This window comes from Roseivivax halotolerans (genome assembly GCF_900115815.1).
GTDB classification, from domain to species: domain Bacteria; phylum Pseudomonadota; class Alphaproteobacteria; order Rhodobacterales; family Rhodobacteraceae; genus Roseivivax; species Roseivivax halotolerans.
This window is the reverse complement of the sequence record NZ_FOXV01000011.1, coordinates 1-56,615: the sequence shown is the minus strand read 5'-3', so window position 1 is coordinate 56,615 and position 56,615 is coordinate 1. Positions and strand designations below refer to the sequence as shown.

54 protein-coding genes and 1 riboswitch (1 of these 55 running past the window's edge) are annotated in these 56,615 nt (G+C 64.8%); of the genes, 42 read left to right on the top strand and 12 right to left on the bottom strand.

What is annotated here, in order from left to right; genetic code table 11:
* Positions 1 to 731 carry the 3' portion of a hypothetical protein gene (locus BM171_RS14425; protein ID WP_093013857.1) on the top strand. 715 nt of this gene lie to the left of the window's left edge, so 731 of the gene's 1,446 nt are visible here — the last part of the coding sequence; its start codon lies off the left edge, out of view; it ends in the stop codon at positions 729 to 731.
* Here the strand turns inward: BM171_RS14425 and BM171_RS14420 are convergent.
* Together BM171_RS14420 and BM171_RS14415 are read right to left on the bottom strand one after the other, a co-directional pair.
* Positions 709 to 1,869: a CaiB/BaiF CoA transferase family protein gene (locus BM171_RS14420; RefSeq protein ID WP_093013854.1), complete on the bottom strand. Its 1,161-nt coding sequence runs from the start codon at positions 1,867 to 1,869 to the stop codon at positions 709 to 711. The two genes, BM171_RS14425 and BM171_RS14420, sit on opposite strands and share 23 nt — an antisense overlap.
* A gap of 107 nt (positions 1,870 to 1,976) precedes the next feature.
* Complete coding sequence (locus tag BM171_RS14415; RefSeq protein ID WP_093013852.1) at positions 1,977 to 2,903, bottom strand: LysR family transcriptional regulator; 927 nt, start codon at positions 2,901 to 2,903, stop codon at positions 1,977 to 1,979.
* A gap of 176 nt (positions 2,904 to 3,079) precedes the next feature.
* On the opposite strand from BM171_RS14415, the gene BM171_RS14410 reads away from it, so the two are divergent.
* From BM171_RS14410 to BM171_RS14355, 12 genes are all read left to right on the top strand, one after another.
* On the top strand, positions 3,080 to 4,204 hold the full coding sequence (locus BM171_RS14410; protein ID WP_093013849.1) for a TAXI family TRAP transporter solute-binding subunit: 1,125 nt from the start codon (positions 3,080 to 3,082) through the stop codon (positions 4,202 to 4,204).
* 72 nt (positions 4,205 to 4,276) lie between these two features.
* Entirely contained in the window at positions 4,277 to 6,253 is a 1,977-nt protein-coding gene (locus tag BM171_RS14405; RefSeq protein WP_217646719.1) for a TRAP transporter permease, read from the top strand.
* A gap of 7 nt (positions 6,254 to 6,260) precedes the next feature.
* Positions 6,261 to 6,926 (top strand): 3-oxoacid CoA-transferase subunit A, encoded by a 666-nt coding sequence (locus tag BM171_RS14400; protein ID WP_093013846.1) that lies wholly within the window; start codon positions 6,261 to 6,263, stop codon positions 6,924 to 6,926.
* Positions 6,923 to 7,579, top strand: coding sequence for a 3-oxoacid CoA-transferase subunit B (locus tag BM171_RS14395; RefSeq protein WP_217646717.1), 657 nt, complete (start codon positions 6,923 to 6,925; stop codon positions 7,577 to 7,579). Before BM171_RS14400 ends, BM171_RS14395 begins: the two co-directional genes overlap by 4 nt.
* Positions 7,580 to 7,599: 20 nt before the next feature.
* Complete coding sequence (locus BM171_RS14390) at positions 7,600 to 8,397, top strand: citryl-CoA lyase (RefSeq protein ID WP_093013843.1); 798 nt, start codon at positions 7,600 to 7,602, stop codon at positions 8,395 to 8,397.
* Positions 8,398 to 8,400: 3 nt separating this feature from the next.
* A complete protein-coding gene (locus BM171_RS14385) occupies positions 8,401 to 9,564 on the top strand; it encodes an acyl-CoA dehydrogenase family protein (RefSeq protein WP_093013840.1) in 1,164 nt (387 codons plus the stop codon).
* 6 nt (positions 9,565 to 9,570) lie between these two features.
* On the top strand, positions 9,571 to 10,395 hold the full coding sequence (locus BM171_RS14380; protein WP_093013837.1) for an HpcH/HpaI aldolase/citrate lyase family protein: 825 nt from the start codon (positions 9,571 to 9,573) through the stop codon (positions 10,393 to 10,395).
* The gene (locus BM171_RS14375; RefSeq protein ID WP_093013834.1) at positions 10,392 to 11,225 is read left to right on the top strand and encodes an HTD2 family dehydratase; all 834 of its coding nucleotides are present in this window, start codon (positions 10,392 to 10,394) and stop codon (positions 11,223 to 11,225) included. The genes BM171_RS14380 and BM171_RS14375 overlap by 4 nt, the downstream gene beginning before the upstream one ends.
* A gap of 12 nt (positions 11,226 to 11,237) precedes the next feature.
* Complete coding sequence (locus BM171_RS14370; protein WP_245760278.1) at positions 11,238 to 12,212, top strand: NAD(P)H-dependent flavin oxidoreductase; 975 nt, start codon at positions 11,238 to 11,240, stop codon at positions 12,210 to 12,212.
* A 14-nt stretch (positions 12,213 to 12,226) separates the two neighbouring features.
* Positions 12,227 to 13,945: an acyl-CoA dehydrogenase family protein gene (locus BM171_RS14365; RefSeq protein ID WP_093013831.1), complete on the top strand. Its 1,719-nt coding sequence runs from the start codon at positions 12,227 to 12,229 to the stop codon at positions 13,943 to 13,945.
* Complete coding sequence (locus BM171_RS14360; RefSeq protein WP_093013828.1) at positions 13,942 to 15,258, top strand: MmgE/PrpD family protein; 1,317 nt, start codon at positions 13,942 to 13,944, stop codon at positions 15,256 to 15,258. The genes BM171_RS14365 and BM171_RS14360 overlap by 4 nt, the downstream gene beginning before the upstream one ends.
* Positions 15,255 to 16,262, top strand: a complete 1,008-nt coding sequence (locus BM171_RS14355; protein ID WP_093013825.1) for an aldo/keto reductase — start codon at positions 15,255 to 15,257, stop codon at positions 16,260 to 16,262. Before BM171_RS14360 ends, BM171_RS14355 begins: the two co-directional genes overlap by 4 nt.
* Positions 16,263 to 16,283: 21 nt before the next feature.
* On the opposite strand, the gene BM171_RS14350 is transcribed toward BM171_RS14355, so the two are convergent.
* The gene (locus tag BM171_RS14350) at positions 16,284 to 17,210 is read right to left on the bottom strand and encodes an isoaspartyl peptidase/L-asparaginase family protein (RefSeq protein ID WP_093013822.1); all 927 of its coding nucleotides are present in this window, start codon (positions 17,208 to 17,210) and stop codon (positions 16,284 to 16,286) included.
* Positions 17,211 to 17,388: 178 nt separating this feature from the next.
* Between BM171_RS14350 and BM171_RS14345 the strand changes: the two genes are divergently transcribed.
* The 7 genes from BM171_RS14345 (at position 17,389) to BM171_RS14315 (ending at position 27,011) form a co-directional block, all read left to right on the top strand.
* On the top strand, positions 17,389 to 18,273 hold the full coding sequence (locus BM171_RS14345; RefSeq protein WP_245760277.1) for a cyanophycinase: 885 nt from the start codon (positions 17,389 to 17,391) through the stop codon (positions 18,271 to 18,273).
* The gene (cphA, locus tag BM171_RS14340) at positions 18,260 to 20,914 is read left to right on the top strand and encodes a cyanophycin synthetase (RefSeq protein ID WP_093013819.1); all 2,655 of its coding nucleotides are present in this window, start codon (positions 18,260 to 18,262) and stop codon (positions 20,912 to 20,914) included. Before BM171_RS14345 ends, cphA begins: the two co-directional genes overlap by 14 nt.
* Positions 20,915 to 20,987: 73 nt before the next feature.
* On the top strand, positions 20,988 to 22,289 hold the full coding sequence (locus BM171_RS14335; protein WP_093013816.1) for an ATP-grasp domain-containing protein: 1,302 nt from the start codon (positions 20,988 to 20,990) through the stop codon (positions 22,287 to 22,289).
* A 70-nt stretch (positions 22,290 to 22,359) separates the two neighbouring features.
* Entirely contained in the window at positions 22,360 to 24,375 is a 2,016-nt protein-coding gene (locus BM171_RS14330) for a CocE/NonD family hydrolase (RefSeq protein ID WP_093013813.1), read from the top strand.
* A gap of 139 nt (positions 24,376 to 24,514) precedes the next feature.
* A complete protein-coding gene (locus tag BM171_RS14325) occupies positions 24,515 to 25,012 on the top strand; it encodes a peptidase associated/transthyretin-like domain-containing protein (protein WP_093013810.1) in 498 nt (165 codons plus the stop codon).
* A gap of 2 nt (positions 25,013 to 25,014) precedes the next feature.
* Entirely contained in the window at positions 25,015 to 25,629 is a 615-nt protein-coding gene (locus BM171_RS14320) for a ferric reductase-like transmembrane domain-containing protein (protein ID WP_093013807.1), read from the top strand.
* A gap of 179 nt (positions 25,630 to 25,808) precedes the next feature.
* On the top strand, positions 25,809 to 27,011 hold the full coding sequence (locus BM171_RS14315) for an aminopeptidase P family protein (protein ID WP_093013804.1): 1,203 nt from the start codon (positions 25,809 to 25,811) through the stop codon (positions 27,009 to 27,011).
* Between the two features lie 10 nt (positions 27,012 to 27,021).
* Here BM171_RS14315 and BM171_RS14310 read toward each other — a convergent pair whose 3' ends face one another.
* Complete coding sequence (locus BM171_RS14310) at positions 27,022 to 28,254, bottom strand: urate hydroxylase PuuD (RefSeq protein ID WP_093013801.1); 1,233 nt, start codon at positions 28,252 to 28,254, stop codon at positions 27,022 to 27,024.
* Between the two features lie 150 nt (positions 28,255 to 28,404).
* A complete protein-coding gene (gene uraH, locus BM171_RS14305; RefSeq protein WP_093013798.1) occupies positions 28,405 to 28,761 on the bottom strand; it encodes a hydroxyisourate hydrolase in 357 nt (118 codons plus the stop codon).
* Positions 28,762 to 28,881: 120 nt separating this feature from the next.
* Here uraH and puuE point away from each other — a divergent pair, with 120 nt between their 5' ends.
* Together puuE and BM171_RS14295 are read left to right on the top strand one after the other, a co-directional pair.
* The gene (gene puuE, locus BM171_RS14300; protein WP_245760276.1) at positions 28,882 to 30,294 is read left to right on the top strand and encodes an allantoinase PuuE; all 1,413 of its coding nucleotides are present in this window, start codon (positions 28,882 to 28,884) and stop codon (positions 30,292 to 30,294) included.
* The gene (locus tag BM171_RS14295; RefSeq protein ID WP_093013792.1) at positions 30,291 to 30,776 is read left to right on the top strand and encodes an ureidoglycolate lyase; all 486 of its coding nucleotides are present in this window, start codon (positions 30,291 to 30,293) and stop codon (positions 30,774 to 30,776) included. Before puuE ends, BM171_RS14295 begins: the two co-directional genes overlap by 4 nt.
* Here the strand turns inward: BM171_RS14295 and BM171_RS14290 are convergent.
* Positions 30,773 to 31,594: a bifunctional allantoicase/(S)-ureidoglycine aminohydrolase gene (locus BM171_RS14290; RefSeq protein WP_093013789.1), complete on the bottom strand. Its 822-nt coding sequence runs from the start codon at positions 31,592 to 31,594 to the stop codon at positions 30,773 to 30,775. The genes BM171_RS14295 and BM171_RS14290 overlap by 4 nt on opposite strands.
* Positions 31,595 to 31,785: 191 nt before the next feature.
* Between BM171_RS14290 and BM171_RS14285 the strand changes: the two genes are divergently transcribed.
* From BM171_RS14285 to BM171_RS14270, 4 genes are all read left to right on the top strand, one after another.
* Positions 31,786 to 33,054, top strand: a complete 1,269-nt coding sequence (locus BM171_RS14285) for an imelysin family protein (RefSeq protein ID WP_093013786.1) — start codon at positions 31,786 to 31,788, stop codon at positions 33,052 to 33,054.
* 73 nt (positions 33,055 to 33,127) lie between these two features.
* A complete protein-coding gene (locus tag BM171_RS14280) occupies positions 33,128 to 34,540 on the top strand; it encodes a di-heme oxidoreductase family protein (protein WP_093013783.1) in 1,413 nt (470 codons plus the stop codon).
* The gene (locus BM171_RS14275; protein WP_093013780.1) at positions 34,540 to 35,610 is read left to right on the top strand and encodes an imelysin family protein; all 1,071 of its coding nucleotides are present in this window, start codon (positions 34,540 to 34,542) and stop codon (positions 35,608 to 35,610) included. The genes BM171_RS14280 and BM171_RS14275 overlap by 1 nt, the downstream gene beginning before the upstream one ends.
* A complete protein-coding gene (locus BM171_RS14270) occupies positions 35,600 to 36,658 on the top strand; it encodes a DUF1513 domain-containing protein (RefSeq protein WP_093013777.1) in 1,059 nt (352 codons plus the stop codon). Before BM171_RS14275 ends, BM171_RS14270 begins: the two co-directional genes overlap by 11 nt.
* 47 nt (positions 36,659 to 36,705) lie before the next feature.
* On the opposite strand, the gene BM171_RS14265 is transcribed toward BM171_RS14270, so the two are convergent.
* From BM171_RS14265 to BM171_RS14255, 3 genes are read right to left on the bottom strand one after another with little or no spacing between them, the layout of a single operon-like run.
* Complete coding sequence (locus BM171_RS14265; RefSeq protein ID WP_093014005.1) at positions 36,706 to 37,716, bottom strand: cytochrome d ubiquinol oxidase subunit II; 1,011 nt, start codon at positions 37,714 to 37,716, stop codon at positions 36,706 to 36,708.
* A 14-nt stretch (positions 37,717 to 37,730) separates the two neighbouring features.
* Positions 37,731 to 39,164, bottom strand: a complete 1,434-nt coding sequence (locus tag BM171_RS14260) for a cytochrome ubiquinol oxidase subunit I (protein WP_245760275.1) — start codon at positions 39,162 to 39,164, stop codon at positions 37,731 to 37,733.
* Position 39,165: 1 nt separating this feature from the next.
* Positions 39,166 to 39,723, bottom strand: a complete 558-nt coding sequence (locus BM171_RS14255; RefSeq protein ID WP_093013774.1) for a GbsR/MarR family transcriptional regulator — start codon at positions 39,721 to 39,723, stop codon at positions 39,166 to 39,168.
* 162 nt (positions 39,724 to 39,885) lie between these two features.
* Between BM171_RS14255 and BM171_RS19000 the strand changes: the two genes are divergently transcribed.
* The 3 genes from BM171_RS19000 (at position 39,886) to BM171_RS18995 (ending at position 41,231) form a co-directional block, all read left to right on the top strand.
* A complete protein-coding gene (locus BM171_RS19000) occupies positions 39,886 to 40,050 on the top strand; it encodes a hypothetical protein (RefSeq protein ID WP_175497566.1) in 165 nt (54 codons plus the stop codon).
* Positions 40,051 to 40,473: 423 nt separating this feature from the next.
* The gene (locus tag BM171_RS14250) at positions 40,474 to 40,899 is read left to right on the top strand and encodes a hypothetical protein (RefSeq protein ID WP_175497565.1); all 426 of its coding nucleotides are present in this window, start codon (positions 40,474 to 40,476) and stop codon (positions 40,897 to 40,899) included.
* 161 nt (positions 40,900 to 41,060) lie between these two features.
* Positions 41,061 to 41,231, top strand: coding sequence for a hypothetical protein (locus BM171_RS18995; protein ID WP_175497564.1), 171 nt, complete (start codon positions 41,061 to 41,063; stop codon positions 41,229 to 41,231).
* Between the two features lie 36 nt (positions 41,232 to 41,267).
* Here BM171_RS18995 and BM171_RS14240 read toward each other — a convergent pair whose 3' ends face one another.
* On the bottom strand, positions 41,268 to 41,753 hold the full coding sequence (locus BM171_RS14240) for a flavodoxin family protein (RefSeq protein WP_093013765.1): 486 nt from the start codon (positions 41,751 to 41,753) through the stop codon (positions 41,268 to 41,270).
* A gap of 251 nt (positions 41,754 to 42,004) precedes the next feature.
* Between BM171_RS14240 and BM171_RS14235 the strand changes: the two genes are divergently transcribed.
* Both BM171_RS14235 and BM171_RS14230 read left to right on the top strand, forming a co-directional pair.
* Positions 42,005 to 43,165 carry an efflux RND transporter periplasmic adaptor subunit gene (locus tag BM171_RS14235; protein WP_093013762.1) on the top strand — a complete coding sequence of 387 codons (1,161 nt, stop codon included), beginning with the start codon at positions 42,005 to 42,007 and terminating at the stop codon, positions 43,163 to 43,165.
* A gap of 6 nt (positions 43,166 to 43,171) precedes the next feature.
* Complete coding sequence (locus tag BM171_RS14230) at positions 43,172 to 46,279, top strand: efflux RND transporter permease subunit (RefSeq protein WP_093013759.1); 3,108 nt, start codon at positions 43,172 to 43,174, stop codon at positions 46,277 to 46,279.
* 15 nt (positions 46,280 to 46,294) lie between these two features.
* Here the strand turns inward: BM171_RS14230 and BM171_RS14225 are convergent, their stop codons facing one another.
* Positions 46,295 to 47,491: an ROK family transcriptional regulator gene (locus BM171_RS14225; protein WP_093013756.1), complete on the bottom strand. Its 1,197-nt coding sequence runs from the start codon at positions 47,489 to 47,491 to the stop codon at positions 46,295 to 46,297.
* Positions 47,492 to 47,631: 140 nt separating this feature from the next.
* Between BM171_RS14225 and BM171_RS14220 the strand changes: the two genes are divergently transcribed.
* The 8 genes from BM171_RS14220 to BM171_RS14185 all read left to right on the top strand — a co-directional run bounded on the left by BM171_RS14220 (position 47,632) and on the right by BM171_RS14185 (position 54,663).
* Positions 47,632 to 48,648 (top strand): sugar ABC transporter substrate-binding protein, encoded by a 1,017-nt coding sequence (locus BM171_RS14220; RefSeq protein ID WP_093013753.1) that lies wholly within the window; start codon positions 47,632 to 47,634, stop codon positions 48,646 to 48,648.
* Between the two features lie 153 nt (positions 48,649 to 48,801).
* Complete coding sequence (locus tag BM171_RS14215) at positions 48,802 to 49,866, top strand: ABC transporter permease (protein WP_093013750.1); 1,065 nt, start codon at positions 48,802 to 48,804, stop codon at positions 49,864 to 49,866.
* A 61-nt stretch (positions 49,867 to 49,927) separates the two neighbouring features.
* Positions 49,928 to 50,701 carry an ATP-binding cassette domain-containing protein gene (locus BM171_RS14210; RefSeq protein WP_093013747.1) on the top strand — a complete coding sequence of 258 codons (774 nt, stop codon included), beginning with the start codon at positions 49,928 to 49,930 and terminating at the stop codon, positions 50,699 to 50,701.
* Between the two features lie 97 nt (positions 50,702 to 50,798).
* A riboswitch (cobalamin riboswitch) is annotated at positions 50,799 to 51,010 on the top strand.
* Positions 51,011 to 51,133: 123 nt separating this feature from the next.
* Complete coding sequence (locus BM171_RS14205) at positions 51,134 to 51,436, top strand: hypothetical protein (protein ID WP_093013744.1); 303 nt, start codon at positions 51,134 to 51,136, stop codon at positions 51,434 to 51,436.
* Positions 51,433 to 52,230, top strand: a complete 798-nt coding sequence (locus BM171_RS14200; protein ID WP_425438949.1) for an ABC transporter ATP-binding protein — start codon at positions 51,433 to 51,435, stop codon at positions 52,228 to 52,230. Before BM171_RS14205 ends, BM171_RS14200 begins: the two co-directional genes overlap by 4 nt.
* Positions 52,231 to 52,238: 8 nt before the next feature.
* A complete protein-coding gene (locus BM171_RS14195) occupies positions 52,239 to 53,174 on the top strand; it encodes an ABC transporter substrate-binding protein (RefSeq protein ID WP_245760274.1) in 936 nt (311 codons plus the stop codon).
* 52 nt (positions 53,175 to 53,226) lie between these two features.
* Positions 53,227 to 54,228: a FecCD family ABC transporter permease gene (locus tag BM171_RS14190; RefSeq protein ID WP_245760280.1), complete on the top strand. Its 1,002-nt coding sequence runs from the start codon at positions 53,227 to 53,229 to the stop codon at positions 54,226 to 54,228.
* 87 nt (positions 54,229 to 54,315) lie between these two features.
* Positions 54,316 to 54,663 carry a hypothetical protein gene (locus tag BM171_RS14185; protein WP_093013738.1) on the top strand — a complete coding sequence of 116 codons (348 nt, stop codon included), beginning with the start codon at positions 54,316 to 54,318 and terminating at the stop codon, positions 54,661 to 54,663.
* A 41-nt stretch (positions 54,664 to 54,704) separates the two neighbouring features.
* Here BM171_RS14185 and BM171_RS14180 read toward each other — a convergent pair whose 3' ends face one another.
* Positions 54,705 to 55,637, bottom strand: coding sequence for a hydrogen peroxide-inducible genes activator (locus BM171_RS14180; RefSeq protein WP_093013993.1), 933 nt, complete (start codon positions 55,635 to 55,637; stop codon positions 54,705 to 54,707).
* A 222-nt stretch (positions 55,638 to 55,859) separates the two neighbouring features.
* Here BM171_RS14180 and BM171_RS14175 point away from each other — a divergent pair, with 222 nt between their 5' ends.
* The 3 genes from BM171_RS14175 to BM171_RS19360 all read left to right on the top strand — a co-directional run.
* Positions 55,860 to 56,096 (top strand): YdcH family protein, encoded by a 237-nt coding sequence (locus tag BM171_RS14175; RefSeq protein ID WP_093013735.1) that lies wholly within the window; start codon positions 55,860 to 55,862, stop codon positions 56,094 to 56,096.
* Positions 56,097 to 56,105: 9 nt separating this feature from the next.
* A complete protein-coding gene (locus tag BM171_RS14170) occupies positions 56,106 to 56,306 on the top strand; it encodes a hypothetical protein (RefSeq protein WP_093013732.1) in 201 nt (66 codons plus the stop codon).
* A 190-nt stretch (positions 56,307 to 56,496) separates the two neighbouring features.
* Positions 56,497 to 56,615, top strand: a 119-nt coding sequence (locus BM171_RS19360; protein ID WP_139218711.1) for a GTP-binding protein, incomplete at its 3' end; no start/stop codon positions are given.

Genomic DNA, 56,615 nt, shown 5'->3' with positions numbered 1-56,615 from the left:
TCGACCGGGTCGAGGGGCGCCGCTACCGCGCGATGGCGCTGCCGCGACCCGCACCGCCGCAAGGCGCGTGGCTCGGCGCGGCGACGCTCGTTCTGCACGTTCTCATCGTCGGAGGATCGGTGTTTCTGGTGCACGGGCTGACGCGCCTGACCTTCCAGGAAGCGCTGATCCTCGTCGTGCCAAGCTACGCGGTTCTCTGGTCCGCCGTCTCGGGCTTTCGGCGCGGGGCGGGTGCGGCCGGCGGCGTGCGCGAGGCGTTTGCGGATTATCGCGCGCGCCTGCCCTGGATGGGCGCGGAGGTCGGCGTCTTCGCCTCGGCAGGCTTCTTGCCGGTGACGCTTTTGGCGCTGGTGCCGGTGGAGGCGGTTCAGGGACATGTGGCCGCGCTCGGTCTCGGCGCGGTGCCGCTTGCGGTGGGGATCGCGATCGGCATCCTGGCGTTCGCCATGCTCGGGATCAATCCGATCGTGTCTACTTCCGTGCTGGGCTCGGTGGCGTTCCAGCTTGAGGTGCCGGGACTCACCCCGCAGGTCATCGCGCTGGCGGCGATGGGCGGATGGACCTCTGTGATCGGCCTCTCGCCCTTCATCACGACGATCATTCTAGCATCATCGATCCTGAAACGGTCGGTCTGGCGCGTCGGGCCGGGCTGGAACGGGCCCTATTGCCTGTCCGTTCTTGCGATCTGGCTGACCTTTCTCGTCATGCTCATGTGGACCGGGCGCGTCTGAGCGGCGCGGCTGCGCCAAACTCCGCGCGGATCGCTTCGCCATGCTCGTCGAGTTTCGGTACCGCTCCGCGCTCGAACCGGCGGCCTCCGTCGACAAGCGCGGGCGGCGCGGGAAAGGCGACGGCCGCGCCGTCCGGCGTGACGACCTCGGAGGTGCTGGTATGCGGGTGCGCGATGAGACCGTCCAGATCGTTGACGCTGGCAAACGCCGTATCCGAGGCGAGCAGCCGTTCGGTCATCTCCGCCTCGCTACGCGTTGCGATCATATCGGCGATCACGGCGTCGACCTCGGCCCTATTCGCAACGCGTGCATTGTTGGTCTCGAACCCCGGTGCATCGACAAGATCGGGCCGCTGCATGACGTCGCGGGCGAAGATCGCCCATTCGCGGTCGTTCTGGATCGAAATGAGGAGAGGGCGCGCATCGCGCGTGGAGAAGACGCCGTAGGGCGAGATGGAGGGATGTGCGAGACCTATCCGTTGCGGCGGCTTGCCCGCCGCGGCATGCAGGTAGGGCACCGCCAGCCAATCGGCTATGACGTCGAACATCGACAGGCGGATATCGCTGCCGCGCCCGGTCACACCGCGCTGGATCAGGCTTTCGAGGATCGCCGATTGCGCGGCGGCCCCGGTCGCGATGTCCACGATAGAGATTCCGACGCGGGCCGGCTCGGACGGGCCGCCGGTGACGCTGGCAAGTCCCGATTCCGCCTGGATCAGCAGATCGTAAGCTTTTCGCTGGGCGTAGGGGCCGGTCTCGCCATAGCCGCTGATGGAGCAGGTGACGAGACGCGGGTTCCGATCGCGCAGCACATCCGTACCGAGCCCCTTGCGAGCCAATGCGCCGGGCTTGAGGTTCTGAACGAAGACATCCGCGCGGTCCGTCATCGACAGAAGCACATCGCGATCCGCGTCCTCGCGCAGGTCGAGCGCGACCGATTGCTTGCCGCGGTTCAGCCAGACGAAGTAGCTGCTCTCGCCGCCTGCTGCGCTGTCATAGCCCCGCGCGAAATCGCCTTCCGGCCGTTCGACCTTGATGACGCGCGCACCTGCATCTGCGAGGCGGGATGTGCAATATGGTGCTGCGACGGCCTGTTCGATCGACACGACCGTCAGCCCGTCAAGCGGTGCGCGGGCCATCCTGTCTCCTCCCTCGGATCACGACATGGTTCCAGAGTAGGAGGACCCAACCCATGCCGCAACGACGCATCGAGCATTTCAGACATGCCCTTGAGGCATGAGATGCTTTACAACGTCGTGCCGGGCCACGCGCCCGATGCGGAGAGGCGGTGCACCTCCTCGATCAGGAAGTCCGAGAACCCCGCGCTCAGCCGCGAGGCGGGCCGGTTCAAAGGCGTCATGAGGATCAGCGTGCGATCGATGGAGCGGCGGATGATCGGCCGCGCGATGAGCCGCCCCGAGGCGACATGCTCGTTGACCGACATCAGCGGCAGGATCGTCGCGCCGAGCCCGCGATCCACGAAGGCCAGCATGGTCGGGAGGATGTCGATCTCGAGCCGGACATCCAGTTCGATCCCCTGGTCGGACGCGATCTGGTCGATCCGCTTGCGAAGCCCGTGTTCGGGATTGGGCAAGATCAGAGGCTGGGCCAGCGCCTCGCTCGCCGTGATGGGGGTGCCGTCCCGCACGCCCTCCTGTTCTCCGCGTTGGATCAGGAAAAGCTGTTCCATGATAATGGCTTGGCTCTTGATCGCGGAGCTTTTCTGGCCCTCGTAGGCAACGCCGAGGTCAATTGCGCCGCGTATCAACCAATCCTGAACGTGACCCGAGAAGCCCGACACGATCCTGAGTTTCACCTCCGGATGCGTCTCCATCGTGCGTTCGATGAGATGGGTGGCCAGTACCTCCGCGACCGTGGGCGGCAGCCCGAGCGTGATCGTTCCTGAAAGGGTCTTTTGCGCGCCGGAGACGTCCGTCGCGAGATCGTCGATATCCTCGAGGATCACGCGGGCGCGCGCGGCAAGGCGCAGGCCTTCCTCTGTCGGCATGACGCCCCGTCCATGACGCCGCAGGAGCGGCACGGCAAGCTCGTCCTCCAGCGCTTTGACCTGCCGACTGAGAGCGGGCTGTGCGATGTTCAGACGCTCTGCCGCCGCCGTGATGCTGCTCAGCTCGACGATCTGGACGAAGTTACGAAGTTGCCGGATATCCATTACATGCCGTTTCGGTATCGCTGATATATGAATAATGCATTTGTGTCATAGGCTACGACCCGACACCTTCACGTCAAGGGCAAACCCCCGCGAGAGACGCGTCTTGCGGCGCAGGTTCGGCAGAGGAGGCCGGACCGCTCAGGGGCCCCGCTCTGAATGTAAGGGAGGACATTATCATGAACGTCAGAATGAAACTCGGCGTCGCCGCGGCCGCGCTGATGGCCGCAGCACCGCTTCACGCGCAGGAGATGCCGGATACGATGGTCTGGACGTCCTACGATGTGGGTTCGGCCGGCTACGCCGAAGCGTCGGCCATCGCGGACGCCTTCGGCAAGGAATACGGCACGCGCGTGCGTATCCAGCCCTCGGGCAGCGGCATCGGCCGTCTGCAGCCGCTTCTGCAAGGGCGCGCGGACTACGCATTCCTTGCGACCGAAGCCTTCTTCATCGGCGAGGGCGCATATGATTTCGCAACGCCCGATTGGGGTCCGCACCAGCTGCGCGCTGTCGCGGGGCGCCCGGCGGGCATCACGCTCATCGCGGCGGGTGACGCAGGCATCGACACGGTAGAGGACGCCGCAGGCAAGCGCATCGCCTTTGTCGCGGGCAACCCGTCGGTCAACGTGAAATGCGAGGCGATCCTCGCTTTCGGTGGTCTGACGCTCGACGATGTCGAGGTCATCACCTTCCCGACCTACAGTGCCGCAATGTCCTCGATGACGCGCAACGAGGCGGATGCCACCTGCACCACGCCCACGACCAGCCAACTCTACGAGCTGGCCGAGAGCCCGCGCGGCATTCACTACGCACCGCTCGAGCCGGGCAATGATGCAGGCTGGGACCAGCTTCTCGAAGTGCTGCCGATCATGAGCCCGTCCGAAGAGGATGTGGCCGCGGGCCTTGCGGAAGGCGAGACGGCCAAGATGGCGGCCTACCGCTATCCGGTCATCACCACGACGGCCGAAAAGTCTGCCGACGAGGTCTATACCTTTATCAAGGCGCTCGACGAGACCTTCGATATGTACAAGGACGGCACCGCGGCGATGTCGCGCTGGACGCTCGAGCGCTCGGGCAAGCCGGCGATCGATATTCCGTTCCACGAAGGCGCGATCCGCTACCTCGAGGAGATCGGCATCTGGACCGAAGAGGACCAGGCCTGGAACGACCAGCGCCAGGCGCGCATGGACGCCTTGGTCGAGGCCTGGGACAGCTTCTCCTCGGAGAACAGCGATATGTCCGACGAGGAATTCGCCGAAGCCTGGATGGAGCGCCGGAGCGAAGTCATCTCCTCGATGAACTAAGCCGCGCTCTCATCATCCCCCGGCGCGGAGCCCGCGCCGGGGACATGCTTTTTCGCCTGTTCAGGATCTCCCATGACGTCTCAGAGCGACCGCGACGGTGCCGACGACGCACCCCTCGCAGCCCCCGCACATCTTGCCGCCGCCGAGGACGATGCCCCGCTGCCGCGCCGCCACAAGGCCGTCCGGATCTGCGTGATGATCCTTGGCGCGCTCGGCGTCCTTCTGGCGGTGAACCAGCAGTTTCTTCTGAATATCTTCGGTTTCCAGCCGCTCGGGAACTCCTATCTCTACTACCTGATCGGCATCTTCCTCGCGACGGCATTCCTGACTCTCCCGATCTCGACGGCGCTGACCGGACGATTGATCTGGCTGAACGTGCTACTCGCGATCCTCGCGCTGGTCAGTGCGGGCTATCTCGGTTTCCACGGACTCGACATCATCCAGAAGGGCTGGGAATACGACGCGCCGCTGATGGCCGACATCATGGCCTCGATTTTGATCGTGCTCGTGCTTGAGGGTGTGCGCCGCGCTGGCGGGCCGATCCTGCTTGCGACGGCGCTCCTGTTCGGAACCTTTCCGCTTTATGCCGGGCACATGCCGGGCTTTCTCTGGGGGACGCAATTCGCGCCCATCGAGACGGTGCGTGCCCACGTCCTCGGTGTCGAGAGCATCATCGGTATCCCGATGCAGGTCGTGGCCGAACTGGTCATCGGCTTCGTGATCTTCGGCTCGGTGCTTGTCATCACCAAGGGCAGCGACTTCTTCATGGAACTCGCCTCCGCGCTCCTGGGGCACAGCCGGGGCGGACCCGCCAAGGTCGCCGTGATGGGCTCGGGCATCCTCGGCTCGCTGTCGGGCAGCGTGATCTCCAACATCCTGACCTCGGGGCCGTTCTCTATCCCGACGATGCGGAAAGTGGGCTACCCTGCAAATTACGCCGCCGCGATCGAGAGCTGCGCCTCCACCGGCGCGACGCTGATGCCGCCGGTCATGGGGACGGTGGCGTTCGTCATGGCCTCTTTCCTCGGCGTTCAATACTCGACCATTGTCATCGCCGCGGTCATTCCGGCGCTCCTCTTCTACGCGGCGCTCCTGTTTCAGGTGGATATGTTCGCCGCCCGGCGCGGCCTGCACGGGCTCGATCGCAGCGAGACGCCCGACATCCTGCCCGTGCTCCTTCGCGGCTGGCCCTATCTTCTGTCCTTGGCGGTGCTGATCTTCGTGCTGATGGGGCTGCGGCTTGAGGCGCGGTCTCCCTATTACGCCTCGGCGGTGATGCTGATCGCAACGGCCTTCAACCGCGAGACGCGTCTCACGCTGACGCGCGCCAGGGATCTGCTGCTCGATGTCGCCCGTAACGTCGCGAACCTGGTCGCGGTCTTGTGCGGGATCGGTCTTGTCGTGGGCGGTCTGTCCTATACCGGCGTCGCCGGGGCGTTCTCGCGCGAACTCCTCCTCTATGCGGGCGGCAATACCGCGCTGATGCTGATCGCAGGCGCAGTCACAAGCTTCGTGCTCGGCATGGGGATGACGGTCACGGCCTGCTACATCTTCCTGTCGATCCTGCTCGCCCCTGCGCTGGTGCAGGCGGGGCTCAACCCGATCGCAAGCCACCTCTTCATCCTCTACTGGGGCATGTTGAGCTACATCACGCCGCCCGTCGCGCTGGCCGCGATCACAGCGGCGAATGTCGCGGGCTCAAAGCCGATGCAGACGGGCTTTACGGCGATGCGCCTGGGCCTGCCGCTCTTCGTGCTGCCGTTCATCTTCGTCTACGATCCGGCGCTCATCATGGTGGGCAGCTGGGTGAACATCGCCGAGCGCGTGTTCATCACGCTGATCGCGCTCTGGGCGATCACCTCCGCTTTCGAAAGCTGGATTTACCGGGTCGGCCGGATCGACCTTCCGAGCCGCGTCGTCTTCGGCGCGGGCGGACTTCTGATCATCTTCCCCGAGCTCACGACGAGCCTGATCGGCGCCAGCCTCCTGGTCGCGGTGATCGCTTTCAACCTTCTGATGCAGCGCCGCCGCGGCGATGCGAACGCCTGAGGACAGCATGGACAAACGCGCAGACAGTCTTGCCACCGCAGTGGCTCCGATCCCTGACGGTGCATCGGTCATGATCGGCGGGTTCGGATCGTCGGGTATCCCGTTCGGACTGATCGACGCTCTCCTGGAACAGGGCGCGACCGACCTGACGATCATCTCAAACAATGCCGGGGCCGGAGAGACCGGGATCGCCAAGCTTCTGAAGGCGGGCCGGGTGGCGAAAGTCATCTGCTCCTATCCGCGCTCTCCCGGCTCGATCTGGTTCGAGAAGCGCTACGAGGCCGGGGAGATCGACCTCGAGGTCGTCCCGCAAGGCACGCTCGCCGAGCGTATCCGCGCGGCGGGCGCAGGGATCGGCGGCTTCCTGACGCCCACCGGCTACGGCACGCGCCTCGCCGAGGGCAAGGAGGTGCGGGAGATCGACGGGCAGGGCTACGTGATGGAAGCCCCGCTGCCCGCGGATTTTGCGCTCATTCGGGCGGCGCGTGGCGACAAGTGGGGCAATCTCGGCTTCCACGCCACGGCGCGCAACTTCAACCCGGTGATGGCGATGGCCGCCGATCATGCCATCGCCGAGGTGCGCGCGCTGTCTGCCGATCCGCTCGATCCCGAAACCGTCGTGACGCCCGGCATCTTTGTCGATTGCGTCGTGGAATACGAGGTGCGCCCATGAGCGATGTCGCCGAACAGCTGACCCGTCTCAGCGATGCCGAGCTTGCAGCCCGCGTGGCCGAGGACATCCCCGACGGCTCTTACGTCAATCTCGGGATCGGCAAGCCGACCCATGTCTCGGGATACGTGCCCGAGGGGCGCGAGGTGATCTACCATTCCGAGAACGGCATCATCGGTGTCGGCCCACCCCCGCCCGAAGGCGAAGAGGATGTCGAGCTCATCGATGCGAGCAAGCGTTACGTCACCGCCGCGCCGGGCGCGGCCTATTTCGACCATCCCGACAGTTTCGCGATGATGCGCGGCGGGCATATCGATATCGCTGTCCTCGGGGCCTACCAGGTGGCGCAGAACGGCGATCTCGCAAATTGGGCGACGCTCGACGAGAAGTTCCCGCCTGCGGTCGGAGGCGCGATGGACCTTGTCGCCGGGGTGAAGACCATCTTCGTGATGATGCGGCACCAGAACCGCGACGGCAGCCCCAAGCTCCTTGAGCGCTGCACCTATCCGCTGACCGGCCTCGGTGTCGTCAGCCGGGTCTATACCGACCTCGCGGTCCTCGACGTGACGCCCGAGGGGTTCCGCCTCGTCGACCTTGCAAAGGGCAATGACCTCGAGGCCGTGCGCGCCGTGACCGGGGCCCCGATCCATACCTGAAACGAAGGAGCGCAACGCTTATGGCGAAACGCAAGGAGAACCTCACCTCCGAGATCGGCTGGAGCACGCCGGACGAGATCAACGTGCGCGGCCTCGACCTGCCGTCCGAGATCTTGGGCGAGATGAATCTCGGCGATCTGGCCTTTCTGCTGCTCAAGCATCGTAAACCAAGCCCCGAGGAAAGCCGCGTCTTCAACGCCATTGTCGTCACGCTGGTGGAGCATGGTCTGACGCCGTCGGCGCTTGTTGCCCGGATGACATATCTCGGCGCGCCCGAGGCGTTGCAGGCGGCGGTCGCGGCGGGGCTTTCGGGGCTCGGCACGGTCTTCGTGGGCTCTATGGAGGGCGCCGCGAAGATGCTGTCCGAGGCGCTGGACGGCGTGACCGATCCGGACCTCGACGCCATCGCGGATCGTCTCGTTGCAGATTTCGCCGAGCGCCGGCAAATCATCCCTGGCCTCGGCCATCCGGTGCACAAGCCCGTCGATCCACGCACGCCGCGCCTGTTCGAGATCGCGGCGGAGAACGGGCTCTCGGGCGATTACATCGCGCTCATCCAGAAGGTTCAGGAACGGGCCGAGGCCGCGCGCGGCAAGTCGCTGCCGATCAACGCCACGGGGGCGATTGGCGCGATTTCCAGCGAGCTTGGCCTGCCGTGGCACATCGTGCGCGGTCTTGGGGTCATGGGCCGGTCCATCGGTCTCGTGGGCCACGTCCTCGAAGAGCGCGAAAACCCGATATCGGCAGAGATCTGGCTGCGCGCCGAGGAGGAAATTCTGAAAAACAACGGGCCCGACGCGACGGGCAAGGGAGACTGAGACGTGAAGACCTCTGCGCCTGACCAGCATGACGACCTGCGCGATGCCCTGCGCGCACTTTGCGCCGAATTCCCGGCAGAGTATCACCGCAAGCATGGCGCTGCGGAGACGTATCCCGAGGAGTTCATCGACGCGCTGACAAAGGCCGGATGGCTTGCCGCGATGATCCCCGAAGAGTTCGGCGGATCGGGCCTGGGGCTTACCGAAGCCTCGATCGTCATGGAGGAGATCAACCGCTGCGGCGGCAATGCCGGGCATTGTCACGGGCAGATGTACAATATGGGCACGCTCCTGCGCCACGGCTCTGACGAGCAGAAGGCGCGATACCTGCCCAAGATCGCCTCGGGCGATCTGCGCTTGCAATCGATGGCCGTGACCGAACCCACGACCGGCACTGACACGACGAAGCTGAAGACCACCGCCGTGCGCAAGGGCGACCGCTACGTCGTGAACGGGCAGAAGGTCTGGATCAGCCGTGTGCAGCATTCCGACCTGATGATCCTGCTGGCGCGCACGACACCGCTGGCCGATGTCCAGCGCAAGTCCGAGGGACTGTCGGTCTTCCTGCTGGAGCTTGATCAAGTGATCGGCAAGGGGATGGACGTCAAACCCATTCCGAACATGGTCGGACACGAGACGAACGAGCTTTTTTTCGATGATCTGGAAATCCCCGCCGACACGCTGATCGGCGAGGAGGGGAAAGGCTTCCGCTACATCCTCGACGGGCTCAACGCCGAACGGGCGCTGATCGCGGCGGAATGCATCGGAGACGGCTACTGGTTCGTCGACCAGGCGTCGCGCTATGCCGGGGAGCGGCAGGTCTTCGGGCGGCCCATCGGCCAGAACCAGGGCATCCAGTTTCCAATTGCCCGCGCGTTCGCCCATGTCGAGGCAGCGAACCTCATGCGGTTCGAAGCCTGTCGCCGGTTCGACGCGATGGAGCCGTCGGGCGCGCAGGCGAACATGGCCAAGCTGCTGGCAGCCGATGCCTCGTGGGAGGCGGGCAATGCCTGCATCCAGACCTTCGGCGGGTTCGGCTTCGCGGAAGAATACGACGTCGAGCGGAAATTCCGCGAAACCCGGCTCTACCAGGTTGCCCCGATCTCGACGAACCTCATCCTGTCCTATGTCGCCGAGCATATCCTCGGCATGCCACGGAGTTTCTGAGGAGTGATGGACGTGGTTCTCGACAGTTTCGCGACGCTGAGTTTCCCGCTCTTCGTGCCGGCTGACCGCCCCGACCGGTTCGCCAAGGCCTGCGCGTCGGGAACCGACAGCGTCATCATTGATCTTGAGGACGCGGTCGCCTCGGACCTCAAGAGCGCCGTGCGCCGCATTCCGCGCGACGCTCTGCCGAGCGACCGGACCGTGACGCTCATGCTTCGGATCAACGCGCCGGGCACGCAATGGTATCGCGACGACGTGGCGTTTGCCCGCGCGACCGGGTTCGATGCGGTGGTGCTGCCCAAGGCCGAAACACCCGAGCAGATCGCGGACCTGCGCGCGGCGCTGAATCCCGGCCAGAAAATTCTCGGTCTCGTCGAAACGGTGCGCGGCGTCGCGCGCATGACCGAGCTTGCCGAAGCGACCGACCGCCTCGCTTTCGGCTCCATCGACCTCTCGGCAGATATGGGCTGCGAGAACACGCACATGGCCTTCCTCCCGATCCGCAGCCAGATCGTGCAGGCCGCCCGGCTGGCGGGGCGGCCCGCGCCGCTCGACGGGGTGACGACGGCGACGCGCGATCCGGACATCATCGCCGAGGATGCGCGCCACAGCCACGAGATGGGTTTCGGTGGCAAGCTCCTGATCCATCCCAACCAGATCGAACCGGCCCGCAGCGCCTTCCGACCGAAAAAAGAGCGGATCGATTGGGCGGAGCGCGTGATCGCGGCGTCCGCCGATGGCGGCGCGGCCCTCGTGGACGGGGCGATGGTAGACGTGCCGGTGCTCAAGCAGGCGCGCCGCATTCTTGACCGCGCGAGGGCTTTGTCATGACCACGCTTGCCGATCTCGATATCCCACATCTCGAAAGCTGGATCGGCCGCGAGGAGGTGGCGCAGGACATCGTCACGCCGGGCCTTGCGGAGCGGTTCGCCGCCACTTTCGGCGATTGGGTTCTGAGCGAGGGCGATGCGGTGCCTCCGGGCCTTCACTGGTGTCTCGCGCCGCCTGCGGTGCCTGAAGGCGGACTTGGCCCCGACGGGCATCCCAAGCGCGGCGGGTTTCTGCCCCCCGTGTCGTTCCCGAATCGGATGTGGGCGGGTGGAGAGGTCACGTTTCACGCGCCGATCCGTGTCGGCGACGAGGTAACCCGCACCTCCCGGATCGAGAGCCTCAAAACGAAAGAGGGACGCTCTGGCCCCTTGGTCTTCGTGAGCGTGCGTCATGTTCTCACGGTCGGCACCACGCGGGTGATCGAGGAACGCCAGGACATCGTCTATCGCCCCGACGCCCGCAGCGACACCCCGAAAGGCGCAGGAGGGGAGGGCACGCCGGGGCAGGATGACTTCGTGGCCGGGCCCGTGACGCTCTTTCGCTATTCGGCCATGTCCTTCAACGGGCACCGTATCCACTATGACCACCCCTACGTGACAGAGACCGAAGGCTATGCCGGGCTCGTCGTACATGGACCGATCCAGGCAACGCTTCTCATCAATGCTGCCGCGCGGGATCTCGGGACGGAAGGTTTGAGCGTTGCCTATCGCGGCCTTGCACCGCTGATTTCCGGGCAGCCCGCACGGATCCACAAGGACGAGGGCCGCTATTGGCTCGAGAAACGCGACGGGACCGCGACCTTCGAGGCGCGTGCCTCCCGCGACAGCTGAACAGGAGTTTCAATGACCGACGCCGCCGCGCGCATCGCCGAGATGAAAACGCACATGTCGCTGCCACTTATCGGCGCGCCGATGTTCCTCGCCTCCGGCGTCGATCTGGTTGTCGCGCAGTGCTGTGCGGGGGTTGTCGGCACGTTCCCGTCGCTGAACGCGCGCCCGGCGGAAGAGCTCGACATCTGGCTGACCGAGATCGAGAAACGCTGCGCCGAGTTCGCTGGAAAGACCGGCAAGACGCCCGCGCCCTATGGCGTCAATCTCATCGTCAACGAATATAACGACCGGCTCGAGGCCGACCTTGCGACCTGCGTCCGGCACAAGGTGCCGCTCGTCATCACCTCGCTGTCCGCGCCCGACAAGGTGGTCGAGGCGGTGCACGGCTATGGCGGGCTCGTCTTTCACGACGTCATCAAGGCCCGCCACGCACGCCGGGCCGCGAAATCGGGCGTGGACGGGCTGATCCTTGTGGCGTCTGGCGCCGGCGGGCATGCCGGCACGCTCAGCCCGTTCGCGCTTGTCGAGGAGGTCCGGGACTTCTGGGACGGCCCGCTCGTTCTGTCGGGCGCTGTCGCTAACGGTCGCGCGGTTCTGGCCGCCGAAGTGCTGGGCTGCGATTTCGCCTATGCCGGGACCGTGTTCATTCCCGCCGAAGAGGCCATCGCGCCCCATCCCCACAAGGAGATGATCACCCGCGCCGAGGCCGACGGTATCATCTACACGCCGATGTTCTCGGGCACCCACGCCAACTACCTCTCCGAAAGCGTCTCGACGGTCGGGGTGGAACTGGACGAGGCGCGGCGTGCGGAGCCGCGGCGGATGAGCTCCAAGGACGATCCAGACCGACCGAAAGCCTGGAAGGATGTCTACAGCGCGGGCCAGGCGGTCGGTCAATCCCGCGCCATCGAACCTGCCGCGGACATCATCGCGCGGCTGGTGCGCGAATACGAGGCGGCGCGGAACACGGTGACCGGCCGGAACTGAGGGGAGACGAGACGATGGCAGCAACCGAGAACAACATTCCCGACAGCCGCGGGCTCAACGCCTTCGCGTCCGATCCGGCTTTCGACGCGCTTCTGGATATCTACCTGCCCGAGGATCTGCAGGACCGCCTCAGACCCGAGCTCGACCGCATGGGCGGACTCGTCGGGGATCGTCTCGAAGAATTGGCGCTCGCCGCCGATCACAACCCGCCGGAACTGAAGCTGCGGGACCGCACCGGTCAACGGTCCGAGACAATCGAGAAGCATCCCGCCTACGAAGAACTCGAGCGCTACGCGTTCAGCGAATTCGGTCTGGCGGCAATGTCGCACCGCGCCGGGGTCTTCGGCGCCGAGACCAAGCTTCACCCGATGGCGAAATATGCGCTGGTCTACCTTTTCGTTCAGGCCGAGTTCGGCCTCTGCTGTCCGCTCTCGATGACCGACAGCCTGACACGAACGCTGGTCAAGTTCGGCGGTCCCGCCTTGGTCGAACGCTACATCGATCGTCTCACGAGCCAGGACATGGATACGCTTTTTCAAGGCGCGATGTTCATGACCGAGCAGGCGGCGGGCTCCGATGTCGGGGCGATCGAGACCGTCGCGCGACAGGAGGACGGCGCGTGGCGCCTCTACGGGGACAAGTGGTTCTGCTCGAACCCCGACGCGGGTCTGGCGATGGTGCTCGCACGGCCTGACGGGCAGGGGGCGGACGGCACGAAGGGGCTCTCGCTCTTCCTGCTGCCGCGGCACCTACCGGATGGCAGCCTCAACGCCTACCGTATCCTGCGCCTCAAGGACAAGATGGGCACTCGGTCGATGGCGTCGGGCGAGATCGCGCTCGAAGGTGCGACCGCCTACCTCGTCGGTGAGGCCGGGCAGGGCTTCAAGCAGATGACCGACATGATCAACATGTCCCGGCTTGCAAACGGTGTGCGGAGCGCGGGCCTGATGCGCCGCTCGGTCTCGGAGGCGCTTTACATCGCGCGGAACCGGACGGCTTTCGGGAAGCGCCTGATCGACATGCCGCTCATGCGCCGGCAGCTCTCGAAGATGCTGGTTTCCGCAGAGGAGGGCCGCAGCATGGTCTTCCATACCGCCCGCGCGCTCGCCGCCTCGGATGGCGGGGATCGCGACATGGCGAAGGTTCTGCGAATCCTGACCCCGCTCGTGAAATTCCGCACATGCCGCGATGCGCGCAAGGTCGCGGGCGATGCGATGGAGGTGCGCGGCGGCTGTGGCTATATCGAAGAGTTCTCGGATGCCCGGATTTTGCGGGACGCGCATCTCGGCTCGATCTGGGAAGGCACGTCCAACATCATCGCGCTCGACGTGATGCGAGCTGCGCGGCGGGAAGGGGCACTGGACGCGCTTTCCGAATATCTGCGTCGCTGCCTTGCCGAGAGCGACGCCGAACTGGCCGCCGAGATTGCGCCCTGCCTTGACCGTGCCGTCGCACTCGCTGCGCGCTGCGCCGAGAAAGGCAGTGACGAGGAGGCACGGCGCGCGGCGTCGGGGCTGTACCACGCAAGCGCGGCGGTGTTCATGGCCTGGGAAGCGGCGCGGATGCGCGGCACGGCCGCCGAAGACCGCAAGACGCTGTCGCGGCTGGTGCTCAGCCATCGCCTTCAGCCGCGCGATCCGCTCGCCGCCGCCGAGGACGAAGATCCGCGGCTGTCCGATCTTTTGTCGCGCGCCGCGATCGAACCTCAGGCCCGCCGGAAAGCCGCTGCATGACTGGACTTGCCGCTCGGCTTGCCGGGTTCGCGTCAGGCCCCGCGCCGCGCGATCCGGATCTGGCGCGCACCGTCCGCCTGTCACTCTACGACTGGGCCACCGTCGGACTTGCGGGGCAGGGCGAGCCGGTGGCCGAGGCGGCGTTTGCCCTGGCGCGAAGTGAGCCGGGCAAGGCCACGCTTTTCGGCGGCGGTCAGGCTGGCGCGCGCGCCGCGGCACTGGCCAATGGCGCGGCGAGCCACGCGCTCGACTACGACGATACGCATTTTCTTCACATCGGCCATCCGAGTGTCGCGGTGATCCCCGCCGCGCTCGCCGTGGCGGAGACGCGGGGCACAAGCGGGGAGGCGCTGCTCGACGCGCTGGCGCTCGGGCTAGAGACCGCCTGCCGCGTTGGCGATTGGCTCGGGCGCGGCCATTACGAGGCCGGATTTCACCAGACCGGGACTTCGGGCGCGTTCGGCGCGGCCGTGGCGGCGGGACGTCTTGCGGGGCTCGATGCTGGCGGCCTGGAAGCGGCGATTGGCTTGACGGCGACCCGCGCCGCCGGGCTCAAGAGCCAGTTCGGCACCATGGGCAAACCGCTTAATGCCGGGTTTGCCGCTGAGGTCGGCGTGACCTGCGCTTTGCTGGCGGAGGCCGGTGCGCGATCGGCGCCTGAGGCGATGGAAGGCCCGCAAGGCTTCGGGCCGACGCATGGCGGCGGGGCCCGCAAGGAGGCGTTCGACGGGCTGGGCGAGACATGGGTTTTCCCGCAGATTTCCTACAAGTTCCACGCGTGCTGCCACGGGCTGCATGCCATGCTCGAAGCGATGCGCGATCCGGCAATCACGACGCTCGACCCTGAGAAGATAACGAAGATCGAGGTCACGACCCATCCGCGCTGGCTCGCCGTCTGCAACCAGCCCAGACCCGAAACCGGACTAGCCGCGAAGTTCAGCTACCGGCTGACCGCGGCGATGGCGCTGGCGGGCGTCGATACCGCAGCGCTCGAAAGCTATTCGGCCGAGACCTGCGCGCGGCCGGATCTCGTTGCGCTCAGGGACAAGGTCGAGGTCCGAACGGACGAGACGCTTTCCGATACGGCGGCACGCGTGAGACTTCTTTGCGAGGATGGCGAAAGCGCCGAGGCCGGACACGACCTCGTTCGCGATGCGGACGCCGCGGAGACCGAACCGCGCCTTCGGCGCAAGGCGGCGGCGCTGCTCGGCACAGATCGCGCAGAGGCGCTCTGGGACGCGGTGCGCAGCTTGAGCACATCCTCCCTCGACACATTCACCGCGCGAATGGCTGCGGCAGGAGACAGATCATGACCAACACCGCTCTTCCGTCCCGCACTCTCGGGCAATCGGGGCTTTCCCTTACCGCGATCGGCCTCGGCGCGATGAACATCTCAGGGTTCTACGGCCCTTCGACGGAAGAGGAGGCGTTCGCGCTTTTCGACAAGGCGGCGGAGCTCGGTATCGACCATCTCGATACGTCGAACGTCTATGGCATGGGCCATTCCGAGGAGGTCATCGGACGCTATCTCGCATCGCGCGGCCCGATTTTCCGCATCGCGACAAAGGCGGGCATCTGCAGCGATCCCAAGACCGGCGGGAGGTTCTACGATAACAGCCGGGCGCATCTGACCGCATCGCTCGAGGCCAGTCTCGCCCGGCTCGGGCTTGAGGCGGTCGATCTGTTCTACGTGCATCGGCGCGAGGCGGCACGCCCCATCGAAGAGGTGACCGAAAGTCTTGCCGAGCTGAAGGCATCGGGACGCACGAAAGCGGTGGGCTTTTCCGAGATATCCCCGGCCTCGCTCGACCGGGCGATGGCGGTGCATCTCGTCGACGCGGTGCAGTCGGAATATTCGCTCGCGACCCGCGCCCCGGAGCTTGGCCTCGTGCAAGCTTGCGAGCGGCACGCAGTTGCGCTTGTCGCCTTCTCGCCCGTGGGCCGGGGCTTCCTGACCGACACGCCGCCCGACATGGCGCGGGTGGAGGGCTCGGCTTTCCTCAGGTCCAATCCTCGTTTCCACGAGCCGAACTTCGCCTACAATCTCGCAAGCTCGGATCGTTTCAGACAGCTGGCCGCTGACTTCGAGGCCCCGGCAGCCAGCCTTGCGATCGCGTGGCTCCTGTCGCGCAGCGAGACGGTCATTCCCATTCCGGGCACCCGCTCCCCGCGTCACCTCGAGGAAGCGGCGCGCGGGGCGACCATGCGCCTTGGCGCAGAGGATCTCGCGCGGATCGAGGAGGCATTGCCACCCGGTTGGGCGCATGGCGACCGCTACAGCGAGACGCAATGGCACGGGCCGGAGCGTTTCGCCTGACCCGCGATCGTCATCACGAGGTCAGTAGACGTGGGTTTCGCGGTCGCCGTCCTCCCGGCTCCAGCCGCGATACATGCCTTCGCAGTTGAAGGGCGCCGCGAAAGTGCCGTCCTTCGCGACCGCGATCAGCCCGCCCGAGCCTCCCGCGTCGGTCAAGTCGTCGGCGACAACGGTCCCGGCCGCATCCGTCAGGGTGGCACCCGTCAGCCGAACGCGCGCCTCGATCTCGTGGGCCACGGCCAGCCTCAAGAAAACCTCGCCATCGCCGGTCGCCGAGATCGCGCAGCTGCGATTGTCGGCATAGGTGCCTGCGCCGATCACCGGACTGTCGCCAACGCGCCCAGCGCGTTTCGCGGTCATCCCGCCGGTCGAGGTCGCGGCGGCGAGACAGCCGTGCCGGTCGAGCGCGACGGCGCCCACGGTGCCGTGCCTACGGCTCGGATCGTCATCGAGCGCGCCCGAGCGCTCCATCTCGAGCGTGCTTTGCAAGCTCGCATGCCGTTCCTCGGTATAGAAATAAGCCGCGTCCTCGAAAGGCAGGCTCGCCTCGCGCGCGACATCGAGCGCGCCGTCACCGATCATCAGGACGTGGCTCGTGCGCTCCATCACCGCACGCGCCGCCCGGATCGGGTTGCGGGGCCCCATGATCCCCGCGACCGCGCCGGCGCGGCGGTCCGTGCCGTCCATGATCGCGGCATCCATTTCGTGTGTGCCCTTGCGCGTGAAAACCGCGCCGCGCCCGGCATTGAACAAGGGCTCGTTCTCGAGTGCGATCACCGCCGCTTCCACCGCATCGAGCGCCGAGCCGTCCGCCTCCAGAATCGCCTCGCCCGCGGCCAGAACGCGGTCCAGCGCCGCGTGGTACCGCGTCTCCATCTCCTCGGTCATGGTCTGCCGCGGCAAAACGCCCGCGCCGCCATGAATTACGAGCGTGTAGCCCTGAGCCATTACAATCCTCGCGTGAAAAAGTCGGTGCCTGTGGGTCTTCGCCGCCACGTCATCGCTGAAAAACGCGGCAGAATGCAACAATCGGCGCAATTCTTTGCAAAGGGGACTGTCCTATTTACCGTTTGCCGATCATCATCACACAAGATATAGCTTCCGTTTGGTTCACAAGGGCACGTCCATGAACATGACGACACCGGTCTCGAAAAAGGATGCACGGCCCTTCGCCAAGCCGGGCGCTCTCGTTGCCATCGGCGGGGCGGAGGACAAGACCAATTCCGTCGCGATCCTGGCGCATGTGCTGGAGCTGTCGGGCAAGGATGCGCCGATTGTCGGCGTCATCACCACGGCAAGCAGCATTCCCGGCGAAGTGTTCGACGGCTATAACGACGCCTTCCGTGCGAAGGGTGCGTCGGAGGTGCTCGATATCCGTATTCGCGAGCGCAAGGACGCGCATGACGCGAAGTTCATCGACATGATCCGCGCCTCGGACGTCCTGTTCATCTCGGGCGGCGATCAGATGCGCCTGACCAATATCTTCGGGGCCTCCGACGCGCTCGACGCGATCCGGGAGCGGCACGAAGTAGGCATGGTCGTCGCAGGCACCAGCGCGGGCGCGGCCTGCCAATCGGCCACGATGGTCTATGGCGGTCCGGCGGACGATGCACTCCGCAAGGGCGCTGTGAAGATGTCGGCGGGCTTCGGTTTCGTCGAGGGCGTCATCATCGATACCCACTTCCTCGAACGCGGGCGCTTCTCGCGGCTGATGGAGGTGGGCGCGACCAACCCGGAATATCTCGGCGTCGGCCTCGGAGAGGATGCGGCAGTCCAGTTCGACGGCGACCTGATCCGCGCCTTCGGACCGGGCCATGTCATCCTGGTTGACAGCTCGGAGATCACCGGGTCGAATGTGTTTGATCTCGCCGACGGGGAACCTGTCACGGTTCACGGCGTTAAAATGCATGCGCTGGTTGAGGGTTATGGATACAGCCTGAGGGACCGGCGGGTCCTCGGGCCGCACGAGCTCGAGGCAGAAAGCCTGGAGCTAAGGATTGCAAATACTTGAGCACCGTGCGCTGCGCGGCCCCAACTATTACAGCCGTTACAAAGCCATCTATATGCGCCTCGACATCGAGGAGCTGGAAGAGCGACCGAGCGACAAGGTCGAGGGCATCGCCGAGCGTCTCGAGGCGCTGATCCCCACCATCCACCACCACCGCTGTTCCGTCGGAGAGGCGGGCGGTTTCCTGCAACGTGTGCGGCATGGCACATGGGCAGGACACATGGTCGAGCACGTGGCGATCGAATTGCAGAACCTTGTCGGGTTCTCGGTCGGCTACGGCAAGACCGTCGATAGCTACGACAAAGGCATCTACAACGTCGTGTACCGCTATCGCGACGAGGCGACGGGCCTTGCCGCGGGCCAGGCGGCGGTCGAGATCGTCCAGCAGCTCTACGACAACGAGGACGTCGATCTTCAACCATATATCGACAGCCTCAAGGAAGTGCGCGACGCCAATGCGCTCGGTCCTTCGACGGGTGCAATCGTCGATGCGGCCAAGGCGCGGAACATCCCCGCCTACAACCTGACCGAAGGCACGAGCTACACGCAGCTCGGTCACGGCATCAAGCAGCGGCGCTTCCAGGCGACGGTGACGGATGCATCGGGGATCATCGGTCACTCGATCGCCGACGACAAGGACTGGACCAAGCAGATCCTGGGCGAAGCGGGCGTGCCGGTGCCGCACGGACAAACCTGTTATTCCTTCGAAGAGGCTCAGGCCGCCGCCGAATGGATCGGCTGGCCGGTCGTCACGAAGCCGCTCTCGGGCAATCACGGGCGCGGGGTGACCACCGATATCAACACGCTCGAGGATCTGCGCTCGGGGTATGACGCCGCCGTGGCGCGGGCGCGTGACGACTACGCTGGCGTGATCGTCGAAAGCTACATCAAGGGCGAGGATCACCGGATGCTGGTGATCGGCGGCAAGCTGGTCGCCGCCGCCCGCCGCCGTCCGGCGCATGTGGTCGGCGATGGCAAAACCACGATCCAGGCGCTGATCGACATCGAAAACAAGGATCCGCGACGGGGCGTCGGCCACGAGAACCTGCTCACCCAGATCAATGTGGACGAGCAGACGCACCGGATGCTCGAACAGGCGGGATATACGCTCGATACCGTTCTGCCCGAGGGCGAGATCGCCTTTCTGAAGTCGACGGCCAATATCTCCACCGGAGGCACCGCCGCGGATCTGACCGACGAAGTGCATCCCGAGGTTCGCTTCGCAATGGAGCGGATCGGACGGCTCGTCGGGCTCGACGTGATCGGCATCGATCTTCTGTGCGAGAACGTCTCGATCCCGCTCGACCGTCAATCGGCCGGTGTGGTCGAGGTCAATGCCGGCCCCGGTTTCCGTATGCACATGTCGCCCACGCATGGCCATCCGCGACCCGTGGGCCAGCATGTTGTCGATATGCTCTTCCCCGACCAAACGGATGACGGGCGCATTCCGATCACAGCGATCACCGGCACGAACGGCAAGACCACGACGACGCGCCTGACGAGCCACATCCTGCGCCAGGCGGGCTGGTCGGTGGGCATGGGCTGCACCGGCACGGTCGAGATCGACAACAACGTCATCCTGCGCGGCGATTATTCCGGCCCCGCGGCGGCTCAGGCGGTCCTCCGCGAGCCGACGGTCGAACATGCCGTGCTCGAAGTCGCGCGCGGCGGCATAATGCGGCGGGGTCTGGGCTTCGACGAGGCGGATGTCGGCGTTCTTCTGAACATCGCCTCCGATCACCTAGGCGAACGCGGCATCCACACGCTCGAGGAACTGGCGCGCTGCAAGACGGTCGTGGTCGACGCGGTGAAGCGCAAGGGAGAGGGCGGCTATTGCGTCCTCAACGCCGACGATCCGCTTGTCATGGACCAGGGCACCTATTGGGCGCGCGGCGAGATCATCTATTTCACGATGAACCCCGACAACCCGGACCTGGCGGAGCATCTCAGCAACCTCGGCATGGTCATGAGCGTAAAGAACGGCTGGATCGTGCTCCTGCGCGGCAAGGTCACGGTCGAGATCGTGAAGGTGAACGATGTGCCCATCGCCTTCGAAGGTCACGCGCCGTTCAACGTTCAGAACGCGATGGCGGCTGCGGCCGCCGCGCTCGCCCACGGGATCGAGATCGACGATATCCGCGCAGGGCTTCTGACCTTCCATCCGACGCCCGCACAGATGCCGGGCCGCACGAATTATTTCGAAGCGGACGGGGTGAAGTGCCTCATCGATTACGGTCACAACGTCCCCGCTCTCGAGGCGCTCGAGCCGCTCGTCACCGGCCTCGGCACGCAGCGCAGGATCGCGGTCTCGACCGCTCCGGGCAACCGGCGCGACGAAGACCTGATGGCGCTCGGCGCGCAGCTCGCCAAGATGTGCGACGAGGTCTATGTCTACGAGACCGATGCGCGCGGACGCGAGGAAGGCGAGGTCGCGAGGCTGATCCACGAAGGCGCTGCCTCTGGCGGTGAAGCCGGACGGGTCGAGATCATCATGGGTGAGGCGGAAGCCGTCGACCGCGCGATGGAAAGCGCGCGGCAAGGCGATTTCCTCCTGCTTCTGGTCGATGACATCGACGGGACGACAGAGCGGCTCAAGGGCCGGTCCTTCCCGACACAAGCCGAACTGGCGCAACCGGACAACTGATCGTAACGGGCGTGGCGACCGCTCTCTGCCGGTCGTCGAGCCCGACACCACCTTCGCAGGGAAGGAGGCAAGAATGACCAAGAATGTATTCGTCATCGGACTGAACGATCTCAACGCCGAACGTCTGAGGCGCCTGCGCGGCGTCGAGGACGTGGAATTCCACCCGCTCCTGACACCCGCGCAGGTGTCCGAGACGCAGGATTTCGACATCCCCGCGATGCTGAAGGAGGCCGAAGAAACGCTCGACGCCTTTGACGGCTCCATCGACGCCATCGTGGGTTATATCGACTTTCCGGTCTCCACGATGCTGCCGATCCTCTGTGAGAAATACGGCACGCCACAGGCATCGCTCGAAAGCTTGCTAAAATGCGAGCACAAGTACTGGTCGCGCGTGGTCATGCGGGAGGCGATCCCCGATCATATCCCGAAATTCACCGCCTTCGATCCGTTCGACGACGAGGCTCTCGCGAAAATCGGGCAGGCGGATCTGCGCTTTCCGTTCTTCGTCAAGCCGATCAAGTCGTCGGGCTCGCGGCTCGGCTTCCGGATCGATTCGCCCGAGGATTTCGACTTCGCCATCGAGAAACTGCGGGCCGAGATCCGCAGCATCGGCGAGCCATTCGACCATGTGTTGAGCCGGGCGAACCTGCCGGAAGATATCGCGGCGGTCGAAGGGCATTACTGCATGGCCGAACAGGTCATCGGCGGGCGGCAATGCACGGTCGAAGGCTACGTTCACAACGGCGAGGTCGTGCCTTACGGCACGGTCGATTCCATCCGCTATCCTCAGGTCTTGAGCTTTTTCTACTATCTCTACCCGTCCCAGCAGCTTCCCCAGAAGGTGCAGGACAAGATGTGGGAGATCACCCGCACGATCATGGCCCATATCGGCTATGACAATGCGGGCTTCAACATCGAGTATTACTGGGACGAGGTGCAGGACAAGATCTGGCTTCTGGAGATCAACACCCGTATCGCGCAGTCGCATTGCGACCTCTTCGAGATGGTCGATGGGGTCAGCCACCAGCAGGTGACCATTGACCTCGGCCTCGGCCGGAAACCCGACATGCCGAAAGGCGAGGGGCCAGACAACGTCGCGGCGGAGTTTTTCTACCGCGTGTTCTTCCGTGATGCGACCGTGGCTCGCGCGCCATCGCGCGCGGAGGTCGAGGTCGCGGCAGAGCAGATCGACGGCACGCGCATCGCCTCGTATGTCAAGAAAGGCCAGCTTCTGTCCGAATTGCCGGAGCAGGATGCCTACAGCTTCGCGGTCGCATCTGTCTGGATGGGGGCGCGGACGCAAGGCAAGCTGCTCTACAATTACGAGCAGGTGATGAAACGGCTCAATTACGAGTTTACCGACATCGTGGAATAGGTTGCCGCATGGACTTCGGGGGCCGAGGCGGCGATAAGCGCCTCGACCCCTCAAGCGATCGGCGAGCCTCATGAAAATCGACACGAACCTGCCCCGCCCGGTGCGGGAGATCGAACATTTCGAGATCCCGATGCCCGACGGCACCAAACTCGCCGCGCGGATCTGGATGCCCGAGGATGCAGAGGCGCGGCCCGTGCCCGCGATCCTCGAATACATTCCCTATCGCAAGAACGACAAAACGCTGGAGCGTGACCACGCCCGCGCGCCCTGGCTCGCGGGTCAGGGCTACGCTTACGTGCGGCTCGACCTGCGGGGAACGGGCGAATCCGAGGGCCTGATGCTCGATGAATACCTGCCCATCGAGCTGCAGGATGGTTGCGACGCGATCGCGTGGATCGCCGAACAGGCCTGGTGCGATGGCGGCGTCGGCATCGTCGGTATCTCCTGGGGCGGGTTCAACGGATTGCAGCTCGCCGCGCTCCGCCCGCCCGCCCTAAAAGCGGTGGTCAGCATCTGCTCGACCGATGATCGCTACGCGGACGATGTGCATTACATGGGCGGCGCGCTTCTGTGCGATCAGCTTTCCTGGGCGTCGGTGATGTTCGGGATCAACACGCTGCCGCCCGATCCCGCACATGTGGGCGAGGCTTGGCGCGGCATGTGGGAAGAGCGGCTCGACAAGTCGGGGCTCTGGCTCGACACCTGGCTCCAGCACCAGACCCGAGACGACTTCTGGAAGCACGGCTCGGTCTGCGAGGACATCTCGGATATCGAGGTGCCAGTCTACGCGGTTTCGGGCTGGGCCGACGGCTATTGCCGCGCCGTGTTCCGTCTGGTCGAAACGCTGAAGAGCCCGGCCAAGGGGATCGTCGGCCCGTGGTCGCACAAATATCCCCATCTGGGCGCGCCAGGCCCGGCGATCGACTGGCTCACCGAGGAGACACGCTGGTGGGATCAGTGGATGAAGGGCGTGGATACGGGCATCACCGATGAGCCCGCGCTCTGCGTCTACCTTCAGGACCATGCCAAACCTGCGGGCTTCTATGACCATCGAGACGGGCAGTGGATCACGGAGCCGACCTGGCCGTCGCCGAACGTGGCGCGCACCCGGTTCGCCCTGGGCGCGGATGGCGGTCTTGGTGGTGCGGAGGCTGAGGAAGGCGCGAAGCTGACGCTCTCATCCCCGCTCTGGGTCGGCGCACATGCAGGCAAGTGGTGCTCTTATGCCAATATCGGCGATCAGCCCGGCGATCAGCGGCGCGAAGATGCCGGTAGCCTCGTCTTCGAGACCGGACCGCTCGATGCGCCGGCGCATCTTGTTGGCGATCCGTCCCTGACGCTGACATTTGAGGTCGACAAGCCGATCGCCCAGGTCGCGGCGCGGCTCATGGACGTGGCCCCGGATGGGGCGGCGACGCGCGTGAGCTACGGCGTTCTGAACCTCACACATCGGGACAGCCACGAACATCCGGCCGAGCTCGTTCCCGGTGAGACCTACACCGTCACGATCCCCATGAAGCATGTCGCGCAGACCTTCCGCGCCGGGCACCGGATCCGGCTCGGTCTGTCGACGAGCTATTTCCCGATCATCTGGCCCGCGCCAGAGCCGGTCACGCTGACCGTTCTGCCCGCGCAATCGCAGCTCGACCTGCCGCTCTCGGAGGCGCCGACGCCGTGCGCAACCGAGTTCGGCAAGCCGCGCGCCGCGGAGCCTCTGGATCTCGAGTTCGACGTCGAGCCGCATTCGGGCTGGTCGGTTCACGAGGATCGGGAAACCGGCCGCGTGACGGTCGAGACGCGCGATCACGAGGGAGCGGCGCACATCGTCCCTCACGGCTTGCATCATTCGGCCGATGTGCGTGAGCGCTATTCGATCCTGCCGGACGATCCGCTTTCGGCCGAAGGGCAGGTCACTTGGGTGCATGAGATGTCGCGCGAGGATTGGTCGATCCGCACCGTGACCGAGACTCGCCTGACCTGCGATGCCACCCATTTCCATATCGAGGCGCGGCTCCGGGCCTGGGAGGGCGACCGAGAGGTTCGTGATCATCGCTGGAACCGGTCGATCCCGCGCGTCTTGGGCTGACGCGGCAAGGCGCGCTCCGGCGAGCTTGCATGTTCACAATCGGGTGGGCGCGCTTCACTCTGCGGCAGATCGTGCCAAGCTTTAAGCGCAGGAGCGGCTGCGCTTGCGCGCTCCTGAAGCCGACAGAGGAGAGACAGCCATGACACGCTCCACGATCGATCGCCGCACGTTGATGATCGGCGCTGCGGCGGCTGGAGCCGCGCTCATCACTGGGGCCTCCGGCCTTCTCGTGCCCGCACGGGCGCAAGGTCTTGCCCCGACGCCGACCATGCGCGGCGGCTCCAACAATTATCGCCCCGGGGCACCCATCGTCGACCGCATCGGAGGCGGCGGCTTCTGGATGACCGGCACTGTGCGCCGCGCAGGTGACGGCGCACCGCTTCCGAATACCCGTATCCAGATCTGGGCGCATACGACCGAAGGACATGAGCGCGACCCGCAAAGCCACGGCGCGACGCTTACGGATGCCAATGGCGAGTTCCGGCTCGAAATGCCGCAGATCGTGCCCGCCTTCGGCCAGCCGCACGGGCACCTTGCCTATGATAGCGGCGCGTACGAGACGGTGTTCCTGCGTCCGGTCATGTCGAGCGCCAGCGAGACCAGCCTGCGTGCCGATTTCGTGCTGCAACCGGCCTGAACGTGATCCGACTGCGCGGCGTTCTGATCTGGCTTGCGCTCTTTGCCGCGCTGTCCTGGCCGGTGGCCGTTTCCGCGACAAGTCCGCTCCTCGAATGGCGCGGGCCGATCTATATCGCGGCAGGGTTCGCCGGAATCCTCGGTCTTGTCGTGATGGTCCTACAACCGCTTCTGGCCGCAGGCTATCTGCCGGGACTGCCGCCGCAGCGCGGTCGCCGCGTGCATCGTCTGGTTGGCATAGCGCTTGTCCTGCTCATTATTTTCCACGTCGGCGGCCTCTGGATCACCAGCCCGCCCGATGTGATCGACGCGCTCACATTCACCTCCGCCACGCCCTTCGCGGCCTGGGGCGTCATAGCCATGTGGACGGCCTTCGCGGCTGCGGCGCTGGCGCTTTCCCGCAAGAAGCTTCGGCTCAGCCCGCGCCTCTGGCGTCCCGGCCACAGCGGGCTTGTCGCGATCACGCTCGTCTGCACCATCGTCCATGCGGTCCTCATCGAGGGCACGATGGGGCAGGTCTCGAAGATCCTGCTATGCGCGCTGGCGGTTCTGGCAACGGGCCGGGCGCTCCTCGATCTGCGTGCCTGGGCCCTACTGAAGCGGCGCCGCGCGATTTGAGACTTGCCGCGGCGCACCGGACGGCGCCATAATCGCAGAACGGGGGTTGGCGATGGCGTCGCCCGCGCGGGACAGGCCGCGCGCCCGTATCACCGTCCTGAACGCCGGGATCTTGCTTTGTCGTTGCCGCGGCGGGGGAAGGTCTCGCCTCCTGCGGTAGCGCCGCCAGGAGTAGAGCGATGAACCGTCCCGATTTTTACCGTTTCCATCAAGGTCCGCGTGTCCTGCCATTTGCGCCGGGCGAATACGATGCGCGGCTTGCCATTTTGCGAAAAAGCATGGACGAGGCAGGGCTGTCCGCGTGCCTTTTCACCTCGATGCACAACATCGCCTATTACTCGGGCTTTCTTTATTGCGCGTTCGGGCGGCCCTACGGCCTCGTGGTGACGCATGACGCGAGCGTGACGATCAGCGCCGGGATCGACGCGGCCCAGCCCTGGCGGCGCTGCCATGGCGACAACATCACCTATACGGACTGGCAGCGGAACAATTATTGGCGCGCGATCCGCGAGGTCACCGGTCAGGGCGCGGCGCTCGGCTTCGAGGCCGACCACATGACGTTGGCGCAGCACGCGCTGATGACGGAATTCCTTGCGCCAATTCGGACCCATGACATCGCGCCCGCGACGATGCGCCAGCGGATGCACAAATCTGCCGCCGAGATCGCGCTGATCCGGCAAGGCGCAGCGGTGGCTGATGTAGGGGGCTATGCCATCCGCGAGGCGATCCGTGAAGGCGCCCGCGAGATCGACGTAGCAATGGCCGGGCGCGATGCGATGGAGCTTGAGATCGCCGAGCGTTTTCCCGATGCCGAATATCGCGATACCTGGGTCTGGTTTCAGTCAGGGATCAACACGGACGGGGCGCACAACCCCGTGACAGCGCGTAAGCTCGAACGCGGAGATATCCTCTCGCTCAACACCTTCCCGATGATCTCGGGCTATTACACCGCGCTCGAGCGCACGCTCTTCGTCGGTGACGTGGACGCGGCCTCCCGCGCGATCTGGGAGGCGAATGTCGCGGCGCATGAGTACGGCATGTCGCTTCTGAAGCCGGGCGCGTCTTGCGCGGAGGTCACGGAAGCGATCAACGCCTTCTTCGCGGAGCGCGACCTCTTGCAATACCGCACTTTCGGCTACGGCCACTCCTTCGGCGTTCTGTCGCATTACTACGGACGGGAGGCGGGACTTGAGCTGCGCGAGGATATCGACACGGTGCTGGAGCCCGGCATGGTGATCTCGATGGAACCGATGCTGACCATCCCCGAAGGGCAGCCCGGAGCTGGCGGGTACCGTGAGCACGACATCCTCGTCATCACCGAGGACGGAGCGGAGGATATCACCGGCTATCCCTATGGGCCGGACTTCAATACCGTCGGCTAAGGATCTGATATTACTCGGAGGCTGTGCCGCGATACCAGGCAACGATCTGCGCGCGAGCCTCCGCGTCCATCTCGAACGCATTTGGCGGCGGCATCGCGTGGCTGCGCCCGGCTTGCAGGTAAACCTGTCGGGCGTGGCGCGCGACATCGGCCTCGGTCTCGAGCACGACGTTCTTCGGCGCGCGGTGAATGCCCGTCCAGGAGGGCTCGCGCGCATGGCACATGGAGCAATTGCCGACGACCGCATAATAGGCGTCCTCGAAGCCCGCGGCAGAGGCAAGCCGGGTCTCGTGCGGCGTCATCTCGCGCGCGGCGGCGTCCTCATAGGTCTCGTTACCCGAGAAGGTCGAAAGCCAGGCGATCGAAATCATGATCAGCACCGTCACCGCCCAGGTCCAGTGCGGCCCGGTCCCGGTCTTGTGCAAGGTGTTGAAATAATGACGGATCGTCACGCCGGTCAGGAAAATGAGGCTGGCAATGATCCAGGCATACTCGGTCGCGAAGGCCAGCGGGTAGTGGTTCGACAGCATCAGGAAGACGACCGGCAGCGTCAGGTAATTGTTGTGGGTCGAGCGCAGCTTGGCGATCTTGCCGTATTTCGGATCGGGCTTCCGGCCCGCCTTGAGATCGGCCACGACCACCCGCTGGTTCGGCATGATGATGAGAAACACGTTCGCGGTCATGATCGTCGCCGTGAAGGCGCCGAGATGCAAAAGCGCCGCGCGGCCTGTGAAGATCTGCGCGTAACCCCATGACATTGCGGTCAGAATGACGAACAGGATGAGCATCAGTGCCGTCGGCGTCTCGCCCAGTTTCGACTTGCAGAGCGCGTCGTAGGCGAGCCAGCCCAGCGTCAGAGAGCCACCCGAGATCACGATGCCCTGCCAGAGCGCGAGGTCGGCCTTGCCCGGATCGATGAGGTAAAGCTCGCCGCCGACCCAGTAGACGATCATCAAGAGCGCCGCGCCCGACAGCCAGGTCGAATAGCTCTGCCATTTGTGCCAGGTCAGATGCTCGGGCAGCCGATCCGGGGCTACGAGATATTTGGTTGTGTGGTAGAAGCCGCCGCCATGCACCTCCCATTCCTCGCCTGCCGCGCCTTCTGGCAGGTCGGGCGCATCGCGTAGCATGAGGTCTAGCGCGATGAAGTAGAAGGATGTGCCGATCCACGCCATGGCGGTGATGACATGCAGCCAGCGGACCGAAAAGGCGATCCAGTCCCAGATGATTGCCAGATCGTACATGAAGCCTGTCCCCGAACGTCTTGCGAGCGCGGATGCGCGCGTGTCGCCTTATTTTGTGGCATGCAGACGATGCCCGCAAACGCCTTGTGCCCGCTCTTTCGGGGCGTGCATTGGTAACGCCCCGGTGCGGCTATGGAATAGGCAGACGAATTAGCTGCCGCGATAGGTCGAGTAGCCATAGGGCGAGAGAAGCAGCGGCACGTGGTAGTGCGCGTCTGCATCCGACATGCCGAAGCGGATTGGAACCTCGTCCAGGAACAGCGGCTCTTCCGCCGCAAGGCCAGCGTGCCTGAGGTAGTCTCCTGCAAGGAAAACAAGCTCATAGCTGCCAGTCTTGAAGTTCTCTACCGGAAGGATCGGCGTGTCCGTGCGCCCGTCGGCATTCGTGACCGCCTCGGCGATCAGCGTCCGCTCGGACCCGTCCAGATGATAAAGCGCAATTGCAAGCCCGGCTGCCGGGCATCCCCGCGCCGTATCGAGCACATGCGTCGTCAGGAAACCGCTCATGAACCACTCCTTCGCTGTCCCGTCTCTCTATGCCTGTCGCGCGCAGGCTTGCCAATCCGACTTGATCCTCGCGGCGTGCTCCGCGATCTATGTCGGGACGGGACAGAAGGGACATCGATCGTGACACGCTATCCGCGAGACATGCGCGGCCATGGGCCGAAGCCTCCTCATGCGAACTGGCCGAACGGTGCGAAGATCGCCGTACAGATCGTGCTGAATTACGAAGAAGGCGGTGAGAACAACATCTTGCATGGCGATGCGGCCTCCGAGGCGTTTCTGTCCGAGATAACTGGCGCGCAGCCATGGCCCGGTCAGCGGCACTGGAACATGGAGACGATCTACGAATACGGCGCGCGCGCCGGGTTCTGGCGCGTTCACGGACTGCTGAAGCATCTGCCGATCACCGTCTACGGCGTCGCCACCGCGCTTGCCCGCGCGCCGGAGCAGCTCGCCGCGATGCAGGAGGCCGGCTGGGAGATCGCGAGCCACGGGCTCAAATGGATCCAGCACAAGGACATGGACCCCGAGGAAGAGCGCGCGCAGATCCGCGAGGCGATCCGCTTGCATACAGAGGTGACCGGTGCGCCCCCACGCGGCTGGTATACCGGGCGCTGCTCGATGGAGACTGTACGGCTTGCGGCGGAAGAGGGAAATTTTGATTATATCGCAGACAGTTATGCTGATGACTTGCCGTATTGGGTGAAGGCGGGCGGCCGCGATCAGCTGATCGTGCCCTACACGATGGATTGCAACGATATGCGTTTCGCGATCCAGGCGGGCTTCACCGATGGCACGCAATTCGAGGGCTATCTGAAAGACAGTTTCGACATGCTCCATGCCGAGGGCGAAGCGGGTGCGCCGAAGATGTTGTCCATCGGATTGCATTGCCGCCTGATCGGGCGGCCCGGCCGCGCGATGGCGCTGAAACGCGCGCTCGATCACATGGCGGCGCATGAAGGGGTCTGGTTCGCGACGCGCGCCGAGATCGCGGAGCATTGGGCGCGGGAGCATCCGCCCACGTCCCGCCAGCGTCCCTCAGAGATGGATCGCGAGAGCTTCGTCGCCGAATTTGGCGGCATTTTCGAGCACAGCCCCTGGATCGCCGAGCGCGCGCATGATCTCGAGCTTGGCCCCGCACATGATTGCGCGGCGGGCGTGCATAATGCTCTTGCGCGGATCTTCCGTTCGGCCGAGGAGCCGCGCCGGCTCGAGGTTCTGAAGGCGCACCCGGATCTCGCGGGCAAACTTGCCGCAGCGAAGCGTCTCACGGCCGAGTCCACGGCGGAGCAGGCGTCGGCGGGGCTTGACGCGCTGACCGACGAGGAACGCGAGGCATTCACCAAGATGAACGAGGCTTACACCGAGAAGTTCGGCTTTCCCTTCATCATCGCGGTCAAGGACAACACGAAGGCGACGATCATGCAGGCCTTCAAGGATCGGCTGAACAATGATCGTGCCACGGAGTTCGAGACGGCCTGCCGGCAGGTGGAGCGTATCGCCAAGCTGCGCCTTCTGGACAAGCTTGGCGCATGAGCCGGGTTATTCGCATGGAGCCGCTGACAGCGAAGGCTTTCGCGCCCTTTGGCGACGTGCTGGAGGTCTCGGGCGCGCCTGACAAGATCATCAACCAGGGGCTTTGCGGGCGGTATCACGACCGGGCGACGCTTGACTTCGCCGATGGACGCTCCGGGATCAGCCTTTTTGATGCCGAGCCGCGAAGCCTGCCCATGCGCCTCGAGATGGTCGAGCGGCATCCGGAGGGAAGCCAGGCTTTCGTGCCGATGTCGCAGGAGCCGTTCCTCGTGATCGTTGCCCCGGACGAGGGCGGCGTGCCGGGCGTGCCGCGCGCGTTTTTGACCGCGCAGGGGCAGGGTGTGAACTACCACCGGGGCACATGGCACGGGGTTCTCACGCCGCTCGCTGCGCCGGGATTGTTCGCGGTGGTGGACAGGATCGGCGCAGGCGCGAACCTCGAGGAGCATTGGTTCGACGCGCCTTTCGAGGTCACACGCTAGAGGCTCAGCGGGGCGTGTCGGTTCACGTCCTTGTAAAGCAGGTAGCGGAACGGGCCGGGCCCGCCTGCATAGCACGCTTGCGGGCAGAAGGCGCGGAGCCACATGAAATCGCCCGCCTCGACCTCGACCCAGTCGGTATTGAGCCGGTAGACCGCCTTCCCCTCGAGCACGTAGAGACCGTGCTCCATCACATGCGTTTCGAGGAACGGGATCACCGCACCGGGCTGGAGCGTGACGATCGTGACGTGCATGTCATGTCGCATGTCCGCCGGATCGACGAAGCGCGTCGTCGCCCATCTGCCCTCCGTTCCCGGCATCGGCGTCGGCGCGATGTCGGCCTCGTTCAGGATCAGCACATCCGGCTCGGCCAAGCCGGGGGCTGGCACATAGGCTTTCCGGATCCAGTGGAAGCGCAGGGGCATGTCGCCCTCGTTAAATAACTGCCATTTCGAAGAAGGCGGCAGGTAGGCATAACCGCCGGGTGTGAGGCTGTGCGGCGCGCCATTCACCGTCAGGCTTGCTGTGCCGTCCACCACGAAAAGCACGGCCTCCGCGCGATGATCGGTCTCGGGGTCGGCAGAGCCGCCGCCCGGCGCGACGTCCACGATGTATTGCGAAAATGTCTCCGCAAAGCCCGAGAGCGGGCGCGCAAGCACCCAAAGACGCGTATCGCTCCAGCCCGGAAGATAACTCGTCACGATGTCCTGCATCGTGCCTCGGGGTAGCACGGCATAGGCTTCGGTGAAGACCGCGCGGCCCGAAAGGAGCTGCTCCTGACCGGGGTGGCCGCCCTTGGGCGCGTAGTAGGTGCCGCTCATCTGTGCCTCGGAAACGTCTGCGTTTGCAGGAAGGATACGCGCTGGATCACGCCGTGTGCAACGTGATTGCCGCCCGCGGGCCAGGGCTGCGAGGGCGATGAAATAGTCTGACTAAAATAATCGGAGATTGACGTGGGCTGAATTTCTGACCAAACATATCAACAATTCAAAACCAGCAGGGGGACGCGATCATGCGCTCGACGGGCTTCATCTCATTCGCATCGGTGCTGGCACTTGGTGCTGGCATGGCGCAGGCGCAATCGGCGCGGGACGTGATCGACGGATATGCCGATCTGGCCGAGGCGAAATATACCGACAGTCTCGACGCGGCGCGGGTGCTCGACGCTGCGATAGATGCGTTCATCTCGTCCCCGTCCGAAGAAAGCTTCGCGGAAGCAAAGGCGGCATGGCTCGATGCGCGTGTGCCCTACCAGCAGACCGAAGCCTACCGCTTCGGCAATCCGGCCGTCGATGAATGGGAAGGCAAGGTCAACGCCTGGCCGCTCGACGAGGGCCTGATCGATTACGTGGACACCTCGCTCTACGGCGAGACCAGCGAAGAGAACAACTTCTTCCGCGCCAACGTTATCGCAAATCCCGAGATCTCGGTCGGCGGGCAATCCGTCGATGCAGGCACGATCACGCCCGAGCTTCTGCAAGACTTGCACGAGATCGACGGCGTCGAGGCCAACGTGGCCACGGGATACCATGCCATCGAGTTCCTGCTCTGGGGGCAGGACCTGAACGGCACCGATGCCGGCGCAGGCCAACGCGAATGGACCGATTACGCGGCGGATGACTGCACCAACGGCAATTGCGAACGCCGCGCGGAATATCTGGCCGCCGCGTCCGACCTGCTCGTCTCCGACCTCGAGGACATCGTCGCGGCCTGGGGCGAGGATGGCGAGGCGCGCACCAATCTCGACGAGATGTCGGATGGCGAGGGGATCGCCACGATCCTGACCGGGCTCGGATCGCTGAGCTACGGCGAGCTTGCCGGTGAACGCATGAAGCTTGGCCTCATCCTGCACGACCCCGAGGAGGAGCATGATTGCTTCGCCGACAACACGCACAATTCGCATTTCTACGACGCCAAGGGTATCCAGAACGTCTATCTCGGGAGCTATACCGCGCTCGACGGCACCGAGACGTCCGTGCCCTCCCTCGCGGATCTCGTGCAATCGGTCGACCCGGCCCTGCATGAAGAGATGACCGCGAAGCTCGACGCGACGATGGAGGCGATGGGTGCGATCAAGGATCGCGCCGATACGGGCACGGAATCTTACGACCAGATGATCGGCTACGGCAACGAGGAGGGCAACGCGCTCGTGCAAGGCGGGATCGACGCGCTGGTGGACCAGACGCGCACGATCGAGGCGCTGGTTGCGACGCTCGACGCCTCCGAGATCAACGTCGAAGGATCGGATTCGCTCGATAATCCGGGCGCGGTCTTCCAGTAAGCCCCCGACATTCTAGACCTATGGCGGGGGGCGCTTTTCGGAAGCGGCCCCCGGTCCCTTTCAAGGAGCAGTCATGCAACGCGGCGCGATCACGGGCCTCTGGGCCGCCACGTTCCTTGCCGGTGTCACGACACTTGCGAGCGCCGAGACCGCCGCGGAGCGCAAGGCACGCATCCTCGCCCCGACACAGGATTTCAGCGAGGCCGAGCAGTTCGAGCTTTACCAGGGGGGCTCTGGCACAAATACCGAGCGCCTCGACGCGAACGCGTTCTCGCTGCCCTCCGCCGCGCTGAGCTTCGAGCAACGGTCTGATTTCTTCGTCGGCAACGGCGTCTTCGATCGCCCTTGGGTCGCCGCGCCGTCCTCGACCACAGGCTCGGACGGTCTTGGCCCGTATTTCAACGCACGCTCCTGCCAAGGCTGTCACATCAAGGACGGTCGCGGCCATCCGCCCGAAGAGGGCGACAGCAACATGGTTTCGATGCTCTTTGCATTGAGCGATCCGTCGGGCGCGCCCGACCCCGTCCTCGGGCACCAGTTCCAGGATCAGGCGGTGACCGGCATGGCAGCCGAAGGCAAGGTCCGTGTCAGCTACGAGACCGTGTCGTTCGAATATCCCGACGGCACGCGCGTCGAGCTGCGACATCCCGCCTACAAGACCGGCGCCGACCTTGCGCCCGGCGTTGCCTTGAAGCCGCGCATCGCGCCGCCGATGATCGGGCTTGGCCTCATCGAAGCGATCCCGCCGGAGGACATCCGCGCCTATGTCGATGCGGAGGATACGGATGGGGACGGCATCTCGGGCCGCCCGCACATCCTCGAGGATGGCACCCTCGGCCGCTTCGGCTGGAAGGCGACGGCGGGCTCGATCCTCGAGCAATCAGCGATCGCGTTCTCGAACGATATGGGCCTTTCGACCCGGCTTATCGCGGCGGCCTATGGCGACTGCACCGAGGCGCAGGGCGATTGCCGGAACGCGTTTCACGGCGACGATGACGGCGCGCCCGAAATCGCCGACGACCTTCTGGACCTCGTGACGTTCTACTCTGCCAACCTTGCCGTTCCGGCCCGGCGTGATCCCGGTGCGCCGGATGTCCTGGCGGGCAAGGCGCTGTTCTACGAGGCAGGCTGCACCTCATGCCATGTGCCGAAATACGCCACTGCCAGCGATGCCGCGCCCGAACAGCGCAACCAGCTCATCTGGCCCTACAGCGATTTCCTTCTGCATGACATGGGAGAAGGGCTGTCCGACCGGACACCGACCGGCGATGTCGCGGCCTCCGAATGGCGCACGCCGCCGCTTTGGGGGATTGGCCTTACGGAAACGGTGAGCGGGCATACCTACTTTCTTCATGACGGCCGGGCTCGCTCGCTCGAAGAAGCGATCCTCTGGCATGACGGAGAAGCACGCGCGTCCCGCGATGCCTTCGCAGCCTTCACTGCCGACGAACGCGAGCAAATCCTGCAATTCCTCGGGAGTCTTTGATGCGCCTTCTGACCTTGACCCTGTGCCTTGTTCCGACGCTCGGCGTCGCGCAGAGCCGGTTCACGCCTGAAGAGGCCCGGATCTTGCAGAAGGGTCTCACCGTCACGGCCGAGGAGTTCATTTTGCCCGCATACCGTGCGCAGGAAGAGGCCGCGGCCCGGCTGACTTCCGCGCTCGGGGCCTATTGCGGCGGCGACGGCGCGCTTGACGAGGTGCGTGACGGCTACGCGGATCTCTTTCTTGCCTGGCAGCGCGCGGGGCTGGTGAAACTCGGCCCGGTCACGGAAGCGGAAGGTCCGATGCGCGTGCAGCTCTGGCCCGACCCCAAGGGGTTCTCACGCCGCGCGGTGCTCGCGGCACGGAACGACGAGGATCCGGCGATGCTGGAGGAGGGGGCGCTCGAAGGGCGGTCGATCGCTCTGGTGAACCTGACGGCGCTCGAGGATCTGGTGCAGTCCGACCTCACCCCCGGCAGCTATTACTGCGATCTGGCGCGCGCCATTGCCGATTATCAGGACGATCTGGCGCAGGGCTTCGTCGATGAATGGACGCCGGGCGCGCCCTTTCGCGATGCCTTCGACAGCGCGTCGGATGGAAACGACACCTATGGCAGCGTCGACGATCTCATCCGCGAATTCCTGTCGGGCCTGGTGGTGTCGACCGACCGGATCCGCAAGAACAAGATCGCGCGCGGGCTCGGGGCCGAACCGGGCGAGACTTACCCCGAACGCACCGAGGCGGTCGCGATCGGTCTTGGCCTCGAGAGCATCAGGGCGAGTTTTTCGGGGCTCGCGGACCTCTACGAAGTTCCGGGAGGCTTTTTTCAAATGACCCCTGAGGCTGGAGGGCTCATGGATCATTACATGCATGGCCAGACTGCCCGGAGCGTCGCCGAGACGCTGCAAGGTGAGACGCGCAGCCTTGTCGAGATCGCTGAGGCGGATGGCGAGATGGCCGCGACGCTGCGCCGCTACGGCGAGCTGTTGGTGTTCCAGGAGGCCTACCTCAAAGCCGGACTTGCCGAGTCCCTCGGGCTGACAGCCGGGTTCTCTGCCGCCGATGGCGATTGAGCCCTTCAGCCGCCGGACGCTCCTGCGTCACGCAGCGCTGGGGCTCGGCGTGGTCGCCTGCGGCCGCGCGCTCGGTCAACCTGCGGATCGCGCGGCCTATATCGGCATCGAGACGCAAGCCGCGACTGAGCTCAGCAAGGCGGCCTTCTATTCCGAGACCGGGCGCATGCTGGACCGCGTGCCCCTTGATTTCAGGGCGCACGGTATGGCGGCGCACGGATCGCGCGTCGTGGTCTTTCCGCGCCGCCCCGGCACGCGGTTTGCGCTGATCGACGAGGCGACGCTTGAAATCGTCGGGCGGGTCGATGCGCCCGAGGGGCGGCATTTCTTCGGGCACGGGGCCTTCACCACCGATGGTCGCCACCTCATCGTCACCGAGAACGACCTTGAGACTTTGCAAGGCGCGCTCGGCGTCTATCGTTGCGAGGGCACGCCCCGCCGGATCGGGCAGATCGACCTGCCGGGGCCGGGGCCCCACGAGATCACACGGCATCCGGAACGCGATCTTTTCTTCATCGCGCTCGGCGGGCTCGAGACGCATCCGGCCTATGGGCGCACGCCGCTCAACCTGCATGATTTTCGCAGCCAGGTGCTGAGTTTCGACTTCGCGTCGGGCCGTGTCGAGCCGATGGATGTCTGGCCGGGGAGCGAGGGCGTCTCGCTCCGCCACCTGGCGATGGATCATGCCGGGCGGCTCTATGTCGGCGGGCAGGTAGCGGACGAAGCGCGGGGCGATCCTGCATCGGTTTTGTGGCTCGTAGAGGACGGGCAGGAGCACCGGATCGCGGAAGGCGCGGCCCTTGGCGGCTATGTCTCGTCCATCGCCGCGCATGGCTCCGAAGCGCGTGCGACCTCCAAGGAAAGCGGGGCGATCCTGCATCTCGACGGGCGCTCGGCCCGCGAGGCTGGCCGGATCGAAGGGGCAGGGGGCGCGGCGCTGTCGAGCCGGGCCGAGGCGGTCTCAGGCTATCGGATCCTTTCGCTCAACGGCGAGACGATCCGCCCGGAGGACGGCGCCGAATTTGACAATCACGGCTTCGCCCTCTGAGGCGGGCACGGGTCAGAAGGGACGCAATTTGCGCCCCTTCCTAGGGATCAGTCATATCTGAGTTCGGTCGCCTTGCCGCGGAACACCGTGTAGGAGAGCGCCGTGTATCCGCTGATGACCGGCAGCACGAAGAGCGCGCCGACCAGGATGATGATCAGGCTCTCGGGCGCGGCTGCCGCTGCGTAGATCGTGAGCTGGTCGGGCACGACGTAAGGGTAGAACGAGTAGGCCAGCCCCACGAAGGCGAGGCCGAACAGGGCTACCGTCGCCGCGAACGGAAACCAGGCCCAGCTGTCATTCTTCGTCGGCAGGTGGCGCAGCCCGATCACCAGCAGCGCCGCGAGCGCCGCGAAGGCCAGCGGCATCGGCGCGAGAAGCACGATCTCGGGAAAGGAGAACCATTTCTCGAAGATCCGCTCGGACGCGAGGGGGGAGGCGATGGAGACCGCTCCGAGCCCGCCCAGAACACCCCAGATGCCGCCGCGCGCCCAGCTTACGGCCTTACGTTGCAGCGTATCCTCCGTCTTGAAGATCAGCCAGGTCGCACCGATGAAGCTGTAGGCCACGGTGAGGAAGATGGCCGTCAACGCGGCAAAGGCCATCGCGCCGAAGCCGGGCGCGAGGCCGAGGAGGTAGGCCCCGAGCATGTAGCCCTGGCTTAGCGAGGCCATCAGCGAGCCGGCGAAAAAGGCGTGATCCCAGCTGCGCTTCTGTCCGGCGGGGGCCTTGGCACGAAATTCGAACGCGACCCCGCGCAGGATGAGTCCGATCAGCATGACCGCCACCGGCAAGTAGAGGGTTGAGAGGATCAGGCCATGCGCCGAGGGGAAGGCCACCAGAAGGAGGCCGATGGCCAGCACGAGCCATGTCTCGTTGGCGTCCCAGAAGGGTCCGATCGAGGCGATCATGCGATCGCGCTCCGCCTCGGTCGCAAGCGGTGACAGAAGGCCCACGCCAAGATCGAACCCGTCGAGGATCACGTAAATCAGGATCGAGATACCCATCAGCACCGCGAAGGTCGCAGGAAGCCAGATGGCAGGATCTCCGAAGAGGGTCATCATGAAAGCTCTCCTTATTCCGCGGGCTGCAGGACGCCGACGCCATCAGGGCCGGGCCGGTTCTCGGCAGCGAGTTCAGGGGCGGGTGTCCCGCGGGCCTTCTTGCCCGCGAGATAGAACAGCACGCCGATATACGCCGCTGTCAGGACCGCGTAGACCGCGAGATAGGCGATGAAGGTGCTCAGCACCATCGCGGGTGCGACATCGGTCACGGCGGCTTCGGTCGGCAGGACGCCGGTCACGAGCCAGGGCTGCCGTCCGATCTCGGTCACGTACCAGCCCGCAAGCGTTGCCAGCCAGCCCGAGAAGGTCATGGCGAGCGCGGCCCAGATCACCGGACGCGGCAGCCCGTCGAGGCCGCGGCGCGTGGCGAGCCAGCCGCCGCTCGCACCGGGCTTGCGCCGCGCCATGAGCGCAAGCGCGCCCCAGCTCAGAAGCAGCATCGCCATGCCGGTGCCGACCATCACACGGAAGCCGTAGAACACGGGCGCGACCGGCGGGTGCAGCACCTCTCCTTCCTCGCTGACGAAGTCGTTGAGGCCCGGCACCACGCCTTCGGGGTGGTGCTTGAGGATGAGGCTCGCGCCCGAGGGAATGCCGAGTTCGAGCCGGTTTTCGCGCGCGGCTTCGTCGGGCGCCGCAAAGAGAAGAAGCGGCACGTTCGGGCCGGTCTCCCAGTTGCCCTCCATCGCGGCGACCTTCGCCGGCTGATGTTCGAGCGTGTTGAGCCCGTGCATGTCGCCTGCGAGGATCTGCAGCGGAATGAGCAGCGCACCCGCCATCAGGCCGAAGCGCAGGGTCGTGCGGACCTCGTCGCTACGGTCTCCGCGCAGCCAGCGGAAGGCCGAAAGCCCCGCGATCAGGAAGGCGACGGTCAGGCCCGACGCCAGCAGCATGTGCACGAGGCGATAGGGCATCGACGGGTTGAAGATGATCGCCAGCCAGTCGGTCGCGTGGGCCACGCCCTCGCGCATCTCGAAGCCCGCAGGTGTGTGCATCCAGCTGTTGAGGACGATGATCCAGAAGGCGGACATGGTCGTGCCGAATGCGACGAGGAAGGTCGCGAGCGTATGCACCCAGCCGGGAACGCGCCGGAAGCCGAAGAGCATGATGCCGAGGAACACGGCCTCGAGGAAGAAGGCCGTCAGGATCTCGTAAGCGAGAAGAGGCCCGGCGATGTTGCCGACGCTCTCCATGAAGCCCGGCCAGTTGGTGCCGAACTGGAAGGACATGGTGATGCCCGAGACGACGCCCATCGCGAAGGACAGCGCAAAGACCTTCACCCAGAAGCGGTAGGCGTCCATCCAGCGTTCTTCGCCCGTCTGGTTGAAGCGGACCTTGAAGAACAAAAGCACCCAGCCGAGCGCGATGGTGATCGTCGGGAACAGGATGTGAAACGAAATGTTCGCCGCAAATTGCAGGCGCGAGAGCAGTAGCGTGTCCATCATGTCAGTTGGCCTCCTTCGTGTCGCTGCCGCCGCGCAGCGGGATGACGCGGCCCGTCGCGGTCACGAGTTTCGACAGCGTGCTGCCCGCCTTCAGAAGCGTCCGCAGCTTTTCGGTCTCGATCCGTGCGAGATCCTCGTAGAGATTGGTCAGTTCCTCGATGAGCTGGCGGAGTTCGGTAATGCGCGCGGAGGCGTAGTCCGAGGCGTCCTGCCCTTCAATCTCCAGTTCGCGCAATTTGGACAGGGTTGGATCTATCTCGCGGCGCTTGCGCTCCTCGATGAGCGTGCGCACGATCGTCATGAGATCGTCGGGCGTCGAGAAATGCTCGCGCCGGTCGTCCGGAACATCGCGGCGGCGCACCAGGCGCCAGGCCTGCAATTCCTTGAGGCCCATCGAGACGTTGGAGCGGGAGAATCCCAGCCGCTCGCAGATGTCGTCGGCGCAGAGCGGCGCTTCGCTGAGGAACAAAAGCGCGTAGATCTGCCCGACGGTGCGATTGATGCCCCAGCGGGACCCCATCTCGCCGAAGTGCAAAATGAACTCGTTTTCTGTTCTCATACAAAGCGCTCCACGGATTTCAGTATTTTCTGAAATTCATATAGGCGCTTTGTGGCGAACTCGGGAGAGGTAAGCGTGGCAGGCGACAGGATGCCGCGCATCGAACAGCGGAACCGGGCGGTGACGCTGTCTGTTAGATCGGCAGCAAAACAGGAGCGACCCATGACCGTCAGACCGGAATTCGACCGCCCCGACCCCAACCTCGCCGCGTCACGCGACGCCGCGATCGTCGATCCGCTGTCGCGGAAACGAGGCGCCTACGAGCAAAGCCGCGATATCTCCCAGCACCGCCGCTACACCGCCTTCTACGAGGATCTACAAAACTGAACTGACGAGGCCGGTGCAAAGGGGCGGCCTTATCGCTGCCGTTCCTTCCCGCGGGCGCTTCCGGCATATCTGGAAGCGCATCGGAAGCCGTTACGATCTAAGAGACTTTCCGCAAGAACCGACGCGTTCGGTCGGACCAACACGGTCATCTTGAAAGACTGAAGCTTGATTTGAAGCGCGATTCGGCGTAACCTTTCGCAATATCGTTACTGTGCGGTCTGCTTTTTCGCATTTTTATGACCGCAAACCACTGAATTTTAAAATCATGCGGCGTTTGCCGTGTTGTTATCAAGGCCGCTTCTGCGGCTCGAAAAGATTTTTCATCGCCGGGATTTCCGGCACAAATTTGATTGAGTGACGGCCGTGGCAGATGAGTCATCGGGCATTTTGGGCCCCTTCCATCCACTATTTTTCGCCGAAATCATGCGAGTCCGCTACCAGGACCTCGGCGATCTTGTCATATGGCCTTTGGACCAGGAGGGCGCGCGCTACGCGTTTCTGCCCGTCGCGCCCTCCATCCAGAAAAATCCCGACGGACAACCCCGCGTCAGTCTTATCGAGGCGGGAGAGATCGCATTCCTGAGCGTGTCGACAGAATGGATGGTGTCCGACGCGCGCCTCGAAGCCGTGCGGTCCGCGCTGGAGGCGTTGCACGATGAGCCTGTCCAACTGACCTTCGCTGCGGTGGACGGCGTGCAGGCTGCGCTCGAAATTGGCCCCAATACCCGGATCGAAGCGCAAAGCACTTCGGGAATGCCCCCTTATGCCGCGATGTTTTCAGCCCAGCTTCCCGCCGAGGCGAAGGCGATCGTGCAGGCCGCGCGCGGACCATTGGAACGCCGGATCTGATCGCTCGGGCGCGGGCCGCGGGCGCATTGGCGTTTCTGCAGGGAATATCTCCTGACCTGTACGAGCCTTTGACGAGTGCCTTGCGCTCGGTGGGCGATCGGGCTTGCGAGGCTGCCGAAAACGCCTTGCGCGACGCGACCCATTGGCCAGATGACTTGCCGTTGACCGGATCGGCCCGGTTCGAGACCGCGCCCTTGATCGTTGCCTGGGCTGACAAGCTCGGCGTGCTCGGGCTTCTTGCCGAAAGCCTCGGCTCTGAGGCCGAAGCGGCGATGCATGTCGCAAGGATGCACCGCGTGATCCGTTCGCTACTCCTGCCGGACCCGGAGTGACCGATCGCCGGTCGCCACCAAGTGGTCACCCGTGGGTCAGAACATGCCCATCGCAAGACCCGCTCCCAATGCAGCGCCGAGGTCGCGGCATTGAGCGAGATCATCTTCTGAGATGCGCTTCTCCGCCAGGATCTGTTCGGGCGTTTGCGCGTGCGTGCAGACGATGATGGGGGATTGCGCCTCCTTCAGGCGCCAGCCCTGGGCGATGCGCGCTGTCTGCCGCGCCGCGTTTTCTCCGTCCGATCCCGCGCAGACCATCTGAGCGTAGGGGCGACCCTCGATCTTGCCCAGAACGGGATAATAGCAGCGGTCGAAGAAGTCTTTCATGACACCGGCAATCGCAGCCAGATTCTCAGGCGCGCAGAAGATGTAGCCGTCGCTTGACAGAAGATCGTCCGGTCCGGTCTCCGCGGCCGTCTTGATCACGGTTTCCACTTCGTCTCGCGCCGCGTCCGCAGCGGCCTTGGCCATCTGGCGGCTGCCACCGGTTTTCGAATGATAGACGACGAGAAGCTGAGCCATGCTGCTACGCTATCTCGGGCAGAGGGGATGTCAAAGCGGCTGCGGCCCTCATGTGCTGCATGGCGCATCACCGCGACGCGCAAAGGGTGCGCCGAGGGCGGATTGCGCTTGCGCCTCGCAGTCATCCCCTATTTGCTGAGCTTTTCCGCGCCCGTATCACTTCGGCGTGTTGGCATGGCACCTCGCGCCACATGCCTTATACTCACGCTTGGCGCGCGAAGCCTCAAGGCGCAAATGCGGATATACCTACGTTGTCACTGATACGCCAATTGCTTTTGTCCGCCGCCGCGCTTGCCGCGGCGCTCTACCTCTGGATCGCCTATGTTCCGGCGGCGCAGCCCATGCTGGATCGATTGGGGGTTCTGGATCTCCTCGGGGTCGAGATGCAGGAGGCCTCTGCCTCTTCGGGTGGCGGTGGTCGCGGCTTCGGCGGCAGCACCCGCGTCGTTTCGGCGAAGGTCGAGGAACGCATGATCGAGGATCGCGTGACCGCGATCGGCGACGGGCGCGCGATCCGCTCCGTCACGGTTCGGTCCGAGGCCACCGGTCTCATCACCGATCTGCCCATCACGGCGGGGCAGCCCGTGGAAGCGGGCGATCTTGTGGCGCAACTCGACGACGAGGCCGAGCAGATCGCGCTCGAACGCGCGAAGCTCATTCTCGAGGATGCCCGCGTCGATGAGGCCCGGATCAGCCAGCTGCGCGGGTCGGGGGCGATCAGCGAAGTTGCATCCCGCGAGGCGCAGCTGACGCTTCGCACCGCCGAGTTGGCCGAACGTGAGGCGGCATTCGATCTCGAGCGGCGGCAGGTGCTCGCCCCGATATCCGGTGTTGTCGGCATCGTCGATGTGGAGGTTGGCGAGCGTATCGGCTCGCAGGAACCAATCGTGACGATCACGGACCGTTCGGTCATCCTGATCGACTTCCGGATCCCCGAGCGTGTGGTCAACAGAGTCGATCTCGGCATGACCGTGGACGTGTCTCCGCTCGGGCTCGAGGATACCGTCCTCGAGGGTGAGATCAGCGCTGTCGACACGGTAGTGGACCGCACGAGCCGGACGCTTCGCGTGCAGGCGCGGGTCGAAAATACAGACGATCGCCTGCGGGCGGGCATGGCATTCTCCGTGGCGCTCAGCTTTCCCGGCGAAACGCTCGTGTCCATCGATCCGCTTGCGCTGCAATGGTCGAGCGAGGGCGCGTTCGTCTGGGCGGTCCGCGATGGCAAGGCCGAGCGGGTCGACGCGACGATCCGGCAGCGCGACAGCGACGCGATTCTCGTCGATGCCGATCTCGAGCCCGGCGAGCGGATCGTGATCGAGGGCGTTCAGACCTTACGGCCCGGTGCCGAGGTCGAGATGATCGACGACGCGGCTGCGGCCCAGGCCGCGCAACTTCCCTCAACCCGGTCGTGACCGCGCATGTCTGACCCCACGTCCTCAACCGCAACCGGCGCATCGGGCGTCGCGCTTTTCGTGCGGCGGCCGATCCTCGCTTTCGTTCTGAGCGCGCTGATCGTCATCGCCGGGATCGCCGGGCTCTTCGGTGTCGAGATCCGCGAGTTGCCGAGCGTCGACCGTCCGGTGATCTCGATCACCACGGAGTTTTCCGGCGCCTCGCCCGAGACGGTCGATCAGGAACTGACAGGACGGATCGAGGGTGCGGCGGGCCGCGTTTCGGGCGTTCGCAGCATCTCGTCCAATTCCCGCTTCGGACGCAGCCGCGTCACGCTCGAATTCGAGGATGATGTCGATATCGACGTGGCGGCGACCGATACGCGCGACGTGATCGCCCGGATCGCCAACGATCTGCCCGAAGGCGTGGACGCGCCCGAGGTGGTGAAAGCCGATTCCGACGCCCAGCCGGTCATGCGGATCGCGGTGACCTCTCCCGCGCGCTCGCCGCAGGATCTCACGCGCCTCGTGCGGGAGCGCGTGGAAGACCGCTTGATCTCGGTCGCGGGCGTGGCCGATCTGCAGATCTACGGCGACCGAGAGCCGATCTTCCGTGTCGATATCGACCAGTTCGAGCTTGCGAGCCGGGGGCTGACCCTGGCCGATATTCGCGGAGCGCTGTCCAACATCGCCTATGATGCGCCCGCCGGTGGTCTGAGCGGGAACCGCCAGACGATCAACGTGCGGACGACCGCGACCGTCGCGACGCCTGCCGCGTTCGAGGCACTGCAGATCAGTGAGAACGTCATCCTCGGCGACGTCGCGCAGGTGACGCTCGGCCCGGAGCCGGACGAGACCGTCCTGCGCGCCAACGGTCAGACCGGTCTTGGCATCGGCATCGTTCGCCAGGCTACCAGCAACACGCTCGAGATTTCCGCCGATGTCCGCGCGGTCGTCGCCGATCTTGACGCGACGCTGCCGGACGATGTCTCGATCTTCGTGACTTCGGACGATGCGACCTTCATTCGCGGATCGATCGAGGAGGTATTGAAGACGCTCGGTCTCGCGGTCGCGATCGTCGTGGTCGTCATCTTCGTGTTCCTGCGGGATCTGCGCGCGACCTTGATCCCCACGCTGACCCTTCCCGTCGCCTTGATCGGCACGCTTGCGGCGATCTACCTTGTCGGCTTTTCGGTCAATATCCTCACGCTTCTTGCGCTTGTGCTGGCAACCGGCATGGTGGTCGATGACGCGATCGTCGTGCTCGAGAACATCGTTCGTCGCCGCTCCGAAGGAATCGGCCCGCGCGCGGCGGCGGTTCTTGGAACGCGGCAGGTTTTCTTCGCAGTCGTCACCACTACCGCGACGCTTGCCGCTGTCTTCGTGCCGCTGTCGTTCTTGCCGGGGCAGGCTGGCGGTCTCTTCCGCGAATTCGGTTTCACGCTGGCGATGGCGGTGATGCTCTCGTCCCTCGTGGCGCTGACCTTGTGTCCGGTGCTCGCCAGCAAGCTGCTCCGCAAACCCCAAGAGACCGCGGAGCGCGGGCCGATCATCTGGATCGGAAATCGACTTTCGGCGATTTACGCGTCGACGCTTCGCGCCGCTTTGGCCGTGCCCTTCGTTGTCGTTCTGGTGGCGGCGCTGTTCGCACTGACAGCGGTTTTCGTGGCGGGCGGTATCCGGCAGGAGCTGACGCCGTCGGAGGATCGCGCCGTCGCCCTCCTGAGCGTCACCGCACCGCAAGGCGTGTCGCTCGACTACACGACCTCGAAAATGCGCGAGATCGAAGCGCTGGTGCAGCCGCTGAGAGAGACGGGCGAGATCACCAACGTCTTCTCGATCACTGGCTTCGGCTCCGAGAATCGCGGTTTCATGGTGTTCTCGCTCGCCGAATGGGACCAGAGGGACCGCGCGCAGCAGGAGATCGTGGGCGAGATCAACGGCAAGCTCAGGGATGTCATTGGCGTGCGCGCCTTCGCGATCCAGCCCAATTCGCTCGGTATTCGTGGAGCGGGGCGTGGCCTGAGCTTCGCCGTGACCGGCGATAATTATGCCCAGCTTGCGGAGGTGTCCGAAGAGTTGGTCGCAAGGATGCAGGAAGATCCGGCGATGGGGCAGGTCCGGCTCGAATACGAGACCACGCAGCCGCAACTTTTCATCGAGATCGACCGGGCACGGGCGTCCGATCTCGGCATCGATATCACCGGGCTCGCCGATGCCTTGCGCGCGGTCCTGGACGGGCGCTCCGTCGGATCGGTGTTCGTGAACGATACCAGCTATGACGTTCAGATGATCTCGACCGCCAACCCCGTCAATGATCCCGGCGATCTTGAGAATATTTTCGTGCAGGCCGGCGATGGCCAGATGGTGCCGATGGCAAGCTTCGTGCGTCTGGAAGAGCGCGCGGTCGCGCCGGAGCTCGACCGCGAGGGTCAGAACCGCTCGGTCGAGATCTCGGCGGGCCTCACGCCGGAACTGGCGCTCGGCTCGGCGCTGGCGCAGGTGGAACAGATCGCCGAGGACGTTCTCGCCGAGCAGAACCGCATTGTGCCTCTGGCGGAGGCGGCGGAGCTTGACGCGACATCGAGCGGCCTGTTGGTCACCTTCGGCTTTGCGATCGTGGTGGTGCTGCTGGTGCTCTCCGCGCAATTCGAGAGCTTCATTTCGGCCATCGTCATCATGGTCACCGTGCCGATCGGGCTGGCCTGCGCCGCCTTCGCGCTTCTGTTCACCGGGCTCAGCCTCAACGTCTATTCGCAGATCGGACTGGTGATGCTTGTCGGGATCATGGCCAAGAACGGGATTCTGATTGTCGAGTTCGCAAACCAGTTGCGGGATCGCGGCGAGGATGTCGGCAGCGCGATCCTGAACGCCGCAACGATCCGGCTGCGGCCGGTAATGATGACGATGGTCTCGACCGTTCTCGGGGGCGTGCCCTTGATCCTGTCGACAGGGGCGGGCGCCGAGGCGCGCGAGGCGCTGGGATGGGTCATCGTTGGCGGGCTTGGGCTCGCAACGATCTCGACGCTTTACCTGACCCCGGTGGCGTATCTCTTGCTGGCGCGGTTCTCCAAGCCTCGCGCGGCAGAAGAGCAGAAACTCGAGGCAGAGCTGCAGGCAGCCGGCACGGCTTGATGCTGGCAGACCCGGTCAGGCGACGTTGAGGCCGCGATGGGTGTCCATCAGGTAGCGCGAGATGATCGGCGCTGTCGCCGCGCCCTTTTCGCGGGCAAGAGCACCTATTGACCCTGCCTCGATCCGGGGAGGGATGAGCCCGCGCGCGTCGAGCGCCTGCATCTCGGAGTGCACCGTATCGACCAGGCGAGCGCGGACGGCCTCCGGGAAAGCCCCGTCGATCAGCACCGCCTCGAAATCGATGATGGCCGTCACGGTCAGGGCTGCCCGCGCCAGGTGATGCGCGGCAGTGCGGGTCCAGTCGCCAAGTTCGGTCTCGAAGTCCGTCCAGTCCTGCGGATCGCGCCAGAGAAGATCGCGCGGCTCACCCTTCGAGACGAGAGCATCTTCCAGAAGATAGAGTGATGCGAAATCGAGGAGCTGACCGCGCTGGCCCGCCGGCGATTGCGCCGGCAGATTGCCGAGCGCGCCGGCATTGCCCGAGGCTCCCTCGAAAACGGTATGGTTGAGCACGATACCGCCCCCGATGAAGGAGCCGATGTAGAAATAGGCGTAGTCGCGGAATTCCTTACCGCGCCCGTAGATATGCTCGGCCCGGCAGGCGGCGGTGGCGTCGTTCTCGATGATGACGGGCAGATCAGAGAAGCGCCCGATCTCCTCGGAGACGTCAAGATCGGCCCAGGCGTTGAGCTCGGCGGGCTGTGCGCCGATGGCGTCGGGCCATTTCCACATCTCGAAGGGGCGCGCGACGCCGATCCCCGCGACCCGCGCGGCATCGGCCCCGAGCGGTGTCAGCAACTCCTCCAGCCCGCGCTCCAGAAAGTCGAGGACCGGGCCAGGTTGCGGAAAGGCGTAGCGGGTATTTCTGTGCCCGAGGATCCGACCGGACAGATCGGTGAGAACCATATCCGAATTGCGCCGCCCGAGCTTCAGCCCGACGGAATAGGCGCCGTCAGGGCGCAGCCGCATCGGCACGCGCGGCTTGCCGATATGGCCGCGCTGCGGATCGCCGCGCTCCACCAGCCCCTCCGCCTCGAGCGCGCGCAGGATCACCGAGATGGTCTGGGGCGACAGCCCGGTCGCCTTGGCAAGCGAGCTGCCGGGCATGGCGCCGCCGCGCTGGATCGTCGTCAGGATGAGACGTTCGTTATAGTCGCGCACGCCTTGCTGGTTGGCACCGCTGCTCAGCCCGCGAATAGTCGCCTTTGTCATCGGCCGGATCCTTTCAGGACCGACCCTCGCCAATGCGACTTAATAAATCAAGTGGATTTATTTATTGACCGGCGCGCGGGAATCGACCTATCCATGAGGTGTGAAAGGGCGGCAGGGAGGTCGCCCCACGGGAGGACACCATGAAGAAGCTACTGACCGGGTCGGCTCTGGCCCTGATCGCGTCCACGGGCGCATCCTTCGCGCAGGACACCGTCTCTGCCTGTCTTATCACCAAGACCGAGACCAATCCGTTCTTCGTCAAGATGCGCGAAGGCGCGGAGGCGAAGGCCGAGGAGCTCGGCATCGAGCTGAACTCCTATGCCGGTCAGATCGACGGCGACCATGAAAGCCAGGTCGCGGCGATCGAGACCTGCATCGCCAACGGCGCGAGCGGTATCCTGATCACCGCCTCCGACACCGCCGCGATCGTCGACCCGGTGCAGCAAGCGCGGGATGCGGGCCTCTTGGTCATCGCGCTCGACACGCCGCTTCAGCCCGCCGATGCGGCTGACGCCACCTTCGCGACGGACAACTTCCTCGCGGGTGAGCTGATTGGCCAGTATGCTGCGGCCTCGCTCGGTGATGCCGCGGCGGATGCCAAGATCGCCATGCTCGACCTCGCCATCAGCCAGCCCTCCGTCGGCGTGCTGCGGGACCAGGGCTTCCTGTCGGGCTTCGGCATCGACACGATGGACGAGAACATGTGGGGCGACGAGGAAGACGAGCGGATCATCTGCAACGAAGTCACCGCCGGCAACGAAGAGGGCGGCCGTACCGCCATGGAGAACTGCCTGGCGATCGATCCCGAGATCAACGTCGTCTACACGATCAACGAGCCGGCCGCAGCCGGTGCCTATGAGGCACTTTCCGCCGTGGGCCGCGAGAATGACGTGATGATCCTCTCCGTCGATGGCGGCTGCCCCGGCGTGCAGAACGTCGCCGATGGCGTCATCGCGGCCACCTCGCAGCAATACCCGCTGCAGATGGCGTCCCTCGGCATCGAGGCCATCGCGCAATATGCCGAAGACGGCACGCTGCCCGAGAACACCGAAGGCAAGGACTTCTACGACACGGGCGTCGCGCTTGTCGCCTCCGAGCCGGTCGAGGGTGTCGATTCGATCTCGGTCGAGGAAGGCCTGGAGCTCTGCTGGGGCTGACCAGGTATCGCCGGTGGCCCGGATGCGTCCGGGCCCCGGCCCACCCCATGCCGACATGAGGTATGAGACCATGACGGGGGCGCGTGTCGCCCGGGCCCCCGCGCACGCAACGGCGTATCCTGCCCGATGCGCCCTCCGAGGGAGGAAGAGCACATGGCCGGATCGGAATACGAAAGCTCGCTGAAGGACGCCTCGCAGGACGTCGCCAAGTTCGACGACGACAGCAAGGGCGTTGTCGGCAAGATCCAGCACGCGCTGCATGTCACGCCGGCGCTCGTCCCGCTGATCGTGCTCGTCACCGCAATCGTGATTTTCGGCCTCGTCCTCGGTGAGCGGTTCTTTTCGCCGAGCACCCTGACGCTGATCCTGCAGCAGGTGCAGATCGTCGGTGTTCTGGCCGCGGCGCAGTCGCTGATCATCCTGACCGCGGGCATCGATCTCTCGGTCGGCGCGATAGCGGTCCTGAGCTCGGTCATCATGGGCCAGTTCACGTTCCGCTACGGGATTCCGCCCGCGATCTCCATCGCGCTCGGGCTTGCCATCGGCACGGGCATCGGCGCGATCTCGGGTTGGCTCGTCAGCCGCGTGAAGCTGCCGCCGTTCATCGTCACGCTCGGCATGTGGCAGATCGTGCTGGCGGCGAACTATCTGTATTCGCAGAACGAGACGATCCGTAGCCAGGATCTGCGCGAAGAGGCTCCGATCCTGCAGCTCATGGGCACGACATTCGAGTGGGGCGGCGCGCGGTTCACGCTCGGCGTTGTCACGATGATCCTCCTCGTTGTGATCCTGGCCTATTGCCTGCGCTCGACTGCCTGGGGCCGCCACGTCTACGCGGTGGGCGACGATCCCGACGCGGCCTCGCTCGCGGGTGTCGACCGGCACAAGACCTTGATGAGCGTCTACATGCTCGCAGGTTTCATCTGCGGTATCGCGGGCTGGGTGATGATCGGCCGTTTCGGCTCGGTCTCGCCCTCGGCATCGACGGGCACGATCGGCAACATCCAGTCCATCACGGCGGTGGTGATCGGGGGGATATCGCTCTTTGGCGGGCGCGGCTCGATCTACGGGGCCTTCTTCGGCGCGCTGATCGTGGGCGTCTTCGAGCTTGGCCTGCGGATGGCCGGAGCCAACGCGCAATGGACTTACCTTCTCATTGGGGCACTCATCATCGGCGCGGTCGCTGTCGACCAGTGGATCCGGAAGGTGACGACATGAGCAAGCGCCCAACCACGCTCTTGCACGCATCAATGCTGCCCTCGGCCCGAAAGGTGACGACATGACCGAACCCATGCTCAAGGCCCGCAACCTCGTGAAGCGCTTCGGCAAGGTCGTTGCCATCGATCATTGCGACTTCGACCTTTATCCTGGCGAAATCCTTGCCGTGATCGGAGACAACGGGGCCGGAAAGTCGACGCTGGTGAAGGCCGTCTCGGGTGCCGTGGTGCCCGATTCCGGCGAGATCTGGCTCGATGGCAAGAAGGTGCTCTTCCATTCCCCCATCGAAGCGCGCGCGCACGGGATCGAAACCGTCTACCAGACCCTTGCCATGTCGCCCGCGCTGTCGATCGCGGACAACATGTTCATGGGCCGGGAGATCCGCAGGCCCGGCTTTCGCGGCAAATGGCTGCGACAGCTCGACAAGCCGAAGATGGAGCAGATCGCCCGCGAGAAGCTGAACGACCTTGGCCTGATGACGATCCAGAACATCAACCAGGCGGTCGAGACGCTGTCCGGCGGTCAGCGGCAGGGCGTGGCCGTGGCCCGCGCCGCCGCCTTCGGCTCGAAGGTCATCATCCTCGACGAGCCCACTGCGGCGCTTGGCGTGAAGGAAAGCCGCAAGGTGCTCGAGCTGATCCTCGACGTGCGAAGCCGGGGCATTCCGATCATCCTGATCTCGCACAACATGCCGCATGTCTTCGAACTGGCCGACCGGATTCATGTCCATCGTCTTGGCAAGAGGCTCTGCGTGATCGATCCCAAGGAACATTCGATGTCCGACGCTGTGGCCTACATGACCGGCGCGAAGGTGCCGGAGGGCGTGGCGGCCTGATAGCCGGGCAGGGCGCAGAGCCGACCGCTCCCATGACTTGAGGCTGCGCTTTGGTCCCGGGTGATCCCGCCGCGTCTTGACCCGAACGAGGGAGTGTGAGCACGTGGCCGTCGATGGTTCTCGACGGCCTTCGGGCCAAGGGATGAGAAAGGGAACACGGTGCGGCACCACTCGCCAAATCCGTGACTGCCCCCGCAACTGTGAGCGGAGAGCGCGTTCGATGTCGCCACTGGGCCACCACGGGCCCGGGAAGGTTCGAACAAGCAATGACCCGCGAGTCAGGAGACCTGCCATCTCCGGAGCGCATCAGCGTTTCGCAGCCACCTTCAACCCGGGCGGGGCGTCTCGGGACGGAGTGCCAGAGATGGACCTGACAGGGACGATTACATCGCCGGTATCCCGATTGCCCTGCCGCTTTGCGCGGAGGGCGCGATGTTTCTCGAATACACGATTTCACAACTCGATATAGGACCCATGCCGCCTGATCGTGCGGACGAGATGGGACATCTCGGTTTCCTGCAATGGCTGGGCGCCTTGCCCGGCGACCGCAGCTTCGCACAAGAGGCCGAGCGGGCGTTGGTGCTGTCCCTGCCGGCGGCCGGATACTCGCCTGCGCTTGCAGTGTTTTGCGATCTCGTCGCGCGCGCTGTGGCGGCGTCACCGGCCCCGCTGACGTTGCGGCTGCCGCAGGCGACGCGGCGCGGCGGAGCGCGTGCCCGAAGGGTGACGCCTTGACTGCTCAAGCGGCCGCGGGCCTCGAACTCGAAGGCGTGTCCTGGACGCTGAAGAAAGGCACGAGTCCGATCCTGATGGAGACGACCTTGGCGCTGAATCCAGGGCGGGTCCTGGGCATCGTCGGCCCGAACGGCGCCGGTAAAACGACGCTCCTGCGCCTGCTCTATCGCTATTATCGACCGACGAGCGGACGTGTCTGGCTCGATGGCGAGGACATTTGGCGCATGTCCGCGCGGAACGTGGCGCGGAAGGTCGCGGCAGTGCTTCAGGAACAGCCGACGGACTTCGCTCTCACGGTGCGCGAAATCGTGGCTCTGGGACGCACGCCGCACCGCTCCGGCCTCGGCGGTTTTGGCGGTGCGCGCGATGCAGAGATCGTCGACGGCGCGCTCGACCGCCTCGCGCTGCGCGGATTTGCCGACCGTCATCTCGGCACCTTGTCGGGCGGAGAGCGTCAGCGGGTCATGGTGGCTCGTGCGCTGGCACAGGAGCCGGGCCTTCTGATCCTCGACGAGCCGACGAATCATCTCGATATCCGCCATCAGCTCGAAGTGCTTCGGCTGATCCGCGACCTGCCGCTCACTATCGTCACGTCGCTGCACGATCTCAACATGGCTGCGGGCGTCTGCGATGACGTGTTGCTCCTCAAATCGGGCCGCACCCTCGGGTTCGGCCCGCCTCACACAGTGCTCTGCGAAGCATCTGTCTCTCGCGCATTCGACGTCGACGCGCGCCGCGATCATTTGAGCCTGAGCGCAACGGACCACCTTACTTTTCACCTGCAAGAAGAATGACCGATATGATGAAGTCCCTCACTTTCGTGGCCGGCGCCCTGATGCTCGGCGCTGGCATGGCGAGTGCTGAAACCACCGTGAAAAGCTGCGACCGCACGGTCACCTTCGACGCGCCGCCTCAGCGGGCGGTCGCGAACGACGTGAACCTGACCGAAATGATGCTCGTGCTCGGTCTGGCTGATCGCATGGTCGGCTATACCGGCATTTCCGGCTGGAAGACGCTCGACGAGGACATGCGCGCGGGCGTCGAGGAACTGCCGGAACTCTCCGCGAAATACCCCTCCAAAGAGGTACTGGTTGGCGCGGACGCGGATTTCTTCTTCGCGGGTTGGAATTACGGCATGAAGGTCGGCGGCGAAGTGACGCCCGACACGCTCGAGCCTTTCGGGATCAAGGTCTACGAATTATCCGAATCCTGCGCGCATATCATGAAAACGGAAAAGGCCAGCATCGAGGACATGTATAATGACCTCATGAACCTTGGCCGGATCTTCCAGGTCGAAGAGCGGGCGACGGAGCTGGTCGAAGGGTATCGGGCGGAACTGGCCCAGTTCAGCGAAGGGCTTGGAGAGGGGGAGGCGCCGCGCGTCTTCGTCTACGACAGCGGCGAGGACACACCCTTTACCGCGGGCCGCTACGGGATGCCGACCGCGCTCATCGAAGCGGCAGGCGGCCGCAATATCATGGACGATTTCGAAAAGAGCTGGGCCACCGTGACCTGGGAAGAAGTCGTTGAGCGCAACCCCGAAGTAATCGTGATCGTCAATTACGGCGAGGTCACTGCGGAGCAGAAGCGAGATTTCATGCGCTCGAACCCGGCCTTCGCGGATCTCGACGCGGTGAAGGCTGATCGCTTCGTCACGCTCGAATACGTTGAAGCAACGCCGGGACCGCGCAACATCAAGGCGGTCAAAACGCTCGCCGAGGCGTTCCGGGGCGAGTGACGTGACGGTCGAGAGCACGACACCGGTCCCGAAACGACGGACCCTCAAGGCGCTGCCGGTCCTCGCGGCTGGTGGGATCGTGGTCCTCTTGGCCTCGTTGTCGATGGCTGTTTCTGTGGGCGCCGTTTCGGTGTCCGCGGGAACGGTCTGGGGTGTCCTTCTCAACAAGCTCATGCCAGGCATGATCGAGGCGACCTGGTCGCAAGGGCGCGAAGCCATCGTCTGGGACATCCGCTTTCCGCGCGCGCTTCTGGCGATGATGGTCGGGGCCGGGCTCGGCCTTGTGGGGGCGAGCTTGCAAGCGGTGACCCGCAACCCGCTCGCCGATCCGCATCTTCTGGGGATCTCGTCAGGCGGTGCCTTCGGCGCGATCCTCGCGCTTTTGCACACAGGCTTGTTCCTAGGTCTTCTGACCGTGCCGCTCTTTGCGTTTTTCGGTGCCCTCATGGCGACGGGACTCGTCCTTGGCGTCTCCCGGATTGCCGATGCGACGAGTGCTGACCGGCTGGTGCTGGCCGGTGTCGCGGTGTCCTTCATCGTGATGGCCGCGGCGAACCTTCTGATCTTCCTCGGTGATCCGCGCGCCTCGCATACGGTGGTCTTCTGGATGCTCGGAGGGCTCGGCCTCGCGCGATGGGACCAACTGATCTATCCTCTGGTGATCCTTCTGGCATCCGGCGGCTGGCTTCTCTCACGCGCGGGCGCGCTCAACGCGATGACGGTGGGCGACGAGACAGCCTCGACCCTCGGTATTCCGGTCGCGCGGTTTCGTCTTCTCGTCTTCGCGGTTGGTGCGCTTATCACAGGGGTCATGGTCGCGTTCTCGGGGATCATCGGCTTCGTCGGGCTGATGGTCCCGCATATCGTTCGGATGCTGGTCGGCGGCGATTATCGGCGCGTTCTGCCCGCCTCGGCCGTGGTCGGCGCGATTTTTCTTCTCTGGGCGGATGTCGTCGCACGCACGGCGATGGCACCCGAGGACATTCCTATCGGGGTCATTACGGGCCTGATCGGCGGGCTGTTCTTCATCTGGTTGCTGGGGCGGCGCAGATAGCCTCGCCCTTATCGAGCTCGCCAGACGACTCGACATATCCGCCGCTAGGCTAGCTTGTCGGTCATCACAGAGAATGAAGGATGATCCATGACACTTTTACGCGCTTCGACCGCCGCATTCATCGCCGCCTTGGCAGCACCCGCTTTCGCCGCAACCCAGGACGAGCTGCAAGAGGCGCTTGTCGGCAACACGTTCCAAGGCGACATGGGCGGCGGCGGCTATTCCAGCTATTTTGCTGAAGACGGCACCTATTACGATACCTCGACATCCGGCGAGTACGAGATCACCGACGAGGGCGTGTGCTATCCCGGCACCGACTTCGGCTGCTACCAGGCAGAGATCGACGGCACGTCCCTCGAATGGATGAAAGACGGCGAAAGCGCCGGGACGGGCGAGATCCTGGAAGGCGACGCGCTCGAGCTGATGTCGAACTGAGAAGGCCGCGCGGCTGGCAGCGCGATCACTGTCGGCCGCCGCTACTCCACCTTCACGACGGACGCGTAATGCTCGCGTGCGACGCGGCGCGCGACCTCCGAGATCGCGTCGATGAGCGCGCCGTGTGCTGACCGGCGTCTCCACGCGAGACCCACCGATCGAACGACGCGATCCCGCCGAAAGGGCAGGATCGAGACGTCGCCGTCCTCGACCGCAACTTCGGAATGAACGTAGAGGGCAGGAAGAAAGCTCAGCCCCATATCGAGCGCCGTCATCTGCCGCAGCGCATCCAGGCTGGAGCCCTCGTAATCCTGCCGCAACTCGGCGCCAAGCTCGTCGCACAGGGCGGCGATCTGATCGTGGAGCGGGTAAGTTTCAGCGAGCGCCAAGATGTCCCGCCCGGCGAGATCGGCATCGGTGAGGCTCTCCCGTTCCGCCAGCGGGTGATCCTGCGCGACGGCAAGTTTCAGGGGCTCCCGGAACAGCCGACGGATCTGTATGTCGGCCGACCGGACCGGAAGTTGCGTCAGGATCAGATCGTGACGTCCTGCGATCAGCTCCTCATGGAGGACAGCGGGCGGCGCGTCGCGCACGATGACCTTCAAGCCCGGATGATCCCGATGCAGGCGGCGCATCACACGCGGGAGGAAATACGGGCCGATCGTGGGGGTCGAGCCCATCCGGATCGTGCCCGCGATCCCGTCGCGCACATCGACCGCCGAGCCGCGCAGAACCTCGACCTCGGCCAGGACTTTCCGTGCCTGCGCGAGCACCGTCCGCCCGCTCGGTGTCAGGACGGCCCCCCGCTGCCCGCGCTCCACGAGTTCGAGACCGAGCGCGCCTTCGAGCCCGAGGATCTGCTGGCTGAGCGAGGGCTGGCTGATGCCGACACGTTCGGCGGCTCGGCGGTAATGCTTCGTGTCGGCGAGCGCGACGAAGTAGATGAGCTGCTTCAGGGTGATGTCGCCGCGCATGAACAGATCCTGCTGAATGCTTGCATGAATATCGGTTTTTCCGATCAAGCCTTCAAGTCGTGGCGCCGATTGCGGCCCAATCGCCCAACGCTGCGTCCATTCAATAGGTAAAGCCTATCGAACAATCTGCGGCGGCTGTCTTTTGGCGGATCGTTGCGTCCCCAGATCTCTAGGGCGGCACAGAGCCGCGCCCTGTCCATCACGCATATAAGGAGACATGAGATGACATCGTCTGCCCGGCTCAAGCCGTTCTCGATCGAGGCGAGGCTCGCGACCCTGCAGAAGCGGCACCGTGAGCTTGAGGATCGGATCGCCTCCGAACGCCAGCGTCCGGCACCATGCAGCGTGGCGCTCCAGAAGCTCAAACGCCGCAAGCTGGGCGTGAAGGATGAGATGGTGCATTTCGACGGGGTGTTGAGAACTCTCGACATCCAGCCCGATACGCAACCCAGAGCGTGAGGAGGCATCATGTTCTTTCGCTTCCTTTATCTCAACAGCGTTTCGAGCCGGATGCACAGCACGGACCTTTCGGACATGAAAAGCGCCATTCTCGAGGAAGAGGACCAGGATGGCCCGGATGGCGGTTCTGCGGATTGTTCAGTCCATCTGACGCAATGGCCGGAACCATGCGGGTCGCTAGCGGGGCTCCGGTCGGTCCACGCCTCGTAGCCTCAACACTCATTTGTGTGTGATACGTCCCAGTCGTCGCCGTAGCCGCAAAAGATCGGTCGCGGCGGCGTTTTTTGATCCACGCTCCGCGTGATTTCGCCTGCGCGATGGTTCGGTGCGCCGGGAAGGGTTGCCTCATCCTGATGCTATGCATAAACGTTACAATATAACGTAATTAGGTGAGGCCCAGATGACCCAGACAGAGCCAAAGCTGCCCGTGACCGTCCTTTCCGGCTTTCTCGGTGCAGGGAAGACCACGCTCCTGAATCGTGTCCTGAACAACCGCGACGGGCGGCGCGTTGCCGTCAT

Excerpts from the sequence above, each read along its gene's own strand:
- BM171_RS14330 (WP_093013813.1), top strand. The coding sequence starts at position 22,360 with ATGAAAATCGACACGAACCTGCCCCGCCCGGTGCGGGAGATCGAACAT.
- BM171_RS14365 (WP_093013831.1), top strand. The coding sequence starts at position 12,227 with ATGGCAGCAACCGAGAACAACATTCCCGACAGCCGCGGGCTCAACGCC.
- BM171_RS14285 (WP_093013786.1), top strand. The coding sequence starts at position 31,786 with ATGCGCTCGACGGGCTTCATCTCATTCGCATCGGTGCTGGCACTTGGT.
- BM171_RS14270 (WP_093013777.1), top strand. The coding sequence starts at position 35,600 with ATGGCGATTGAGCCCTTCAGCCGCCGGACGCTCCTGCGTCACGCAGCG.
- uraH (WP_093013798.1), bottom strand. The coding sequence starts at position 28,761 with ATGAGCGGTTTCCTGACGACGCATGTGCTCGATACGGCGCGGGGATGC.
- BM171_RS14250 (WP_175497565.1), top strand. The coding sequence starts at position 40,474 with ATGCGAGTCCGCTACCAGGACCTCGGCGATCTTGTCATATGGCCTTTG.
- BM171_RS14350 (WP_093013822.1), bottom strand. The coding sequence starts at position 17,210 with ATGGCTCAGGGCTACACGCTCGTAATTCATGGCGGCGCGGGCGTTTTG.
- BM171_RS14220 (WP_093013753.1), top strand. The coding sequence starts at position 47,632 with ATGAAGAAGCTACTGACCGGGTCGGCTCTGGCCCTGATCGCGTCCACG.
- BM171_RS14345 (WP_245760277.1), top strand. The coding sequence starts at position 17,389 with ATGAACATGACGACACCGGTCTCGAAAAAGGATGCACGGCCCTTCGCC.
- BM171_RS14180 (WP_093013993.1), bottom strand. The coding sequence starts at position 55,637 with ATGCGCGGCGACATCACCCTGAAGCAGCTCATCTACTTCGTCGCGCTC.
- BM171_RS14410 (WP_093013849.1), top strand. The coding sequence starts at position 3,080 with ATGAACGTCAGAATGAAACTCGGCGTCGCCGCGGCCGCGCTGATGGCC.
- BM171_RS14310 (WP_093013801.1), bottom strand. The coding sequence starts at position 28,254 with ATGTACGATCTGGCAATCATCTGGGACTGGATCGCCTTTTCGGTCCGC.
- BM171_RS14415 (WP_093013852.1), bottom strand. The coding sequence starts at position 2,903 with ATGGATATCCGGCAACTTCGTAACTTCGTCCAGATCGTCGAGCTGAGC.
- BM171_RS14265 (WP_093014005.1), bottom strand. The coding sequence starts at position 37,716 with ATGACCCTCTTCGGAGATCCTGCCATCTGGCTTCCTGCGACCTTCGCG.
- BM171_RS14215 (WP_093013750.1), top strand. The coding sequence starts at position 48,802 with ATGGCCGGATCGGAATACGAAAGCTCGCTGAAGGACGCCTCGCAGGAC.
- BM171_RS14315 (WP_093013804.1), top strand. The coding sequence starts at position 25,809 with ATGAACCGTCCCGATTTTTACCGTTTCCATCAAGGTCCGCGTGTCCTG.
- BM171_RS14240 (WP_093013765.1), bottom strand. The coding sequence starts at position 41,753 with ATGGCTCAGCTTCTCGTCGTCTATCATTCGAAAACCGGTGGCAGCCGC.
- BM171_RS14395 (WP_217646717.1), top strand. The coding sequence starts at position 6,923 with ATGAGCGATGTCGCCGAACAGCTGACCCGTCTCAGCGATGCCGAGCTT.
- BM171_RS14325 (WP_093013810.1), top strand. The coding sequence starts at position 24,515 with ATGACACGCTCCACGATCGATCGCCGCACGTTGATGATCGGCGCTGCG.
- BM171_RS14170 (WP_093013732.1), top strand. The coding sequence starts at position 56,106 with ATGTTCTTTCGCTTCCTTTATCTCAACAGCGTTTCGAGCCGGATGCAC.
- BM171_RS14420 (WP_093013854.1), bottom strand. The coding sequence starts at position 1,869 with ATGGCCCGCGCACCGCTTGACGGGCTGACGGTCGTGTCGATCGAACAG.
- BM171_RS14280 (WP_093013783.1), top strand. The coding sequence starts at position 33,128 with ATGCAACGCGGCGCGATCACGGGCCTCTGGGCCGCCACGTTCCTTGCC.
- BM171_RS14210 (WP_093013747.1), top strand. The coding sequence starts at position 49,928 with ATGACCGAACCCATGCTCAAGGCCCGCAACCTCGTGAAGCGCTTCGGC.
- BM171_RS14255 (WP_093013774.1), bottom strand. The coding sequence starts at position 39,723 with ATGAGAACAGAAAACGAGTTCATTTTGCACTTCGGCGAGATGGGGTCC.
- BM171_RS14335 (WP_093013816.1), top strand. The coding sequence starts at position 20,988 with ATGACCAAGAATGTATTCGTCATCGGACTGAACGATCTCAACGCCGAA.
- BM171_RS14375 (WP_093013834.1), top strand. The coding sequence starts at position 10,392 with ATGACCACGCTTGCCGATCTCGATATCCCACATCTCGAAAGCTGGATC.
- BM171_RS14185 (WP_093013738.1), top strand. The coding sequence starts at position 54,316 with ATGACACTTTTACGCGCTTCGACCGCCGCATTCATCGCCGCCTTGGCA.
- BM171_RS14260 (WP_245760275.1), bottom strand. The coding sequence starts at position 39,164 with ATGATGGACACGCTACTGCTCTCGCGCCTGCAATTTGCGGCGAACATT.
- BM171_RS14355 (WP_093013825.1), top strand. The coding sequence starts at position 15,255 with ATGACCAACACCGCTCTTCCGTCCCGCACTCTCGGGCAATCGGGGCTT.
- BM171_RS19000 (WP_175497566.1), top strand. The coding sequence starts at position 39,886 with ATGACCGTCAGACCGGAATTCGACCGCCCCGACCCCAACCTCGCCGCG.
- BM171_RS14295 (WP_093013792.1), top strand. The coding sequence starts at position 30,291 with ATGAGCCGGGTTATTCGCATGGAGCCGCTGACAGCGAAGGCTTTCGCG.
- BM171_RS14205 (WP_093013744.1), top strand. The coding sequence starts at position 51,134 with ATGTTTCTCGAATACACGATTTCACAACTCGATATAGGACCCATGCCG.
- BM171_RS14290 (WP_093013789.1), bottom strand. The coding sequence starts at position 31,594 with ATGAGCGGCACCTACTACGCGCCCAAGGGCGGCCACCCCGGTCAGGAG.
- BM171_RS14175 (WP_093013735.1), top strand. The coding sequence starts at position 55,860 with ATGACATCGTCTGCCCGGCTCAAGCCGTTCTCGATCGAGGCGAGGCTC.
- BM171_RS14390 (WP_093013843.1), top strand. The coding sequence starts at position 7,600 with ATGGCGAAACGCAAGGAGAACCTCACCTCCGAGATCGGCTGGAGCACG.
- BM171_RS14360 (WP_093013828.1), top strand. The coding sequence starts at position 13,942 with ATGACTGGACTTGCCGCTCGGCTTGCCGGGTTCGCGTCAGGCCCCGCG.
- BM171_RS14370 (WP_245760278.1), top strand. The coding sequence starts at position 11,238 with ATGACCGACGCCGCCGCGCGCATCGCCGAGATGAAAACGCACATGTCG.
- BM171_RS14195 (WP_245760274.1), top strand. The coding sequence starts at position 52,239 with ATGAAGTCCCTCACTTTCGTGGCCGGCGCCCTGATGCTCGGCGCTGGC.
- BM171_RS14230 (WP_093013759.1), top strand. The coding sequence starts at position 43,172 with ATGTCTGACCCCACGTCCTCAACCGCAACCGGCGCATCGGGCGTCGCG.
- BM171_RS14225 (WP_093013756.1), bottom strand. The coding sequence starts at position 47,491 with ATGACAAAGGCGACTATTCGCGGGCTGAGCAGCGGTGCCAACCAGCAA.
- BM171_RS14380 (WP_093013837.1), top strand. The coding sequence starts at position 9,571 with ATGGACGTGGTTCTCGACAGTTTCGCGACGCTGAGTTTCCCGCTCTTC.
- BM171_RS14400 (WP_093013846.1), top strand. The coding sequence starts at position 6,261 with ATGGACAAACGCGCAGACAGTCTTGCCACCGCAGTGGCTCCGATCCCT.
- BM171_RS14275 (WP_093013780.1), top strand. The coding sequence starts at position 34,540 with ATGCGCCTTCTGACCTTGACCCTGTGCCTTGTTCCGACGCTCGGCGTC.
- BM171_RS14405 (WP_217646719.1), top strand. The coding sequence starts at position 4,277 with ATGACGTCTCAGAGCGACCGCGACGGTGCCGACGACGCACCCCTCGCA.